General features: G+C 34.9%; 55 protein-coding genes and 1 tRNA gene (2 of these 56 cut by a window edge). 46 read left to right on the top strand and 10 right to left on the bottom strand.

The features are described from left to right. The 15 genes from dnaA to ACVQ8P_RS06940 form a co-directional block, all read left to right on the top strand. Nucleotides 1-1113: the 3' portion of a chromosomal replication initiator protein DnaA gene (gene dnaA / locus ACVQ8P_RS07010; RefSeq protein ID WP_462298501.1), read on the top strand. It extends 240 nt beyond the left edge of the window; 1113 of the gene's 1353 nt are visible here — the last part of the coding sequence; its start codon lies off the left edge, out of view; its stop codon occupies nt 1111-1113. A gap of 169 nt (nt 1114-1282) precedes the next feature. Next, nucleotides 1283-2422, top strand: coding sequence for a DNA polymerase III subunit beta (dnaN, locus tag ACVQ8P_RS07005; RefSeq protein WP_462298500.1), 1140 nt, complete (start codon nt 1283-1285; stop codon nt 2420-2422). 325 nt (nt 2423-2747) lie between these two features. After that, a complete protein-coding gene (gene yaaA, locus ACVQ8P_RS07000; RefSeq protein WP_462298499.1) occupies nt 2748-2975 on the top strand; it encodes a S4 domain-containing protein YaaA in 228 nt (75 codons plus the stop codon). Nucleotides 2976-2983: 8 nt separating this feature from the next. After that, the gene (recF, locus tag ACVQ8P_RS06995) at nt 2984-4117 is read left to right on the top strand and encodes a DNA replication/repair protein RecF (protein ID WP_462298498.1); all 1134 of its coding nucleotides are present in this window, start codon (nt 2984-2986) and stop codon (nt 4115-4117) included. Nucleotides 4118-4136: 19 nt separating this feature from the next. Further along, nucleotides 4137-6074: a DNA topoisomerase (ATP-hydrolyzing) subunit B gene (gene gyrB / locus ACVQ8P_RS06990; protein WP_462298553.1), complete on the top strand. Its 1938-nt coding sequence runs from the start codon at nt 4137-4139 to the stop codon at nt 6072-6074. 29 nt (nt 6075-6103) lie between these two features. After that, complete coding sequence (gyrA, locus tag ACVQ8P_RS06985) at nt 6104-8611, top strand: DNA gyrase subunit A (RefSeq protein ID WP_462298497.1); 2508 nt, start codon at nt 6104-6106, stop codon at nt 8609-8611. A gap of 197 nt (nt 8612-8808) precedes the next feature. Next, a complete protein-coding gene (gene rpsF / locus ACVQ8P_RS06980; protein WP_409021850.1) occupies nt 8809-9102 on the top strand; it encodes a 30S ribosomal protein S6 in 294 nt (97 codons plus the stop codon). Nucleotides 9103-9139: 37 nt separating this feature from the next. Next, nucleotides 9140-9670, top strand: coding sequence for a single-stranded DNA-binding protein (ssb, locus tag ACVQ8P_RS06975; protein ID WP_462298496.1), 531 nt, complete (start codon nt 9140-9142; stop codon nt 9668-9670). Nucleotides 9671-9688: 18 nt separating this feature from the next. Beyond that, a complete protein-coding gene (gene rpsR, locus ACVQ8P_RS06970) occupies nt 9689-9943 on the top strand; it encodes a 30S ribosomal protein S18 (protein ID WP_462298495.1) in 255 nt (84 codons plus the stop codon). A 121-nt stretch (nt 9944-10064) separates the two neighbouring features. After that, nucleotides 10065-12077 (top strand): DHH family phosphoesterase, encoded by a 2013-nt coding sequence (locus ACVQ8P_RS06965; protein ID WP_462298494.1) that lies wholly within the window; start codon nt 10065-10067, stop codon nt 12075-12077. A 6-nt stretch (nt 12078-12083) separates the two neighbouring features. Beyond that, nucleotides 12084-12539: a 50S ribosomal protein L9 gene (gene rplI, locus ACVQ8P_RS06960; RefSeq protein ID WP_462298493.1), complete on the top strand. Its 456-nt coding sequence runs from the start codon at nt 12084-12086 to the stop codon at nt 12537-12539. Between the two features lie 85 nt (nt 12540-12624). Beyond that, nucleotides 12625-14016: a replicative DNA helicase gene (gene dnaB, locus ACVQ8P_RS06955; protein ID WP_462298492.1), complete on the top strand. Its 1392-nt coding sequence runs from the start codon at nt 12625-12627 to the stop codon at nt 14014-14016. 184 nt (nt 14017-14200) lie between these two features. Beyond that, a complete protein-coding gene (locus tag ACVQ8P_RS06950) occupies nt 14201-15487 on the top strand; it encodes an adenylosuccinate synthase (protein WP_462298491.1) in 1287 nt (428 codons plus the stop codon). 36 nt (nt 15488-15523) lie between these two features. Then, nucleotides 15524-15871, top strand: coding sequence for a hypothetical protein (locus tag ACVQ8P_RS06945; protein WP_462298490.1), 348 nt, complete (start codon nt 15524-15526; stop codon nt 15869-15871). Between the two features lie 211 nt (nt 15872-16082). Continuing rightward, complete coding sequence (locus ACVQ8P_RS06940; protein ID WP_462298489.1) at nt 16083-16688, top strand: sugar O-acetyltransferase; 606 nt, start codon at nt 16083-16085, stop codon at nt 16686-16688. A gap of 174 nt (nt 16689-16862) precedes the next feature. On the opposite strand, the gene ACVQ8P_RS06935 is transcribed toward ACVQ8P_RS06940, so the two are convergent. After that, a tRNA-Lys gene (locus ACVQ8P_RS06935) sits at nt 16863-16935 on the bottom strand. Nucleotides 16936-17127: 192 nt separating this feature from the next. Here ACVQ8P_RS06935 and yycF point away from each other — a divergent pair. The 14 genes from yycF (at nt 17128) to ACVQ8P_RS06865 (ending at nt 32221) form a co-directional block, all read left to right on the top strand. Then, entirely contained in the window at nt 17128-17838 is a 711-nt protein-coding gene (gene yycF / locus ACVQ8P_RS06930; RefSeq protein ID WP_462298488.1) for a response regulator YycF, read from the top strand. Nucleotides 17839-17859: 21 nt separating this feature from the next. Next, on the top strand, nt 17860-19713 hold the full coding sequence (gene walK / locus ACVQ8P_RS06925) for a cell wall metabolism sensor histidine kinase WalK (protein WP_462298552.1): 1854 nt from the start codon (nt 17860-17862) through the stop codon (nt 19711-19713). Next, nucleotides 19700-21022: a YycH family regulatory protein gene (locus tag ACVQ8P_RS06920; protein ID WP_462298487.1), complete on the top strand. Its 1323-nt coding sequence runs from the start codon at nt 19700-19702 to the stop codon at nt 21020-21022. The genes walK and ACVQ8P_RS06920 overlap by 14 nt, the downstream gene beginning before the upstream one ends. A 13-nt stretch (nt 21023-21035) precedes the next feature. Then, a complete protein-coding gene (locus ACVQ8P_RS06915) occupies nt 21036-21857 on the top strand; it encodes a two-component system regulatory protein YycI (protein ID WP_462298486.1) in 822 nt (273 codons plus the stop codon). 32 nt (nt 21858-21889) lie between these two features. Beyond that, nucleotides 21890-22699, top strand: coding sequence for an MBL fold metallo-hydrolase (locus ACVQ8P_RS06910; RefSeq protein ID WP_462298485.1), 810 nt, complete (start codon nt 21890-21892; stop codon nt 22697-22699). Nucleotides 22700-22813: 114 nt separating this feature from the next. Continuing rightward, nucleotides 22814-24115, top strand: a complete 1302-nt coding sequence (locus ACVQ8P_RS06905; RefSeq protein WP_462298484.1) for a S1C family serine protease — start codon at nt 22814-22816, stop codon at nt 24113-24115. Nucleotides 24116-24525: 410 nt separating this feature from the next. Continuing rightward, on the top strand, nt 24526-25005 hold the full coding sequence (gene rlmH, locus ACVQ8P_RS06900; RefSeq protein ID WP_462298483.1) for a 23S rRNA (pseudouridine(1915)-N(3))-methyltransferase RlmH: 480 nt from the start codon (nt 24526-24528) through the stop codon (nt 25003-25005). An 83-nt stretch (nt 25006-25088) separates the two neighbouring features. Next, nucleotides 25089-26333, top strand: a complete 1245-nt coding sequence (locus tag ACVQ8P_RS06895) for a hypothetical protein (RefSeq protein WP_462298482.1) — start codon at nt 25089-25091, stop codon at nt 26331-26333. Nucleotides 26334-26457: 124 nt separating this feature from the next. After that, complete coding sequence (locus tag ACVQ8P_RS06890; RefSeq protein WP_462298481.1) at nt 26458-27696, top strand: M20/M25/M40 family metallo-hydrolase; 1239 nt, start codon at nt 26458-26460, stop codon at nt 27694-27696. A 257-nt stretch (nt 27697-27953) separates the two neighbouring features. Next, entirely contained in the window at nt 27954-29423 is a 1470-nt protein-coding gene (locus ACVQ8P_RS06885) for an MFS transporter (protein WP_462298480.1), read from the top strand. A gap of 134 nt (nt 29424-29557) precedes the next feature. Continuing rightward, nucleotides 29558-30448 carry an ABC transporter ATP-binding protein gene (locus tag ACVQ8P_RS06880; RefSeq protein WP_462298479.1) on the top strand — a complete coding sequence of 297 codons (891 nt, stop codon included), beginning with the start codon at nt 29558-29560 and terminating at the stop codon, nt 30446-30448. Nucleotide 30449: 1 nt separating this feature from the next. Beyond that, on the top strand, nt 30450-31319 hold the full coding sequence (locus tag ACVQ8P_RS06875; protein WP_462298478.1) for an ABC transporter permease: 870 nt from the start codon (nt 30450-30452) through the stop codon (nt 31317-31319). A gap of 34 nt (nt 31320-31353) precedes the next feature. Further along, the gene (locus ACVQ8P_RS06870) at nt 31354-31806 is read left to right on the top strand and encodes a LytTR family DNA-binding domain-containing protein (protein ID WP_462298477.1); all 453 of its coding nucleotides are present in this window, start codon (nt 31354-31356) and stop codon (nt 31804-31806) included. A gap of 10 nt (nt 31807-31816) precedes the next feature. Continuing rightward, entirely contained in the window at nt 31817-32221 is a 405-nt protein-coding gene (locus ACVQ8P_RS06865) for a DUF3021 family protein (RefSeq protein WP_462298476.1), read from the top strand. A 33-nt stretch (nt 32222-32254) separates the two neighbouring features. On the opposite strand, the gene ACVQ8P_RS06860 is transcribed toward ACVQ8P_RS06865, so the two are convergent. Continuing rightward, a complete protein-coding gene (locus tag ACVQ8P_RS06860; RefSeq protein WP_462298475.1) occupies nt 32255-33580 on the bottom strand; it encodes a dihydrolipoyl dehydrogenase family protein in 1326 nt (441 codons plus the stop codon). Between the two features lie 197 nt (nt 33581-33777). On the opposite strand from ACVQ8P_RS06860, the gene ACVQ8P_RS06855 reads away from it, so the two are divergent. Beyond that, the gene (locus tag ACVQ8P_RS06855) at nt 33778-34059 is read left to right on the top strand and encodes a hypothetical protein (protein WP_462298474.1); all 282 of its coding nucleotides are present in this window, start codon (nt 33778-33780) and stop codon (nt 34057-34059) included. Nucleotides 34060-34138: 79 nt separating this feature from the next. On the opposite strand, the gene ACVQ8P_RS06850 is transcribed toward ACVQ8P_RS06855, so the two are convergent. The 3 genes from ACVQ8P_RS06850 to ACVQ8P_RS06840 are packed head-to-tail and all read right to left on the bottom strand — an operon-like array spanning nt 34139 to nt 36593. Beyond that, entirely contained in the window at nt 34139-34768 is a 630-nt protein-coding gene (locus tag ACVQ8P_RS06850; protein WP_462298473.1) for a TetR/AcrR family transcriptional regulator, read from the bottom strand. A gap of 8 nt (nt 34769-34776) precedes the next feature. Next, the gene (locus ACVQ8P_RS06845; RefSeq protein ID WP_462298472.1) at nt 34777-35871 is read right to left on the bottom strand and encodes an ABC transporter permease; all 1095 of its coding nucleotides are present in this window, start codon (nt 35869-35871) and stop codon (nt 34777-34779) included. Beyond that, the gene (locus tag ACVQ8P_RS06840; protein WP_462298471.1) at nt 35868-36593 is read right to left on the bottom strand and encodes an ABC transporter ATP-binding protein; all 726 of its coding nucleotides are present in this window, start codon (nt 36591-36593) and stop codon (nt 35868-35870) included. Before ACVQ8P_RS06840 ends, ACVQ8P_RS06845 begins: the two co-directional genes overlap by 4 nt. A 614-nt stretch (nt 36594-37207) precedes the next feature. Here ACVQ8P_RS06840 and apf point away from each other — a divergent pair. The 3 genes from apf (at nt 37208) to ACVQ8P_RS06825 (ending at nt 39462) form a co-directional block, all read left to right on the top strand. Then, nucleotides 37208-37831 (top strand): aggregation-promoting factor, encoded by a 624-nt coding sequence (apf, locus tag ACVQ8P_RS06835; RefSeq protein ID WP_462298470.1) that lies wholly within the window; start codon nt 37208-37210, stop codon nt 37829-37831. A 166-nt stretch (nt 37832-37997) separates the two neighbouring features. Then, nucleotides 37998-38846 carry a TMEM175 family protein gene (locus ACVQ8P_RS06830; RefSeq protein ID WP_462298469.1) on the top strand — a complete coding sequence of 283 codons (849 nt, stop codon included), beginning with the start codon at nt 37998-38000 and terminating at the stop codon, nt 38844-38846. Between the two features lie 55 nt (nt 38847-38901). After that, nucleotides 38902-39462, top strand: coding sequence for a sugar O-acetyltransferase (locus ACVQ8P_RS06825; protein WP_462298468.1), 561 nt, complete (start codon nt 38902-38904; stop codon nt 39460-39462). A 59-nt stretch (nt 39463-39521) separates the two neighbouring features. Here ACVQ8P_RS06825 and ACVQ8P_RS06820 read toward each other — a convergent pair whose 3' ends face one another. Then, nucleotides 39522-40775 carry a dicarboxylate/amino acid:cation symporter gene (locus tag ACVQ8P_RS06820; RefSeq protein WP_462298467.1) on the bottom strand — a complete coding sequence of 418 codons (1254 nt, stop codon included), beginning with the start codon at nt 40773-40775 and terminating at the stop codon, nt 39522-39524. Between the two features lie 211 nt (nt 40776-40986). On the opposite strand from ACVQ8P_RS06820, the gene ACVQ8P_RS06815 reads away from it, so the two are divergent. From ACVQ8P_RS06815 to ACVQ8P_RS06780, 8 genes are all read left to right on the top strand, one after another. Continuing rightward, nucleotides 40987-41412, top strand: coding sequence for a CopY/TcrY family copper transport repressor (locus ACVQ8P_RS06815; RefSeq protein ID WP_462298466.1), 426 nt, complete (start codon nt 40987-40989; stop codon nt 41410-41412). A 302-nt stretch (nt 41413-41714) separates the two neighbouring features. Beyond that, entirely contained in the window at nt 41715-43259 is a 1545-nt protein-coding gene (locus ACVQ8P_RS06810) for a YfcC family protein (RefSeq protein ID WP_462298551.1), read from the top strand. A gap of 203 nt (nt 43260-43462) precedes the next feature. After that, nucleotides 43463-44698, top strand: a complete 1236-nt coding sequence (gene arcA, locus ACVQ8P_RS06805) for an arginine deiminase (RefSeq protein ID WP_462298465.1) — start codon at nt 43463-43465, stop codon at nt 44696-44698. A 24-nt stretch (nt 44699-44722) separates the two neighbouring features. Next, on the top strand, nt 44723-45739 hold the full coding sequence (gene argF, locus ACVQ8P_RS06800) for an ornithine carbamoyltransferase (RefSeq protein ID WP_462298464.1): 1017 nt from the start codon (nt 44723-44725) through the stop codon (nt 45737-45739). Nucleotides 45740-45893: 154 nt separating this feature from the next. Then, a complete protein-coding gene (gene arcD / locus ACVQ8P_RS06795; protein WP_462298463.1) occupies nt 45894-47318 on the top strand; it encodes an arginine-ornithine antiporter in 1425 nt (474 codons plus the stop codon). 24 nt (nt 47319-47342) lie between these two features. After that, entirely contained in the window at nt 47343-48455 is a 1113-nt protein-coding gene (locus ACVQ8P_RS06790; protein WP_462298462.1) for an aminotransferase, read from the top strand. A gap of 24 nt (nt 48456-48479) precedes the next feature. Next, nucleotides 48480-49424 (top strand): carbamate kinase, encoded by a 945-nt coding sequence (gene arcC / locus ACVQ8P_RS06785; RefSeq protein WP_462298461.1) that lies wholly within the window; start codon nt 48480-48482, stop codon nt 49422-49424. Nucleotides 49425-49547: 123 nt separating this feature from the next. Beyond that, on the top strand, nt 49548-50279 hold the full coding sequence (locus tag ACVQ8P_RS06780) for a Crp/Fnr family transcriptional regulator (protein ID WP_462298460.1): 732 nt from the start codon (nt 49548-49550) through the stop codon (nt 50277-50279). Nucleotides 50280-50335: 56 nt separating this feature from the next. Here the strand turns inward: ACVQ8P_RS06780 and ACVQ8P_RS06775 are convergent, their stop codons facing one another. Beyond that, entirely contained in the window at nt 50336-51346 is a 1011-nt protein-coding gene (locus ACVQ8P_RS06775; RefSeq protein WP_462298459.1) for a YeiH family protein, read from the bottom strand. Nucleotides 51347-51430: 84 nt separating this feature from the next. Here ACVQ8P_RS06775 and ACVQ8P_RS06770 point away from each other — a divergent pair, with 84 nt between their 5' ends. The 4 genes from ACVQ8P_RS06770 (at nt 51431) to ACVQ8P_RS06755 (ending at nt 54606) form a co-directional block, all read left to right on the top strand. Then, nucleotides 51431-52267 (top strand): LysR substrate-binding domain-containing protein, encoded by an 837-nt coding sequence (locus ACVQ8P_RS06770; RefSeq protein WP_462298458.1) that lies wholly within the window; start codon nt 51431-51433, stop codon nt 52265-52267. 116 nt (nt 52268-52383) lie between these two features. Next, nucleotides 52384-53346 (top strand): ring-cleaving dioxygenase, encoded by a 963-nt coding sequence (locus ACVQ8P_RS06765; RefSeq protein WP_462298457.1) that lies wholly within the window; start codon nt 52384-52386, stop codon nt 53344-53346. Nucleotides 53347-53348: 2 nt separating this feature from the next. Continuing rightward, complete coding sequence (locus ACVQ8P_RS06760; RefSeq protein WP_462298456.1) at nt 53349-53981, top strand: alpha/beta hydrolase; 633 nt, start codon at nt 53349-53351, stop codon at nt 53979-53981. 7 nt (nt 53982-53988) lie between these two features. Next, a complete protein-coding gene (locus tag ACVQ8P_RS06755) occupies nt 53989-54606 on the top strand; it encodes a flavin reductase family protein (protein WP_462298455.1) in 618 nt (205 codons plus the stop codon). A 186-nt stretch (nt 54607-54792) separates the two neighbouring features. Here ACVQ8P_RS06755 and ACVQ8P_RS06750 read toward each other — a convergent pair whose 3' ends face one another. Together ACVQ8P_RS06750 and ACVQ8P_RS06745 are read right to left on the bottom strand one after the other, a co-directional pair. Next, on the bottom strand, nt 54793-54969 hold the full coding sequence (locus tag ACVQ8P_RS06750) for a hypothetical protein (protein WP_462298454.1): 177 nt from the start codon (nt 54967-54969) through the stop codon (nt 54793-54795). 12 nt (nt 54970-54981) lie between these two features. Next, nucleotides 54982-55341: a hypothetical protein gene (locus tag ACVQ8P_RS06745; RefSeq protein WP_462298453.1), complete on the bottom strand. Its 360-nt coding sequence runs from the start codon at nt 55339-55341 to the stop codon at nt 54982-54984. Nucleotides 55342-55595: 254 nt separating this feature from the next. On the opposite strand from ACVQ8P_RS06745, the gene ACVQ8P_RS06740 reads away from it, so the two are divergent. Then, on the top strand, nt 55596-55727 hold the full coding sequence (locus ACVQ8P_RS06740; protein WP_462298452.1) for a helix-turn-helix domain-containing protein: 132 nt from the start codon (nt 55596-55598) through the stop codon (nt 55725-55727). Between the two features lie 676 nt (nt 55728-56403). Here the strand turns inward: ACVQ8P_RS06740 and ACVQ8P_RS06735 are convergent. Then, on the bottom strand, nt 56404-57671 hold the 3' portion of the coding sequence (locus ACVQ8P_RS06735; protein WP_462298451.1) for an ABC transporter permease/substrate-binding protein. It continues 256 nt past the right edge of the window; only the last 1268 of its 1524 coding nucleotides appear in the window; the start codon falls outside the window, past its right edge; it ends in the stop codon at nt 56404-56406.

The following is a 57671-nucleotide window of genomic DNA, read 5'->3' as shown; positions in this document are numbered from 1 at the left end:
AAGGGTGAATCAACCACTCGAGCTCAAAATAATATGTCTTTAGCAGATGCCACAAAATCTAATAATGATAATGTCCCTACCTTTATGCGTGATGCCAAATTAAATGACAGATACACCTTCAGTACTTTCGTTACCGGAAAAGGTAATCAAATGGCGCACGCTGCTGCTTTAGTTGTTTCTGAAGAACCCGGTCGCTTATACAATCCGCTATTCTTCTATGGTGGCGTTGGATTAGGTAAGACGCATTTGATGCACGCTATTGGTCACCAGATGCTCTTAAATAATCCTGATGCAAAAGTGAAATATGTGACAAGTGAAGCCTTCACAAACGGTTTTATTAATTCACTACGAAATAATACCCCTGAAGCTTTCCGAAAAGAATATCGCAGTGTTGACCTCCTATTAGTAGATGATATTCAATTTTTTGCTGATAAAGAATCAACTCAGGAAGAATTTTTTCATACGTTTAATTCATTATATGATGATAAAAAGCAAATCGTCTTGTCATCAGATCGCTTACCAAATGAAATTCCTAAATTACAAAAACGGTTGATATCTCGCTTTAAATGGGGTCTTTCAGTTGATATTACGCCCCCTGATTTAGAAACTAGAATTGCTATTCTAAGAAATAAATCTGACGCTGAAAATCTTGAGATTCCCGATGATACCTTAAGTTATATTGCCGGACAAATTGATTCAAATATTCGTGAACTTGAAGGGGCTTTAGTTAGAGTTCAAGCTTATGCAACATTATCCAACTCAGAAATAACCACGAGTTTAGCGGCTGATGCCTTAAAAAACTTGAATTTAAACAACAAAGCAAATGAAGTTTCAATTGCTATCGTCCAAGATCGCGTTGCTAAATTTTTCCATGTAACTGTGGGCGATTTAAAGGGCAAGAAACGTGTTAAAGCCATCGTTATGCCACGTCAAATTGCGATGTACTTGAGTCGTGAATTAACTGATAATTCTTTACCTAAAATTGGTTCTGAATTTGGTGGTAAAGATCATACGACCGTTATTCATGCGCATGAAAAAATTGCCGGATTATTGGAAACTGATGACAAACTTCAGCGCCAAATTGCAGACCTTAAGAGCGAACTCAACCAATAATTTATGTGGATATTTGTGGATAAAAGAGCTACTTTACTCACAAGTTATACACATGTGGATGCTTTTATTCATAAGGCTCAACGTATTTCTTAACATGATTAACAGGCCCTACTACTGCTTCTACTCTTTTATTACTTAATTAATAACTAAACTCACCGGAGGTTTTACTATGGAATTTACAATTAATCGTTCAGCATTTATCAAACAATTAACAGATGTTCAGAGAGCCATTTCGTCAAAAACAACGATTCCTATATTAACGGGTATCAAAGTAGTTTTAACTGCTTCAGGTTTACTTTTAACAGGTAGTGATGCAGATGTTTCTATTGAAACATTTTTATCTGTTGAAGATGACGCAAATAATTTAACAATCGAATCAACTGGTGAAATCGTGCTTCCTGCTCGCTTTTTCAGTGAAATTGTTAAGAAGTTACCTCAAGATACATTTTCATTAACCGTAACTGATGGTTATCAAACAGAAATAACTTCAGGATCAGCATCATTTAATATCAATGGCTTGGATGCAAACAATTATCCTCATTTACCAGAAATTGATACTGCTGATAACCTAGTATTTTCAGGTTCAATCTTGAAACAAATTATTAGTCAAACCGTTATTGCGGTTTCTAATCAAGAAAGTCGCCCTATTTTGACTGGTGTCCATTTTGTCATTGAGAATGGTGAATTTTTAGCAGTTGCAACAGATAGTCATCGTCTAAGCCAACGTAAAATTACATTGGCAGGTGCTAATGCTGCTAAGTACGATATCATTATTCCTGGTAAAGCCTTAGTTGAATTATCACGAATGATTGATGATTCAAATCCAGATATTGAAATGCGTATCTCAGAAAACCAAGTTTTATTTATTATTGGTAATACCTCATTCTATTCACGTCTGTTGGAAGGTAATTATCCTGACACAAGCCGCTTAATTCCCAATGAATCAGCAACAGATATTGACTTTAACGCACCAAAATTATTGTCAGCAATTGAACGTGCTTCATTGTTATCACATGAAAGCCGTAATAACGTTGTTAAGCTCGCCATTAATGCTGCTGAACAAAAAGTTGTTATTTATAGTAATTCACCTGATGTTGGTAACGTTGAAGAAGCTTTAGAATTCAGTAACTTATCAGGTAATGATCTTGAAATTTCATTTAATCCCGATTATATGAAAGATGCTTTACGGTCATTTGGTCAGACTGAAATCAAAGTTGCTTTTACGCAACCATTAAGACCCTTTACTTTAGTACCAACTGAAGATACAACTCAATTTATTCAATTAATTACACCCGTTCGAACATTCTAATTATGCGTTAGATTGTTATCATTCATGAAAATGGAGTGAAAATCAGTTTTAATTAACTGTTTTCACTCTCTTTTTTTAGGCAAATTTAGCTTAAAATTTAAATAATGTGGTAAATGTAATTTTTGAGTTTGGTTTAACCCTCAAAAAAGGGATGATAGTTGATTTTAGGCAATTAATTAAAAATATAGCCTTTTTAGTATGTTGAGAGTAAAAGGACTAAATAAAAATTAAATCGCTTAAATCGCCTTATAATGAGATGTGAAATTGTAATTTAGTCACAAAAAAGGTATAATGAAAAAGGAAGAAAATGGAGGTTGACGACGATTTGAAATCAGATATTTATTTAGAAACACCTTATATGATGTTGCAACAAGTCTTGAAATCAGAAACAATTATTAATTCTGGTGGCGAAGCAAAATGGTTTTTACGTGAGAACGAAGTACTCGTGAATGGTGAATTGGAAGACCGACGCGGTCGTAAATTATATCCTGGCGATGTTATTGAAGTCTCAGGTATTGCAATTATTACAATGCATTCAATGGACGAAAAGTAGGCTTATCAATGTATTTAGAAAATCTAACCTTGAGGGATTATCGCAACTATGAAGATTTAAACGTCTCATTTTCACCAGCAATCAATATTTTACTTGGTGAGAATGCTCAAGGTAAAACTAATTTACTGGAAGCCATCTATGTGCTATCAATGACTCGAAGTCATCGAACGAATAATGATAAAGAGTTAATTAAATGGGATAAGACGGCGGCGATAATTCAAGGTCGAGTCAGTAAACAAGTCGGTTCAATACCACTTGAGATACAAATCAATTCCAAAGGCAAGAAAGCTAAAGTTAATCATTTGGAGCAAGCGAAATTATCACAATACATTGGTCAGTTCAATGTGATTTTGTTTGCACCAGAGGATTTAGCCCTCGTAAAGGGAGCTCCAGCTGTAAGAAGACGATTTATTGACATGGAATTTGGTCAGATTAATGCCCGATACTTATATAATTTGGGTCAATATCGAACTATTTTGAAACAACGTAATCAATATTTAAAACAACTACAACACAAAAAAGACCAAGATTTGGTCTTTTTAGATGTCTTATCTGATCAATTAGCTGCTTTTGGTGCTGAGATTGTGCATCAACGATTAATATTTCTTAAACAACTCGAGTTTTGGGCTAATCAATTACAAGAAGAAATTACGCAGTCAGCCGAAACAGTGACATTTGAGTATGCGACTCATTTGGAAAATGCTGCAGAACAAACAGTTGAACAACTATATGAACAATTACAAAACAATCTAAAAAAAGCAACTAAAAAAGAAATATTCCAAGGGACAACCCTAGCTGGACCACATCGTGATGATGTGCGTTTTTTAATTAACGGCAAAAATGTCCAGACATATGGTTCTCAAGGACAACAAAGAACCACTGCATTATCAGTTAAATTAGCTGAAATTGAGTTAATGAAAGAAGAGACTGGTGAATATCCGGTCCTTCTTTTAGATGATGTTCTTTCTGAATTAGATGATATGCGTCAAACGCACCTTTTGAAGACGATTCAAAACAAGGTTCAAACATTTTTAACAACACCAAACCTAAGTGGGATTGCTAGAACGTTAATTAACGAACCGAAGATTTTTCATATTAATCAAGGTAACTTACTCGAAGAGGAGGAACACACAGTTGACTGACCAAGAAAAACAAGCTGAAATAGCAGAAGAATTACATGAAGAAAAAGCAAAAGAATACGATGCAAGTCAAATTCAAGTTTTAGAAGGACTTGAAGCTGTTAGGAAACGTCCGGGTATGTATATCGGAACAACAGCTTCACAAGGTCTTCATCATTTAGTTTGGGAAATTATTGATAATGGTATTGATGAAGCTTTGGCCGGATTTGCTGATGAAATTAATGTTGTTGTTGAAAAGGATAACAGTATTACGGTTCGTGATAATGGTCGTGGTATCCCTGTTGATACGCAAGCCAAAACAGGTCGTCCAGCACTTGAAACGGTCTTCACCATTTTGCATGCTGGTGGTAAGTTTGGTGGCGGTGGATACAAAGTTTCTGGTGGACTTCATGGTGTTGGTGCCTCAGTTGTTAATGCGTTATCAACCGAGTTAGATGTCCGAGTTATCCGTGAAGGTAAAATCTATGGTATGGACTTTGCTCGTGGTAAAGTAACAACAGAAATGGCTGTTGTTGGTGAAGCACCTGAAAATGAACATGCAACAATTGTTCATTTTGTGCCAGATCCTGATATTTTTACAGAAACAACGGTCTATGATATTAAAATATTAACAACACGTATTCGCGAATTAGCATTCTTGAACAAGGGACTTAAAATTACGATTGATGATAAACGTGATGGTGGGCCCGGATTACAAGAATTCCATTATGCTGGTGGTATTAAGCATTATGTTGAATATTTAAATAAAAATAAAGATGTTATTTTTCCAGAACCTATCTATGTTGAGGGCGAACAAAAAGGAATTATTGTTGAAGTTGCCCTTCAATATACGGACGATTATCACAGTAATTTATTGACTTTCACAAATAATATTCATACCTACGAAGGTGGGACGCATGAGTCTGGGTTTAAGACAGCCTTAACCCGGGTTATAAATGATTATGCCCGCAAAAATAACCTGATGAAAGAAAATGATACCAACCTTTCTGGTGAAGATGTTCGTGAAGGATTAACTGCGGTTGTCAGCATTAAACATCCAGATCCTCAATTTGAAGGCCAAACAAAAACAAAATTAGGAAACTCTGATGCACGAACAGTAACTGATCGAACATTCTCTGAACATTTCACTAAGTTCTTGATGGAAAATCCTAAAGAAGCTAAAATTATTGTAGAAAAAGGGATGTTAGCTGCTAGAGCACGAGTTGCTGCTAAACATGCTCGAGAAGTAACGCGTAAAAAGAGTGGCCTTGAAATCAGTAATTTACCTGGTAAATTGGCTGATAATACAAGTAAAGATCCTGCAATTAGTGAACTATTTATTGTCGAAGGTGATTCAGCTGGTGGTTCAGCTAAACAAGGTCGCTCACGTTTAACGCAAGCTATTTTGCCTATTCGTGGTAAAATTTTGAATGTTGAAAAAGCCAGTTTAGATAAGATTTTAGCTAATGAAGAAATTCGCTCATTATTTACAGCTATGGGTACTGGATTTGGTGGCGAATTTGATGTTGAAAAAGCTAATTATCATAAATTAATCATTATGACTGATGCCGATGTTGATGGTGCGCATATTAGAACATTATTGTTAACGCTATTTTACCGTTATATGCGTCCACTCGTTGAAGCTGGATTCGTCTATATTGCGCAACCACCTTTATACCAAATTCGACAAGGTAAAATGATTCGTTATGTTGATACTGAAGAAGAATTAGAAGAAATTCAAGGTCAGTTGACGCCGACACCAAAACCTGTTATTCAACGATACAAAGGGCTTGGGGAAATGGATGCTTCTCAATTATGGGAAACAACTATGGATCCAGATGCGCGTCGTCTATTACGAGTTAATGTTGATGATGCTATTGAAGCTAATGATGTCTTTAACATGTTGATGGGTGATCGTGTAGAGCCTAGACGTGAATTTATTGAAGAAAATGCCACTTACGTAGAAAACTTAGATATTTAAAAATTTGGTCGTAAAGGAGGTTGGTTATTTTGGCAGAAGAACTACCAGCATCAAGCCGGATAAAAGATGTTAATCTTTCCGGAGAAATGAAAAAATCATTCTTGGATTACGCAATGAGTGTTATCGTTGCTCGTGCGCTTCCAGATGTTCGAGATGGGTTAAAACCTGTTCATCGTCGTATTTTGTATGGGATGAGTGAATTGGGAATTACACCTGATAAACCATATAAGAAGTCAGCTAGAATTGTTGGGGATGTTATGGGTAAGTATCATCCTCATGGTGATTCATCGATTTATGAAGCCATGGTACGTATGGCTCAAGATTTTAGTTACCGTTACATGTTAGTTGATGGACATGGTAACTTTGGTTCTGTCGATGGTGATGGCGCTGCTGCTATGCGTTATACCGAAGCTAGAATGAGTAAGATTGCTGTTGAAATGATGCGTGATATCAATAAAGATACGATTGATTTCATGGATAATTATGATGGTAGTGAACATGAACCAGTTGTTTTACCTGCGCGTTTCCCTAACTTATTAGTTAATGGTGCAACAGGTATTGCTGTTGGTATGACAACGAATATCCCACCTCATAATTTGGCAGAGGTTATTTCAGGATTACATATTTTAATGGATAATCCTGATGCAACTGTGGCTGATTTGATGGAAGCTATTCCTGGACCTGATTTTCCAACGGGAGCTACCGTTTTAGGTAAATCAGGCATTCGTAAAGCTTATGAAACAGGTAAAGGGACAATTACAATTCGTTCAAGAGTTGTAATTGAAGAACAAAAAAACGGTAAAGAACGTATTATCGTTGATGAATTGCCTTACATGGTCAATAAAGCGCGTTTAATTGAACGTATTGCCGACTTGGCTCGTGATAAAAAAATTGAAGGTATTACTGATATTAATGATGAGTCTGATCGCGAAGGAATGCGAATCGTAATTGATATTCGTCGTGATATGAGTGCTTCAGTTGTGTTAAATAATCTTTATAAATTAACGTTATTACAAACCTCATTTAGCTTTAACATGCTAGCCATTGTGAACGGTATTCCTAAAGTCTTAAGTTTAAAGGAAATGCTTGTTTATTATCTTGAACATCAAGAAAAAGTAATTCGTCGTCGTACGCAATTTGAATTGAAAAAGGCGCGTGCTCGTGCACATATTCTTGAAGGATTAAGAATTGCACTTGATCATATTGATGAAATTATCCGAATTATCCGTAGTTCAAATACGGGTGAACTCGCTAAAAATCAATTGATGAGTAATTATGGTTTATCAGATAAACAAGCCCAAGCTATCTTAGATATGCGTTTGGTTCGTTTAACTGGTTTGGAACGTGAAAAAATTGAGGATGAATATCAAAATTTGATGGCATCAATTGCTGATTTTGAAGATATTTTAGCGCATGATTCACGGATTCATGAGATTATTTATCAAGAATTGTTAGACTTACAATCAAAATTTGGTGACGAACGTCGTACTGAATTGTTAATTGGTGAAGTCTTGAATCTTGAAGATGAAGATTTGATTGAAGAGGAAGAAGTGATGATTACCTTAACGCATAATGGGTATGTCAAACGACTTCCAACCGATGAATTCAAAGCGCAAAACCGTGGTGGACGTGGTGTCCAAGGGATGGGTGTTCATGATGATGACTTTATTGAGCATCTTGTGTCAACATCAACGCATGACACCTTACTCTTCTTCACGAATGCTGGAAAAGTCTACCGTATGAAGGGATATGAAATTCCTGAATACGGTCGTACAGCCAAAGGAATTCCAGTTATTAATCTTTTAGGCGTTAATTCTGGCGAAAAAATTCAAGCTGTTATCAATGTAAGTAAGCAAGAAAATGATGAACGTTATCTTTTCTTCACGACGCTTAACGGAACAGTTAAGAGAACGCCAGTTTCAGAATTTTCTAACATCCGAAATAATGGATTAAAAGCCATTAAATTGCATGATGAAGATGAATTAATTAACGTTGCGATTACAGATGGAACTCAGAATATGATTATTGGCACACATCTCGGTTATGCTGTTTCATTTGCTGAGAATGATGTTCGTTCAATGGGACGTTCTGCTTCTGGTGTTCGCGGTATTCGTTTAAGAGAAGATGATTATGTTGTTGGGGCTGATTTATTAGCTGCTGATAGTCACGTATTCATCATTTCTGAAAAAGGATATGGGAAACAAACACCTGCTTCTGCTTATGCGATTAAAGGTCGTGGTGGAAAAGGGATTAAGACAGCCAATATTTCTGAAAAGAATGGACCAATTGCTGGTTTAGCAACTGTTCAAGGTGACGAAGATATCATGTTAATTACGGATCAAGGTGTGATGATTCGATTTAACGTGAAGAACGTATCGAAAACAGGTCGTGCGACTTTAGGTGTTCATTTAATTCGAATTGATGAAAATGCTAAAGTTGCAACAATGGCTAAGGTTGAAGCTGCTCCTGAAGAAACAACAGTTGATTTAGATGAAGTTGTATCTGACATTGAAACTGAAATAACGGATCCAGAATAAAATAAATTTAAAAAATTAAATAAAATCCTAATTAACGACGTACTTAATAAGTGTGTAGTTAATTAGGATTTTCTTGCTTTAAGCGAATGTCAGTGATATACTTTTAGTTCGTAAGTGTCTATAGCATTAAATAGATAACTTCCCTTGTTCTTGCCATGAGGTAAGGACCTAAAGTCCATAAGGAGGTGTAAACAGTCATGAGTAAATATGAAATTACTTATATCATCCGTACCGATCTTGATGAAGCAGCTAAAGCAGCTTTGATCGAACGTTTCGATGGTATTTTAACAAGTAATGGTGCAGAAATCGTTACTTCAAAAGACTGGTCAAAACGTCGTCTTGCATACGAAATCAGCGGTTATAATGAAGGTATCTACCATATCATTAATGCTACAGCCGATGACGATATCGCAATTAACGAATTTGATCGTCTTTCAAAGATCAACGAAGGAATTTTGCGTCATATGATCATTAACAGAGATGAAAAATAATTCATTTTAATAAAATAACGGAGAGGAGCAACACATTATGATTAATAGAACAGTACTTGTCGGACGTTTAACAAGAGACCCTGATTTACGCTACACAGCTAGTGGTGCTGCAGTTGCAACTTTTACAGTTGCAGTTAATCGACAATTTACGAACGCTTCTGGCGAACGTGAAGCCGATTTTATTAACTGTGTTATCTGGCGAAAAGCAGCTGAAAACTTTGCTAATTTCACGCATAAAGGTTCTTTAATTGGTGTCGATGGCCGAATTCAAACGCGTTCATACGATAACCAACAAGGAACCCGCGTTTATGTTACTGAAGTTGTCGTTGAAAACTTTTCGTTGCTTGAATCAAAATCTCAGTCAAGCCACCAACAAGATAACGCTAATAATCAAAGCAGCGCTCCTCAATCAACTTCATCATCAGTAAATAACAATGCTAATCCGTTTGGTGGCGCAAGTTCGAATAATAATTCAAACAAAACGCAAACTAACGATTCAGCAACTGTTGATCCATTTGCAAATAATGGCCAACAAATTGATATTTCTGATGACGATCTACCATTCTAATTAGAGGAGGAAACTCACATGGCACAACAACAACAACGTAGAGGTGGTGGCGGTGGCGCACGTCGTCGTCGTAAAGTCGACTTCATCGCAGCTAACCACATCGAATATATCGATTACAAAGATACAGACTTGTTAAAACGTTTCATTTCAGAACGTGGTAAGATTTTACCTCGTCGTGTTACGGGAACAAGCGCTAAAAACCAACGCAGTTTAACAATTGCAATTAAACGCTCACGTATTATGGGCTTATTACCATTCGTTTCAGAAGAATAGTAATGATTAAAGAAGACTATGTAAATAGTCTTCTTTTTTTTGTCCATGGGAAGATTTGTGCAGGTAAATGTTGAATGTGATAAAATAGATAACATCTAGAATTCAAAGATGAGGAGATACTATGAAAAAGTTCCTTTCGAACGAGAAACTTCCCGGTTTTTTGAAGAATGAACGCTTAAGATGGATTGCGATTTTTATCATAATCATGTCTTTATTTAGTGTTGTTCTATCTTTTACGGTTAATTTATTTTTAGGACTTATATTATTAATTATTGCATTGGGTGCTATTAGTGCAAGCATTTATATCATGTCTCAAATTACCGCAAATACGAATGAATATATATCAGAATTATCATATCGAATTAAACGTGGTGAGCAAGAAGCGCTTATTAAGATGCCAATTGGTATCTTAATTTTCAATGAAAAGAATGAAATTGAGTGGGTTAACCCTTATTTACAACCTTATTTTGAAAAAAATGATGTATTAGGTAAAAAAATTGAGGCTGTTGATGGCGATTTAGCTTCAATTATCACGGATAATATTGAAAATAAAGCTGCGGTTACAGTTACGTGGCACGAAAAAGATTTTGAAATGATTATTCAAAATGATATCCATGTCGCTTATTTGATGGATGTTACACGTTACTCAGCAATCGAAAAAGAATTTGAAGCTGAACGCGTTGTTATTGGACAGGTCTTTTTAGATAATTATGATGAAGTGACTCAATCTATGTCGGATAAAAATGTGTCTAACTTGAGTAATTTCGTCACAAATGAGTTATCAAATTGGGCACGTCGTTATGGAATGTACTTAAAAAGAACAGATACGGATCGTTTCTTTATTTTGGTTCATGCGCATTCTTTACAACAAATTGAAGAAGAAAATTTTAAAATTTTAGATCGAATTCGTGAACGGACATCAAAACAAAATTTCCCGCTTACTTTGAGTATGGGAATTGCGTATGGTGATGGTGATTTGAATTCACTTGCAACATTAGCCCAAAGTAATTTAGATTTAGCTTTAGGCCGAGGTGGCGATCAAGTGGTTGTTAAATCGCCTGAGGAACAAGCAAGATTCTATGGTGGTAAAACTAACCCAATGGAAAAGCGGACTCGAGTTCGTGCTAGAATGATTTCTCAGGCTTTACAAGAAATCATGAAACCATTGGACCAAGTTTTCGTTATGGGACACCAGAGCCCTGATATGGACTCTGTAGGTGCTTGTTTGGGTATCAGACGAATTGCCCTGATGAATAATATGAAATGTTGGATTGTCCTTGACCAAACAGCTGTCCATTCCGATGTACAACGGTTAATGGAAGAATTGGAACAATATCCTGATATTAAATATAATGTTATTACACCTGAAGAGGCATTAGAAAAAGCAACAGAGCAAAGTTTATTAGTGATGGTGGATCATTCGAAACCATCTATTTCTGGAAGCCCTGAATTATATGAAAAACTTAAAAATCGATTAATGGTTATTGATCATCATCGTCGTGGTGAGGAATTTCCTGAAAACCCAATGTTGGTTTACATTGAACCTTATGCCTCATCAACTTGTGAATTGATTACTGAAATGTTTGAATATCAATCAAAAGATAGTGAACCCATTAATAAAATTGAAGCAACTGCAATGCTAACTGGAATTATCATTGATACGAAGTCATTCTCGTTGAGAACAGGGACGCGAACATTCGATGCAGCCAGTTATTTAAGATCGGTTGGGGCTGATTCAACAATGGTTCAAGATTTTATGAAAGAAAATGTCGATAGCTACTTGAAACGGAATCATTTAATTGATAAAGTGGAGTTCATTAATAGTGATTTGGCATTATGTGTGGGTGAAGATAATACTGTATATGATCCAGTTACGGCAGCACAAGCGGCAGATTCGCTATTATCTGTTTCTGGTGTTTCAGCATCGTTTGTTGTAACGAAACGACCAGATAATCGTGTTAGCATTTCAGCTAGGAGCACTGGCGACACAAATGTCCAAGTCATTATGGAACAATTGGGTGGCGGTGGTCATTTATCCAATGCCGCAACCCAATTGACTGGTGTGAGTGTGAGTGAAGCTGCAGAACAATTAGTTAGTATTTTAATGTCAAAAAAAGATGAAACTAAGGAGTGATTAGCCATGAAAGTTATATTTTTAGAAGATGTTCGTGGAAAAGGTAAACGTGGAGAAATTAAGGAAGTTCCAAGCGGTTATGCACAAAACTTTTTAATTAAAAATGGTAAAGCAAAAATTGCTACAAATTCAGCAATGAGTTCTTTAAAAGGACAACAAAAAGCTGAAGAAAAGAAAGCTGAAGAAGTTTTAAAAGAAGCTAAAGATGAAAAAGCCGTTTTAGAAGATGACAAAACAGTTGTTGAATTAACAGCTAAGGCTGGCGAAGATGGGCGTTTATTTGGGTCAATACCTAGTAAGCAAATTGTTCAAGCTATGGAAAAACAATATGGTATTAAGATTGATAAACGTAAAGTTGAATTACCAGAACCCATTCGTGCTTTGGGATTCACCAATGTTCCTGTTAAATTACATGTCGATGTGACAGCAATGATTCGCGTGCATGTCTCGGCCAATAACTAAAGTAGTATTTATTTGAAAAACTGGGCAAAAGTTGATTTTGCGCCAGTTTTTTTCTTGATTGGGGAAGTAAGGAGAACACAATATAATGAATAATGAACTATTAACAGACCAAACACCGCCACAGAATATTGAAGCAGAACAAGCTGTTTTGGGTGCCATTTTTTTAAAGGGTGATGCACTTGTTGAGGCTATGGAATATTTAGAACCAGAAGACTTTTATCAACGTCGGCATCAATTAATATTTGCTGCTATGGTGGATTTAAATGATAGAGATGAAGCAATTGATATTGTGACAATCCAAGATAATTTAACGTCTAAAAATCAGATGGATGACGTTGGTGGTGTTAGCTATATTGTTGAATTAGCAGGCTCAGTACCAACTGCTGCTAATGTTCAATATTATGCTAAGATTGTTGAAGAAAAATCAATGATTCGCCGTTTAATTGCAACGGCAACAACGATTGCGACAAATGGGTTATCGCAAGACGATGATGTCGCAACACTTTTAGATAATGCTGAACGTGAAATTATGAGCGTTTCTGAAAAAAGAAATCGTAGTGGGTTTCAAGCTATTGCTGACGTGTTAAAAAGTACCTTTACAAATATTGAAAAGCTAGCTAAAGAAGGCGACACAATTACTGGATTATCGACGGGTTATCCAGAGTTGGATAAAATGACTGCCGGATTGCATGCAGATGAATTGATTATTTTGGCTGCTCGTCCAGCCGTTGGTAAAACAGCTTTTGCTTTGAATATAGCACAAAATGTGGCGACAAAAACGGGTGAAACGGTGGCTATATTTAGTTTGGAAATGTCAGCGGAATCGTTAGTTAGTCGGATGTTATGTGCTGAAGGTAGTATTAATGCTAATCATTTAAGAACGGGGCAATTAGATGAATCGGAATGGTCCAATTTGATTGTGGCAATGAATTCGTTATCGAAGGCAAATATTTTTATTGATGATACAGCTGGTTCAAAGATGGCTGAAATTCGGGCAAAATGTCGTCGATTAGCCAAAGAAAAAGACGGATTAGGGCTAATTGTTGTTGATTATTTACAATTAATTGAAGGTTCAGGTCGTGAAAGTCGCCAACAAGAAGTCTCAGAAATTTCGCGTCAAATGAAAAAATTGGCGAAAGAACTAAGCGTTCCCGTCATTGCCTTATCTCAATTATCTCGTGGTGTTGAACAACGTCAAGATAAACGACCAGTGTTGTCAGATATTCGTGAATCTGGTTCTATTGAACAAGATGCTGATATCGTTGCGTTTTTGTATCGTGATGATTATTATGAACGCGAAACGGACGAAGATGAAGACGGAAATATGCCAGACCCAAGGGATGAAGATGATCAAAATGTTGGAGAAGTTGAGGTTATTATTGAAAAAAACCGTGGTGGTGAACGTGGTACGGTTAAATTATTGTTTGTTAAATCATATAATAAATTTTCATCGCTCTCTTATATAGCGGAAGCTTAAAAAATAGTCCTTTAAGGGCTATTTTTTTTGCATAATAAGATGAAACGTTCGTTATATAGCTGATAAATGTTTTATTGAAAATACAATGTTCGTATTTTAGTTGTGTTTTGTTCTCTTTATTGCTACAATATTCTAGGATTGTATTTATGAAATATCAAATATAAATTATGAGGTGGATGAAAATATGTCATCAGTAGTCGTAGTAGGTAGCCAATGGGGCGATGAAGGTAAAGGTAAAATTACAGATTTCTTAAGTCAAAATGCCGATGTTATTGCACGGTATCAAGGTGGCGATAACGCTGGACACACAATTGTATTTGAAGGTAATACTTATAAATTACATTTGATTCCATCAGGTATTTTTTTTGAAGATAAATTGAGTGTCATTGGTAATGGGGTTGTTGTAAATCCTAAGGCCTTGTGTGAAGAACTCGATTATCTGCAAGCACTCGGTATTAAAGGAGATAATTTACGGATTTCTGATCGCGCACATGTCATTCTTCCTTACCATATTCTCCTTGATGGCTTACAAGAAGCTGCTAAGAAGGATGATAAAATTGGGACAACGAATAAAGGTATCGGACCAGCTTATATGGATAAAGCGGCCAGAATCGGTATCAGAATTGCTGATTTAATGGAAAAAGAAATTTTCTCAGCAAAATTAAAAACTAACTTAGAACAAAAAAATCGCGAATTCACAAAATTATATGATCACGAACCACTTGAATTTGATGCTATTTTTGAAGAATATTATGCTTATGGGCAACGTCTTAAAAAATATGTAAGAGATACGTCAGTAATTATTAATGATGCCCTTGATGATGGTAAAAAAGTCTTATTTGAAGGTGCTCAAGGCGTGATGTTAGATATTGATCACGGGACATATCCATTCGTAACATCTTCTAATCCAATAGCTGGTGGTGTAACAACTGGTGCGGGTGTTGGACCTGCTCAAATTAATACAGTTGTGGGTGTCTGCAAAGCCTATACATCACGTGTCGGTGATGGTCCTTTTCCAACTGAATTACTTGATGAAACAGGTGATTTTATCCGTGAAGTTGGCCATGAATATGGTGTGACAACGAAACGTCCACGTCGTATTGGTTGGTTTGATAGTGTTGTCATGAACCATTCTAAACGTGTCTCAGGATTGACTAATCTTTGTTTAAACAGTATTGATGTCTTAACTGGATTAAAAGAACTTAAAATTTGTACAGCCTATGAATTAAATGGTGAAATTATTCATCGTTATCCAGCTAGTTTTAAAGAATTATCTCAATGCAAGCCAGTTTATGAAACGTTACCTGGTTGGACTGAAGATATTACACAAATGAAAACTCTTGCTGAATTACCTGAAAATGCGAGAAATTATGTGAAACGTATTGAAGAAATCGTTGATGTTAAAATTTCGACATTCTCAGTTGGTCCAGATCGTGATCAAACGAATGTTTTAGACGACGTTTGGGCATAAAAATGTTGTAAGCAAGTCTTAACAAATAGTCAAAAAATGAATAATAATACAACAAAGAAGGCGCAAATTTATTTTGCGCCTTCTTTGTTGTATTATTGGTTTGTTGATGTAAAAATAAATTTAAAGGGAGTATTAGACGTGGAGTCTTTTAGTATAATAATACTTATTATCGCATACATGATAGTTATTGGTAATCGACAGCGGTTAAAAAATCATCAATTAACATATCTGCCTATAATAATCGATGTGTTAATTATATTAGCAATGATTGTCATGATATTAGTTGGTTATAAATCATTCAATACAGAGGCGCTACATGTCATTGAAGTCGCGTTATTATCGCTAATATACGAATTATCGCGTCTCTTTTTGCTGCGAAAATAGGAATAAGAACAACAGCAAAAATTATGATTTAATAGCAAATTATTTTAATCTAACTGGCGTAAGTACTATTTAACTTTATTAATGATTAGCGCGTTAGTCGGAATTATTTTATATCAATTACTTAGTAACTTATTCAAAAAATAATCGGACATCAGAGGCAGGAGTGATATAATTGGGAAAGCGCTTTATAAAATGCTGGAGGGGTAAGTTAATGAGAGACTTAAATGCAGAAGAGATTGAAAGATTAAGTAAGAAAAGTATTGTTGATAAGATTGCGGATGGCGATTGGTATCAGTATGCTAAAGAAGAGATGGCTCAAAAAGTTGTTAAATCAAGTGCACAAATGATTTATAAAATAAATGAGGTTGCTTCACGCGATACGGATGAAGCAGAAAAAATGCTTAAAGAATTTGTACCTGGAATGGCTGAATCTGCTGAAATTTATTTTCCAATATCAACTATTGAATGGCCAGGAAAATTAAAAATAGGGACAGGGAGTTTTATTAATGCAAATCTGCAAATTTTAAGTGCGGGTCAAATTACAATTGGAGACCATTGTTTCATTGGGCCTAATTGTCAGTTGTATACACCTAACCACCATCCAATGAATAAAGAATTGCGTCGTGAAGGCTGGCAGTATGATGGTCCAATTACAATTGGGGATGATTGTTGGTTTGGTGGATCGGTTATTATTTTACCTGGTGTTACAGTTGGAAGTAATGTTGTCGTGGGTGCTGGAAGTGTTGTGACAAAAGATGTACCAGATAATGTTTTAATTGCGGGAAATCCAGCACGAATGATTAAAAAAATTGGCTAGATAGATAAAATTTAAATTGCTAAACAATTATTATAGTATGGTGACCATTCAGATATCGATTGAATGGTTTTTTTGTTTCACGTGAAACATTTTTATAAAAAAGGGTATAAAAAAAGCACCTAGCCGCAGCTAGATGCTTCAACACATCTTGCGATATGTTGGGTTTGGCACCCATGGGTGGTTAGGGGCTCGAACCCTAGACCCACGGATTAAGAGTCCGTTGCTCTACCAACTGAGCTAACCACCCAAACCATTAATAATAATTCATCAACGTTAAATATGGTATCATATGTTCAAGTAAAAGACAATAACTTTTCAAAAAAGGTTTCTGATGAATTGTTCCTATGTTTGGCAATGTTGGTTGAATAGGCTATAATAATGAGGGTTAAGAAGTTGCACAGAGACTTAATTCTGTAACTTCCTACAAGGAGGATCTTATATGAAGAAAATATTAGTTGTCGACGATGAAAAACCAATTTCTGATATCGTTAAATTTAATTTAACTAAAGAAGGATACGACGTTTATACTGCCTATGACGGTGAAGAAGCGTTAGAACAAGTTAAAGAAGTCGAACCAGATTTGATTTTATTAGATTTAATGTTACCCAAAGTAGATGGTTTGGAAGTTGCTCGTCAAGTGAGAAAAACGTATGATATGCCGATTATTATGGTTACAGCAAAAGATGGGGAAATTGATAAAGTGTTGGGCTTAGAATTAGGTGCCGATGATTATGTCACTAAACCATTCTCTAATCGTGAATTGGTAGCCAGAGTTAAAGCTAATTTAAGAAGACAAAAAACAATTGAGAGTGTTCAAGTTGAAGAACAACCTCAAAATAGTGAAATACAAGTCGGTCAATTAACAATCCACCCAGAAGCTTATATGGTGTCAAAACATGATGAAAAGATTGAATTAACACATCGTGAGTTTGAATTGCTTCATTACTTAGCGCAACATTTGGGTCAAGTGATGACAAGGGAACATTTATTACAAACAGTTTGGGGTTACGATTATTTTGGTGACGTCAGAACGGTTGATGTTACGATGCGTCGTTTAAGAGAAAAAGTTGAAGATAATCCAAGTCATCCCGAATGGTTAGTAACACGTCGTGGTGTTGGTTATTATATGAAAAATCCAGATTCAGAATAGAGTGGGAGAATAACGATGAAAATGAATCAAAAAATTCGTTTTTTTAAATCTATTCAATTTAAAATAGCCCTCATTTTTGCGTTATTACTTTTAATAACGTTAGAAATTGTCGGGGCTTATTTTGTTAGGCAATTAGAGCAACAGAATTTAAATGCATTTAAGCAACAAGTTCAATTGCCCACATATATTACAAATTCGATTACGAAAGATTTAACGAAAACAAATACTGCAACCGGTAGTAAAGATATCAAAAAGATATTGGAAGATGTCAGTAATTCAAGTATCACAGAAATCCGAGTAATTGATAGTAAAGGTACAATTCGTGGGAGTAGTGATTTTAATAATCAGGCTGTTGTTGGTCAAAAAACGACGGATGCAACCATTAAGCAAGTGTTATATACGCCTAAGACGTTTGAAAAGAATATTTATGATGGCTCTAACGATAAACGTTATTATGTGTCGATTGTACCGTTAGTTAGTACCGTTGGTAATACAACGACTACGGTGGGTGTCACATATGTTAAAGCTAATCTTGAGAGTTTATATTCAAATATCAATGATATCACCGTTATCTTTGTATCGGCGTCTGTTTTTGCGGCAATATTGGTTCTTTTAATAACAATAGTTATTTCCCGGGCAATAACACGACCTATCGAAGAGATGAAGAAGCAAACAATTCGGATTTCTCGTGGTGATTATTCGGGTAAAGTCCATGTGTATTCTAATGATGAATTGGGCCAATTAGCTGACGCAGTTAATAACTTGTCAGTTCGTGTTGAAGAGGCACAAGAATCATCTGAGGCTGAACGACGTCGATTAGATAGTGTTTTATCACACATGACAGATGGGGTGATTGCGACTGATCGTCGTGGAAATGTCATCATTATGAATGAAGCTGCTACTAATTTATTAAGTAGAGATGAAGATAAATCAATTGGCCAATCTATTCTGGACGTCCTCGATTTACGTAAGCAGTATACGTTACGTGATTTATTGGAAAACCAAGATGAAATTATGATTGATTTATCTGACGTTGAACATGAGCAAATATTAAATGCTTACTTCTCATTAATTCAGAGAGAGTCTGGCTTTATTAGTGGACTCGTCTGTGTCTTACATGATGTTACAGAACAACAAAAAATTGAGCGTGAACGTGAAAGCTTTGTTTCTAATGTCTCTCATGAGTTAAGGACGCCTCTAACGAGTATGAAGAGTTATATTGAAGCGTTAAATGATGGCGCATGGAAAGATCCAGAAGTTGCACCTGGCTTCTTAAAAGTCACACAGGATGAAACAGAACGTATGATGCGTATGATTAACGATTTACTTAATTTATCACGAATGGATTCGGGAACATCTAAGTTGGAACTTGAATTGGTTAATTTGAATGAATTATTCAGTTATGTTTTGGATAGATTCGATATGATGATTAGTACTGATGATGGGTCCAAAAAAAGATATTCAATTAAGCGTGACTTTACTAAACGTGATTTATGGGTTGAGTTAGACACGGATAAGATTGTTCAAGTGATTGATAATATTATGAATAATGCGATTAAATATTCACCAGATGGTGGCGAAATTACTTGTCGTTTATTGGAGACGCATAAGCACGTTATCTTGAGTATCTCTGATGAAGGTCTTGGTGTACCTAAGAAGGATTTAGCCCATATTTTTGATCGCTTTTTCCGTGTTGATAAAGCACGATCAAGAGCTCAAGGTGGGACTGGACTTGGTTTAGCCATTTCGAAAGAAGTTGTCGAAATGCATAAGGGTAAGATTTGGTTAGATAGCTCAGAGGGCAAAGGTTCAACTTTCTATATTTCATTGCCTTATGAATCATATGAGGAGGACCTGTGGGATGAAATTGAATAAATTTATTTTACCAACAATCTTATTTTTATTAGTTATGACAAGTATTGGTCTATCATGGGTCATTTGGACAAATTCGACGTGGAATGGGAAAAATGAATCAACAAATTCCACCAATTCAACCCCTCAGACAGAGTTAACGAAAAGTACGAAGTTAAGTGAAGTATATGAACCAACATCTGTTATCTATAATGATCAACAAGGACAAAATGTGTTATATAGTGAAAAGGTTAATATTATTGCAAATATTCAAAAGAAAATGCGCAAGTGGCAAGAAAAGTCTATTTCTGAAGTGCCTGTTAAAAATAAAAATGCGTATTTGGCTTTTTTGAATACTAAAAATCAATTGGTACTTAGCTATTCGGATGAAATTACGATTGGTTTGTTTAATCAAGTATTCAATCAACAGAATAAGAATTATAAAAATCGCTCTATTAATAGAATCGTTATTCCCCATAATAGTAAAAAAAGTATCTATTTATTGAGTGATAAAGATAAAAAAGTGTATGAAATTTCTTTAAGTAAGTCATACAGTCGAGACAAAATGATCGATAATGCCGTGCAAGGCAAGACATTATCGCAATTGCCAGTTACCTTTAAGCTACATAATGATAATATCTTTATGTACTATAACCAAGATTTTAAAATTGCGCGTTTCCGTTACTTAGTGGATAAACAAACGGCAAGCAAGTACGTCGCTAACTTATTGGGACAAACAGATGGTTCATCCGTTAACATTAAGGAAAGTAAGAAGACAAGTACTTATTATGATGGTTCTAATCGACAATTGACGGTTCAAAATGCGACCAATTTAGTGTCATTTGAAGATGATAAAGGCTCAGACACTAAACCAAAAACAAATCGTGAAACAGCTTTAAAGAAAGGGTATACGAGTATTAAAGCGACGGGTATCGGATTAGATAATATTCATTTTTATCACTTTGATAGTCATACTATGACGACAACATTTAGGAGTTATATTGAAGGTTTCCCAATCTTCAATCAGACTAAACATGGCGCAATTGAAGTTGAGGAAATGGCTAATGGTGGGCATAAAATAGATTTCTCATTATTAACGTTACAAATTGCTGTTCCATCTGGAAAAGCGGATGTTACGCTGCCAAGTACAGAAAAAGTGCTGAATAATTTGATTAATGCAGGATATAAAGACGCGAATATTTCAGATATTCAAATGGGTTATCGTTGGGTCTCAAGTTCTGATTCTGATTTGGTGGTTAGTTTATCACCAACTTGGTATATCTGTTATAAAAATGAATGGAAAAGCTATGCTGAACTATTACAAACAAATTAAGGAGGTGGATTAATTGGATTTTAAACGAATTGAGATTATTTTTATTATTGTTTTTCTTGGTTTGAATATCTTTTTATTCACCTCGTTACGGCAAAATCAGCAAATTGAAATTTCCAGCAATTCTTCAGTTGGGACGACAAAAACAGATACAACACTTAAAGAAATGCAAGAAGATAATATTAAATATGGGCATGTCTCAGGTAAAAAAGGGTTGGGCGTGTATATGTCTAACAAAACGTCTGATTCGTTAGACAAGGATAGGAGTCAGTTGCAAGATCAAGCGACAATGTATAAAGATAATACATTGTCAGGTAATTTTGTGACGCCAATCAGTGTCTTAGATGGTATGAATCCAAGTAAAACAATTGATAAGGCGATTTTAAGTAATCATAAACTAATTTTACATGGCTCTGACTATCGTTATAATGCTAGCCTTTCAACTGATAAAGATCTGGTATATTCACAAGTTGTCTATAATAAAATGGTTTTTTCAGATGTTGGATTAATTAAATTTACAATTAAAAATAATAAAATTACGGGATATTCGCAGACGTATATGGCAAAAACTGAAAAATTACGTGAAAATGAGTCAATTATTAGCCAACGACAAGCAATCCTGATATTGTATCAATATAATCAACTTGCAAGTAAGAGCCAGGTTAAATGGTCTAAGCTAGGTTACGCAGAGTTGCTTAGTTTAGATAAAAAATATAGTGTCTACATTCCCGTTTGGATAGTCGCCATTAAAAATTCAAGCAATGGTTCGATACAGTATAAACAAGTTAATGCATTTTCAGGGTCAATTATGAAAGATAGTAGTGATGTTTTAAATTAAACAATAGTAAAGGATAGAGGCGTAGACGATTAATGAATGAAGAGACAGACGATCTGAAGATTAGTGTTCTCGCAAGTGGTAGTGCGGGAAATGTCACTTATATTGAAACGCCTAAGCATAAAGTACTTGTAGACGCTGGGTTAAGTGGTAAAAAAATTGCGAATTTAATGACTGATATTGGTCGAGATATTAACGATGTCGATACATTATTCGTGACACATGAACATACTGATCATGCGAAGGCTGCTGGTATTTTGGCTCGTAAATATGATATGAACGTGTACGCGAATGAATTGACATGGGATGCTATGGCACATACTGTCGGGAAAATTCCTGTTGAGAAAAAGCATATTTTTGACATGGGTAAAGTGATGACCTTTGATGATTTAGATGTTGAAAGTTTTGGCGTTTCCCATGATGCTGCTGCGCCACAATTTTATCAATTTCACCATAATGATAAATCATTTGTGATTTTAACGGATACAGGCTATGTCTCAGAGAATGTGCAAGGGATTATTTCTGATGCGGATGCTTATCTGTTTGAATGTAATCATGATATTGAAATGTTGCGGATGGGTGGCTATCCATGGTCATTAAAGCAGCGTATTTTGGGTGACAAAGGTCATTTATCAAATGAAGATGGAGCCGATGCGTTGATGAATGTTATGGGTAATCGGACAAAAAAAATCTTCTTGGGTCATCTTAGTAAGGATAACAATATGAAAGCGTTGGCTCATTTAACTGTTGAATCAACGATGAAAGAACACGATTTGGCAGTGGGTGGCGACTTTAACGTGTTCGATACAGATCCAGAAAAAGCCACAAAATTAGTTGTTTTATAAGAATAATCTTTTTTTCGAAATTTGTTCATAAATAGTTCACAATTAACCGTTACTCTTAATAGAGTAAAGACTACGTTAAAAGGGGGTAGCGACAAATGTGTCGCGCATATAAAAATGTCAAATGAAAAGAAAACAGGATTTGGTTTAGGTAAAACGGTTGTTACAGCTCTGATTGCAGGATTAGTTGGTGGTGGAATTGCATTTGGTGGTTACGCATTTTATCAAAATAATAATAGTAGCGATAATGGTGCAATTACAACAGCTTCAAATAAATCAGGCACAACAAAAGTAACAAACGTTAGTGTTAAATCAAGTAATCAATCGTCAAAGGCTTTTGCTAAAGTTAAAAGTTCCGTTGTCTCAGTGATTTCATATACGAAATCAAATAGTTCAAGTAGTCGTTTAACTGATTTATATGGCGCAACAGGTGATTCTTCTGCGTCAACAAAAGAGTCAGAATCGAGTGAAGGTTCTGGTGTCATTTACAAAAAATCAGATGGCAATGCTTATATCGTAACGAATAACCACGTTATCTCGGGTGCAAGTAAAGTTGAAGTTTTATTGAGTAATGGTAAAAAGTTAAGTGCTAAGATTGTCGGTAAAGATGCGGTTACGGATTTAGCTGTTTTGAAAATTTCAGCAAAAGATGTGACCCAAATTGCAACATTTGGTGATTCTGATAGTATTACGGTTGGTGAAACGGCATTAGCTATTGGATCGCCACTTGGATCTGACTACGCAACGTCATTGACTCAAGGGATTATCTCAGCTAAAAAGCGGACAATTGATGTGACAAACGATTCTGGTGTTAAAACGGGTCAAGCAACGGTTATTCAAACGGATGCGGCCATTAACCCAGGTAATTCAGGTGGTCCATTAATTAATACGTCTGGTCAAGTGATTGGAATTAATTCAATGAAATTGGCAAGTACAGCAACAGAATCATCAAGTTCTAGTGAATCATCAACTGCTGTTGAAGGAATGGGATTTGCTATTCCAAGTAACGAAGTTGTGTCTATTATTAATCAATTAGTTGCTAATGGGAAAGTTAAACGTCCCGCATTAGGTATTTCATTAATTGATTTAACGTATGTTTCAGCAAGTGATCAAAAGAGTGTCTTGAAATTACCAACAAGCGTTACTTCAGGGATTGTCGCTGTTAAAATTAATAGTGGCTCACCTGCTAAGAATGCTGGCATTAGTAAATATGATGTTATCGTAAAATTGGGCGGTAAAAAAGTAACTGATATTTCAAGTTTACGAGAAGTTTTATACGAGCATAAAATTGGTGATACGGTAGCTGTTGAATTTTACCATAACGGTAAATTAGAAAAAGCTAACATAAAATTAACTTTAGAAGCAACAGATTCAAATACAAGTACGAGCACAACAAGTCAGTCATCATCAGCACAATAATTAAAGATGAAATATCCGTAAATGAGTCAATATTTACGGATATTTTTTTATTTTAAATGAACAGTGTGCATAACTAAGTGGATAGATATTTTGGTGGGTGTGCTTAACAAGGTGAAAGGTTACTGGTAAGGGACTTGTTTGATTAATCAGTTATGCACATTTAATTGCGTAAGCTGTGCTTAACTTTTATTTTTTTGATATTATTATTAAATAAAGGCTGATATAGCAGTGTATAAAGCGTATAATTAAGAAATATTAAAGACGTTGAATCTGTGCATAACTAAAATAGTGTTGACAAATGGGTCACAAATAAATGTAGTGACGAACATATATTCTCCGCAATATGTAGTGTTTCAAATTGTGGATATGTGCATAACTTTGTGTATAACTTGTGAAAAAGGTGGAAAATGATGAATATTAAGATTATTGGTGTCGGTAAGTTAAAAGAAAAATATCTCAAACAAGGGATTGAAGAGTATGCAAAACGGCTAAGTAAGTTTTGTAAATTTGAAATTGTTGAAGTTAGTGATGAAAAAGCACCTGAGAAATTAAGTCCAGCAGAAATGATTGAGGTTAAGGGTAAAGAAGGTGACCGTATTCTTGGTAAGATTAAGGATAAAGAGTACGTTTATGCGTTGGCTATTTTGGGCAAGGAGCGTACCTCTGAAGATTTTGCTAAGGAGATTGCTGATCTTGGAACTTATGGACATTCAGATATTACGTTTGTCATTGGTGGCTCGTTAGGATTAAGCGATGACGTGTTAAAACGTGCCAATACACAGATATCATTTGGTAAGTTTACATTGCCGCATCAATTGATGCGTATGATTTTGACTGAACAAGTCTATCGGGGGTTCATGATTAACGCTGGTAGTCCGTATCATAAATAGTAGAACGAGTTACCGTAATTAAAAAAAATCAATAAAATATATTTGACGGGGTGAATGTTTTGCGCAAGAAATTATTTTTACCAATGTTAAATCTTTTTTCCAATATAGATACGATGTTACCGTATCTTATTTTTTATAGTATTTATGCTTTTCAAAGTAGAACGAGTGCATTTTTGATTCCATTGGCTATTCTGTATACGTTTAGAGGTGTGGGAATGTTTTTAACGCCTTTCTTTTCAATGAGTCATTACCAAATGATCCTCTTTTCTACAATTTTTAATTGTTTTGGATTTTTTCTGGGAGGGCTAAATCCAAGTAACGTGACGATGCTTGGTATAAGTGGACTCTTTTTAGGAATTGGTTCAAGTTGGTCTTGGCCCTTTTTCTTATCCATCAAGGAACGTGATTCGATTAAATTGAAAAAAATGGACTGGCTCAGCAGTCTTATTTTTTTCATATTTGTTGGAGGACTGTTATATTACGCCAACACTAATGGATACTATCAAATTCTTTTCTTTGTTTTAGCTATCTTAAATTTATTTTTAGCTTTGAATTTAAAGTTACTTTTATCAGAAAATATAAGTGCTGCGCCTGATGTTAAAAAACCAAATAAAAAAATTCTAATAGGGTATCTTTTCTTTGTTTTTATCGCAAGTTTATTTTTCTTTACCGCAAAATTCATTAGAGCGGAATTTATAAATAGAAGCGGTGAAATGCTGATTTTTGCTAGTATTTTGATTTTTTTAATCGCTATAATTTATATTTTATTGAAAAATAAATTATTTAGAGAGAATTATTTAGCGATTAACAGAGGAGTCATGCTGAATTATGTCCTGTTATATGCACCATTTTTCTCGATGACTTATTTCCATTTAAATGCTATTATTCCTATTTATATCATTTATATTATTGGTTTTGAGTTAGGGATGATGACTACTGGGAAATGGGCTGATTACCGAAAGTATGTCTTGATTATTGCGCTCTGTTTAACGTTTACGCAAGTAAGTTTTTATTTAGGAATTTTACTAATTGCTTACTATATCGGGTTAGAGAATCAATTAGTGAATGAAAGTTTTAGAAAAATTCAATTTCAAAATAATCAGGCGTTCGTATTAAAATACCAATTGTCTGGAATAGGAAATCTACTGCAACAATTATTCTACATGCTGCTTGTTATAGGCTTTTCAATAGTAGCTAAAACATCCTTAGTAACATTCTTTTCAAGTTCGGCAATAACGAACCAGCACTTATTAGCCGGAATTTATCTCATTCACACGATAGTAACGGTTAATATTATTTTTTGGGCAATTATCTGTGATAAAAAGTAGAAAGTTCTAACCCCTTTTTTGGCCGTCAGTGATAGAGTTCTAGCACCACTAACAGACATTGTAGAGCTAAAGAAATGTTATAATAGGCTTGTAAAAAAATAACGATGATTGTGGGGGGATTTATTTGAAAAAAGAAGAAGAAATAAGCTTGTTAAAAGATTTAGTTGCGTTGAATACTGAAAATGACCATGAAGAATTAGTCGCAGATTACTTAAAAGAATTATTTGAAAAACATGGTATTAAGAGTGAAAAAATAGTAAGCGCGCCTAACAGAGCCAATTTAATTGTAGAAATTGGTGCAAAAAGAGCAGATGGTAAATTGCTTGGTTTTACAGGACATGCAGATGTTGTCTCAGCTGGCGATAGTGCGGCATGGGATACTAATCCATTTGAATTAACAATTAAAGAAGGTAAAATGTTCGGCCGTGGCACAACTGATATGAAAGCTGGATTAGCTGGTCAAGTAATCGCTATGATTGAACTTCATGAAGATCCTCATTTTGATGGACATATTCGTTTGATCGTTACTGTCGGTGAAGAAGTAGGGATGGCAGGATCTAAACAACTTGCTGAATTGGGTTATGCTGATGATTTATCAGCGCTTATTGTCGGAGAACCCTCTAATACTAGTTCTAAACCTGTATTAGACTACTTCATTAAAAATCAATTACTTGTTTTACCTGACGGAAGCCCAGCTGAATTCAGTCGGCATGCTATTTATTCTGCACATAAAGGCTCAATTGATATTGATATTACTTTTGAAGGCGTTTCAGCACATAGTTCAACACCACAACTTGGACTCAATGCGATTGATTTCTTAATTGAATATTGGAAACAACAAAATGAGTATGCAAAAACTTTAATTAAAGACGAATATGAAAATAATCTATTAGGTCATACAATTGTTGTTAATACAATGATTAATGGGGGCGACCAACCTAATACTGTCCCAGGATTTGCCACAATGCATGTTAAGTTTAGAACGGTTCCTGAATATTCAAATAACAAAATTATTTCAGATATTCAAGGGATAATTGATCAACTTAATGCAAATTTTGAGCAGCCTCGTTATGGGTTTAAAATTACAGAAAATAACTTACCTGTTTACGTTGAGCCAACGGAACCTTTAGTAAAAATGGCTCAAGATGTTTATAAGGATATTTGGAACGAAAATAGTTTAGTTATTGGTGCTACTGGTGGAACAGATGCAACTTCATTTATAGGTCGCAATCTTAAAATGCCAGTGGTTATTTTAGGACCAGGTAACGAAAGTGCACATCAAATTAATGAATATGTATTAGAACAGGATTATTTAGATTACATTCAAATTTATAAAAAACTTGCTCAAAAATTTTTTGAGTAAGTTTATATTTTAAACTTTGGTGTCTTTACAAAAACAGTTATATTGTAATAAAAAATTGAAGACTTATTAATTGACCAAGACCTATTTTCAAACTTTTATCGGAGATAGGTTTTTTTGTTTGAAATTAGGCATTTTCTAGTAATGAACCCTTTGAAAGTTATCGATTAAAAAATTTTTCTTGCTTTAGAGTTCACTCAAAGGCGTATAGTTATAAATAAGATAATCATTTTGAGTGAGTCGCATAAAAAGGAGAAGTTATGAACAAAAGGAATCTAATTATCGTCACCATAGCCTTGCTGCTATCTAATACAATGGCTGGTCTCGACGGAACAATTATTAATACCGCGTTGCCTTCAATTGTCAGCGATTTGCACGGCATCCAATATATGGGGTGGATTGTTGCCGTCTTTCTATTGGGGATGGCAGTTGCCACACCACTTTGGAGTAAATTGGGGGAACGAATCGGGAATCGTGGTGCGTATCAATTAGCGACTTTATTATTTGCAGTTGGTGCTATTTTTCAAGCAATATCAGGTAATATTGTCTTTTTCCTAGTTGCGCGAGCAGTTATGGGTATTGGTGCTGGAGGGATGAATACAATTCCCTTTATCATCTATGCTGATATCTATGAGAATATCAAGAAACGGTCGCAAGTGATTGGTTATGCAACTGCCAGTTATAGTATTGCTTCAATTATTGGCCCCTTAATTGGTGGTTGGATTGTTGATACTTTTAGTTGGCATTGGGTTTTCTATATTAACGTCCCAATTGCGTTTATTTCGATTATATCAATTCAATTTTTCTTCAAAGAAAAAATTAAAAAACGTCAAAAAGGTAATATTGACTACTTGGGTGCTGGTATGATGATTGTCAGTTTAGTGACATTATTAACGGGGATTCAAATGATTGGTGTTGGTTCAACGGGGCTAATTGCTGGCTTAATCATCGCCGGAATTGTATTACTTGGCGTCTTATTTAAAGTTGAAGATAAAGCGATTGATCCCATTATTCCAAATCGATTATTTAAAAATAAGAAATTGATTGTTGATTTTATTTTGTTTGCTCTTTTATGGGGTGCATTTATCTCATTTAACATTTATATTCCGATGTGGGCGCAAGGCCTGCTTGGTATGAGTGCATTAATTGGAGGCGCCACGCAAATTCCAGGGGCAATGACCAATTTGGTTGGTTCATTGACAGGACCAACGATGACACCACGTTTAGGCAAATATCGTGTTATTACAATTGGAACGATTAGTTTTATTGTTTCTTTTGTAGGGATGTTATTTGTTGGTGTCACAATACCTCTTTGGTATCTCTTGTTAATGGGTGCTTTTGAAGGATTTGGGTTAGGGATGTGTTTCAATGTGCTGCAACTTAGTGTTCAGCAAGATGCTGAAAGTCGAGACGTGCCAATAGCGACTTCATTTGCCTACTTGTTACGTATTTTAAGTCAAACATTTATGTCATCAATTTATGGTGTTGTCCTCAATAATGCTTTATCAAAAGGGATTCAGCAATCTCATGGCAAAATTTCGATGGCAATGTTAAATAAATTAAGCGATTCAAAAAGTGTTTCAGCACTTCCTGAGAAATTATTGCCCGCCATGCGCCAAATCATGTACGAAGGCTTACATAATATTATGTTAATTGCGACATTGTTATTAGTTGCTGTTTTAATATTTAACTTGTGGGTCCAAGCACGAGTAAAAAAACAAACGATTTAAAAAAGTTAAGGCTCGGATGTTGATTCGTTTTCAAAACCACTTAGTGCTCTTTTGGAACCACTTAACCTAATATGAATCACAAATCCTCCTTTTGAGAATAGACTTAGGTCATTCAGTAAAGGGAGGATTTTTTTATGACATTATTAACTGTAAAATCCATAAGTAAAACGTATCGTGAAAAAGTAGCTGTTAATCATATTGATTTAACTGTAAAAGAAGGGCAATTAATTGCTTTGCTTGGGCCAAATGGGGCAGGTAAATCAACCACCATTAATATGTTAACGGGGTTGATTCAAGCAACAGCTGGTGAAATTAGATTGGCTGGACTAAAACCAGAACAAAAAGAATATCATCATAAAATTGGCGTTGTCTTTCAAAATAGTGTCTTAGATGGACAACAAACAGTTCGACAAAATATACAAAGTCGTGCAAGAATGTATCAGAATATTGATTTGGCTAATGAAAAGAAATTGATTGTTGATTTCGGATTAACAACCATTTTGGATCAACGTTATGATACATTATCTGGCGGGCAAAGACGACGTGTTGATATTGCTAGAGCGCTTGTCCACCAACCGGATTTATTATTTCTTGATGAACCGTCTACCGGTTTAGACATTCAAACGAGAAAGGTGATTTGGGCAACGTTAAACCAATTACGTGACACACAAGGATTGACCATCATTTTAACAACGCATTACTTGGAAGAGGCTGAGGAAGCTGATTTCGTTTATGTTATTGATCACGGGGAAGTCATTGCGCATGATACCGTTAGCCACTTAAAAGAGACCTATGCGCAAAATTTACTAACGATAGAATCAAATCAAAAAGAGGCTGTGTTAGCTGAATTGGATCCTTCTTGGGATGTTGTTCAAGAAAAGGGATGTTTATTGGTTAAAGTTCCTAAAGAACATGAGGTCATTACGTTGTTACAGAAAATTGAACCCTTTATGACTCATTTTGAATTTCGTCATGGCAACATGGACGATATATTTTTGGCATTAACTGGAAAGGAGATTCGTTAACATGCAAAGCTTAATTAAACGTCATTTGAGTTTATATTTTGGTAATCGTAGTGGGGTCATTTTTTCATTATTGGGAGCCTTAATTTCATTTGTATTATATCTTATTTTTTTGAAACAAAATATGATAGCGAGTTGGTCCAGTGTACCTGATGCCAAATTATTAATGGATCCTTGGTTAATCAGTGGAACCTTAGTTGTAACAGCAATAGCTGCGACATCCCATGGTTTGGGTCAAATGATTAAAGATCGCGAAAATGGGGCATTATCTGATTTATTTCTAACAGATATTTCTTACGTTGGCATTCAGATTAGTTATTTTGTGAGTGCAATTTTAATTGGTATTATTATGCAAATCGTGATGTTGTTAGGGATGGGAATTTATTTCAATGTTACAGATGGTCTATCTTTTCAACTCAACACAATTGTACCTATTTTAGGAACAATCATATTGAGTAGTTTAGTTTGGACGACATTTAATTTACTATTATTTTCATTTGTAAAAAAAGTTGATTCATTGGGTAAAATTAATACAATTATTGGGACTGCATCTGGTTTCTTTGCGGGTGTATATATGCCGGTTGGACTGGTACCGCATACAGCTCAACTTATCATGAAATTAACACCAGCACCTTATAATGCCGCAATATTTAGGCAAATTTTAGTCACTCACCAATTAAATGTGTCTTTTAAAAATGCTTCTGTAGGCACGGTATTACATTTTAAAAAGCTAATGGGAATTGGCATTAATTTGAATCAATTAACGAGTATTCAGCAGAATTGTTTCATCCTAGGAGCCTTCACGATAATCTTTATAGTTGTGTCACTTAGTTTAGCTCGTGGTAGTCGTCGCGTGGTTGTAAGTAGCGTATAATTAACAAATAACGTTAAGAAAGAGAGGATGTAACTTGAAGATTAATTTTGAACAAAATGATGAATTGAATGATGATGAAATTGTGATTAATCTTCAAGCAAACGCTCTTTCTCATGATGTGTTAAAAATTTTACAACAATTAGAAAATTTGAACACACAGGTTGGTATGATTCCAATCACGGTTGAGGATCGCGTTGTTATGGTGCAAACAAGTGAGATTTTAGCGATTGAAGTATACGGCAGTGAACTGACGATTCATACAATAGTGAAGAATTATTCAGTAAAAGGTCAGTTAAAAACGATGATTGAACGGTTGAATAATCATGATTTTATTCAAGTATCAAAGAGTACCGTTATTAATATTAATCAGTTGGAGTCATTAGAAGCAGCATTTTCAGGGAATATGACAGCATTTATGACGAATCAACTTAAACTTATTGTTAGTCGCAAATATCTGCCGGAACTTCGTCGACAATTAAGAATGTGAGGATAAATAAATGATAATAAAAAGTATTATGCGTCATATGTCAGCTGGATTATTACTTGGATCATTTGTCTATTTATTATTCTTATTGATTCGAATGAAGCCGGTTGTTATGACGCCAAAAGATATTATAACAACTCTGATAATTAGTGCGTTAATTGGTATTTTATCAATGATTTTTGATAGTGAACGGTTAAATTATTGGGTTGCATTAGTGATTCATTATTTAGGTGTAATCCTGATTGTTGGATTGAGTACGAATATAACAGTGATACTAGGTAGCCCGGTTGTTTTTGTGATTGAAATAACAGTTATGTATATTATCGTATGGCTAATGTTACATATTGCGACTGTTTTAAACATACGTTCAATTAATAACGAATTAAAACGAAAAAAACAAAACAAAAAACGAGATTAAAAGAAAATTTTTCTTTTAATCTCGTTTTATTTTTTATAGATAGTAATCTAAATCACTTGCTGGTGTTGGGTAAGCAAAAATGAGCTTATCCACGTCTGATTTAGTTGTTTTATTCGCAATGAGTGGCGTTAAATAATTGATTAATTCTTCAGCGATAGTGGCATAAACAACGGCGCCAACTAGTAAAGTTGTTGAGCTATCAAAAATAGTTGTGACAGATGCTGTTGGTTCTTTAATGCGATTGAATGTGTACCATTTGGTTGTATCTTGCGTTCTAATGTCATATCGTTCGGGTTCTTTTTGAGCCTGTTCGATAGTGATCCCAACTTGAGAAAGTTGTGGACTCGCATAAACAGTGACGGGGATTGGTGGGTAAGTAATCGCATGATTGTCGGCGCTAAGTAATTCTTTCGCAACATAGTGCCCCTCAAACGTAGAAACAGGTGTCAGCTTAGGTTGTTTACGTGAAATAACGTCTCCAATAGCGTAAATTTGCTTATTAGTCGTTGCTAAATGATTATCCACGATGATACCATGTGAATCTGATTTCACCCCAGAAACAGGTAAATTCAGGGAGTTGATGTTGGGGTGACGACCCAATGCTGAAATGGCTAGGTCAACGGTTAAGTCTAGGCCGTTGTCACCCAATAATCGATGATTGGTCACTTCAGTTACGTTAGTATTAAAGTGAAATTGGATGCCATTATTCTTTAAACGATTGATAAGACGTTCCGTATATTCGGTTGGAAATTCGCGTAAAATTTGGTCATTATGTTGAATGATATGAACTTCTGCCCCTGCGGCCCTTGCGATATTGGCGAGTTCAATTGAAACGTAACCAGCACCGATGAAAGCAATTTTTGCTGGAATTTCTTTGAGAGATAAGAAATCTGTGCTTGTTTTTAAGAAATCATGTCCGGAAATGTCTGGTATTACGGGTGATTGACCAGTCGCAATGACAAAGTGATCAGCGGTATAAGTTGATTCATTTACTTTAATTGCTGATTCTGAAATGAATTTGGCTGATCCGTGCACGGTTTCGATATTTGAGGCAGATAGACCGGCTAAAGTATTTGTAGGGACGTTGTCTGTATAAGCTGATTTAAAGGCCATTAATTCCGGCCAGTTAATGGTAGAACCACCAGTCAAACCAAATCCTTGCATTGCTTCTTGTCGTTGCTTAGTTTCAACGGCAGAATAAAGCATTTTTTTAGGATCACAACCTCGATTAGGACAAGTACCTCCCCAAAGATCATTTTCAACGATTAGAATAGATTGTTTTTGACTTAAATCAAAAGCAACAGAGAGACCACCAGGTCCAGCACCAATGATAATTGTATCGTAATGTAATTGTTTCATTTTGAATGACTCCTAATGTTAAGATTTATTAATTACTTTGATGGTAGCATAAAGCTGCAGGTTATTTAAAAATAAAGATTTGTTAATGGTTCATGTGAGATGAATATGGCTCTAAAATTATAGAGAACAGCAAATTCGATTATTTTAGAATAATATATTCTAAAGAAGATGGAGTACTGTTAATTGGACGTGTAAAAGTGAAATATAAAGAGACACCAAAAATTGCTGAACTTGATTTAGGTAAAGCAGCTATAAATACAATTCCAACGAGTACTGGGATGACTATTGCTAGTAATCGATTGAGTGTTAAGCGGTCAACGTACAAATTAGCGGATTTAGCAGATTTATATCGTGAACAGGTACCAGGATTCATGGATGGGTTATCTGATGAAGATATAGAAGATGAAATTATATATGAAATTGTGATTCAAAGTGCTCGTTTAGATACTTGGACACAACATGATCAAGTGAAATTTTAGGTCAACAACACTTAATGAAGAGCCTAAAAAAATAGTGTATGAAAACTCAACAGTTTTCATACACTATTTTTTTAGAGATTTAAGTTAAAGCTCGGATAATCTGCATTTCAATGGTAATTAAAGTCTGTTCTTCTGTTTTAATTGCTTCTACACTAAAAAGATTAACTTGCATAAAGTAGGTGAGTAGAAAGCCTATAATTGTTCGAGCAAAATCGGCTGCTGTTAATTTGGGATTCAGCTTATTATTTTGTTTCAATAGGTGTAATAAAATATTTTTAAGAAATGGTGTATAGTTACTCATTGTTTCAATGAAAAGTTGTTTAATTGTTGAATCTGTTAAAATTTCTGTAATTAAAATTTGGATAGCTTCATGGTTTTGTTTCAAAAAATCCCAACGATTTTGGACAAAAAAGTGAATGAATGAGTCCAATGTTAACTCTATTTCTTTGATTTCCAATTGAAGAGAGGATAACGATTTTGGAATAAAATTAGCTATCATTGGATCGATAATCGCTAATAATAAGTCACGTTTTGTTTTAAAATATTTGTAAATAGTTGCCTCGCTGACTTGTGCTTCAGCTGCAAGTTCTGAAGTTGAGGTATTATCAAATCCTTGAGCTGAAAATAGGGCTAAACCAGCTAATAGAACAGCTCTTTTTCCATTTGGAATACTTTTATCAGAAATCCAATCATTTTTAATGTTTTCCATTTGAATACCTAAACCTTTCTATAACGTTTCAACCCAATAATATTCAAAATGAGTAAAACAATCAAGAAAATTAATAATGCGACCAACATAGGCCAGACAGTTAGTAAGTGATAACCATGCATGATAACGCCAGTTAAAGCTTCGCCAGCATATCTCATTGGTAAGATATATGAAAAATATTGAAGCCAATGAGGCATCGAATCTAGTGAAATAATGCCAGATAGAAATACTTGAGGTAAAACAATAATAGGAATAAACTGCATTAATTGGAATTCTGATTTTGCAAAAGTCGACATTAAAATACCGAATGCTAAAGCAACTAGTGATAATAATAAATTAATGATAATAACTGACCAGATACTACCTAAAATGACGACGGATAGGATTTTGACTGTAAATAAGACAATTAATACAGTTTGTAAAAAGGCTAAAATGCTATAACTAAGCATATAACCAAAGACAATATCTGACCGTTTAACGGGTGTTGCCAATAAACGATCAAGGGTGCCAGATGTTCGTTCTTTCAATAGAGACATACCAGAGATTAGGAAAATAAAGAAGAAAACGAAGAATCCCATCAATATTGGTAACATTTTATCAAAGTAAGAGGTATCTTTATCGCCGTAAACATAGTAATTTTTGAGTGATAAAGGTTCAGCTGTTTTTACTTTAGGTGAATCAGGTAAGTTTTTTGTTAAAGTCGTTAAGGCTTTTTTGATTTTTTCTTGTTGAACAGAACCGGCAGCTGTTTTGATAGCTATTTTTGTTGCAGCTGTCTTACTAGCATCAACATTTGCATAAGTAACAGATAATTTTTGACCAGATTGGCTAATATATGAGTCGATATGGTCCTTTTTAAGTGCTTTATTGGCTTGTTTGATGGTTGAATATTTTTTAATAATGATGTTTTTTTGGTCTAATTTTTGATTTAATGTCTTTGAGACAGAGACAGTCCCAATCTTAGTTGATTGTGTTGAATTATCATTAAACGCAAAATTCATTAATGTTAGAACAAGTAATGGTGCAATAAAGATGAGTGCTAAGGAACGTTTATCTCTTAACAATTCAGTTAAAACACGTTTGGCAATGATTAAAGTTCTCATTTATTTTCCTCCTCGACCTTTAAAAAGACGGCTTCAATTGAAGTGACGTGATACTTATTTTTTAATTTTTCGGGAGTGTCATCTGCGAGCAAATGGCCATTTAATAACATGGCAACACGATCAACTAATTCAGCTTCATCCATAACATGAGTTGTAACAAGAATAGTACGACCTTCATTTTTTAATCGATGGAGTTCCTGCCAAATATGGCGACGAAGAGCGGGATCGATACCAACCGTTGGTTCATCCAAGATAATTAAATCTGGATTACCAATGAGGGCAATAGCAAGTGAAAGACGACGTTTCATACCGCCAGAGTACCCAGACACATGTTGATCTAGTGCTTCTCCTAAATCAACTACTTTTGTGACATGTTCAACATTAGATTGTATGTCTTGTTTAGCGATACCTTTCATTCGACCGAAAAAGATTAAATTTTCTCGGCCAGATTGTTGTTCATATAAGGCATCACTTTGAGCCATATAACCAATATTTCCTAGTAGTTTACGATTAGGCATAACTTGATTAAAGACGGTTGCCGTACCACTATCAGCTTTTTCTGCCCCAAGTAATAATTGAATAATAGTTGATTTTCCAGCACCTGAAGGACCGATTAGCCCCAGTATTGTGCCTTCTTCTACAGTTGTTGAAATATGATCTAAAACAACATGTTTGTTAAATGATTTTGATAGATCTGTTAATTGAATAATTGGTTTGTTCATAAATAATAACCTCCATTTTAAAAGTGAGTAAGTATTCACTAACCTACAAAAACATCGTAATCTTTTTAAACGATGTTGTCAAATGAAGCCTTTAGTTACGTTATCTCTGTTTACACATAATGAAGAAAAATCGATATAGGATATGGTTAGGTATTTTGAAACTAAGGGGATAGCGTATGACATTTGCTAAATGGAATTGTGATTCAAAGTACTTGTTTAGATACTTGGACATAACATAATCAAGTGAAAATTTAAAAGTATTATTGGCAAGAATCATTGCTGATAATACTTTTTTTGATAAAACAAGCGAAAAAAACAAGATTATTAAATTATTTTTAGGGAAAATATCCTTGCTTTTTGTCACATAAAAAATACTTGAATTATTTTTATAAAGACTGCTTTTATAAGGATAGTAAGGTGAAAATAATTTTTAACTGAGCGATGTTTATTACAGAATGCTAGTTATATTACAATATTTCAAGATAATGATATTTGACTGAAATGCTTATGTAAAAGGCAACTGATAGTATGAACCTCGTAAGATAAATAACACATAAAGATAAATTAAATAAGAAATCAAATAAATCGCTTAACTTAAAGGAGAACTAAATATAATGAAATTAAATACAAAGATGACAAAATTTTCAGTAGCAATGGTAGCAACAGTAGCAGCAGGTTTTGGTCTTGTTAAAGCAGCAGACGCTGATGTGTACACTGTAAAATCAGGTGATACACTTAACGAAATCTCAGCATCATACGCAAGCAAAACATCTAATGATGTTAGTGTTAGCACAATTGCTAAAGAAAACAACATTAACCATGTTAACGTTATCTATGTTGGCGAACAATTAACAATTAATACTGATACAGCTGCTAAAGCAGCAACAACAAATACTGCATCAAACACAGCTAAAGCAGCTTCAACATCAACAAACACAGCTTCAGCAAATACAAGTGCACCTAAGGCAGCTACAACAAGCCAAGCTGCACCAAGTACTGCCAATGCTGCAACATCAAGTGATTCAAGTGCTAAAGCATGGATTGCTAACAAGGAATCTGGCGGTTCATACTCAGCTAGAAATGGTCAATATGTTGGTAAATACCAATTAGGCGCATCATACTTAAACGGTGATTACTCAGCTGCAAACCAAGAAAAAGTTGCTAACAACTACGTAACAAGTCGTTACGGTTCATGGAGTGCTGCTAAATCATTCTGGTTATCAAATGGTTGGTACTAAAATTTAAATTAAAAAATAAGAAGCTTTGAATTGGGATTAATTTCTGATTCAAAGCTTTTTTTATTGTTTTACAACATTTATTAAAAATGGTAATGTTTAGTGAATAACTGATATTAAGAGTTGTGATTATCAGATCTTTAAAATAAGTATTTTTAGGAGTAATAGAATGAAGATTAAAGAAAGACTAGATACATTGAGTGATGCTATTATTGCAATCATTATTACGATTATGGTATTAGAAATGCCTATTGAAGTGAAAAATGGACAAATTAATTTTACTGATTTATTTCAGACAATTGGTATTTTTATTGTTAGTTTTTGTTTTGTCGCTAATATATGGTATCAACATGCCGTTGCTTTTTCAGAAGTAGATGAAGTATCAAATAAAATTATTGTTATGGATTTGATTTTAATGATGTTTTTATCGTTAATTCCAACATTTACACGACTAATGACAACTGATACAGTCAGAGAAACGGTTATAATGTACGGTATTTTGTACGTTGTCATTATCTATTTGTTCAGAGGAATCGCAAAAGCCATTGTTCATCAGAAATATACGGAAAAATCCGATATGCAAAAAGTTTACGTGGCTATTTATGGTAAGCATAATACGGAAACGGGATTTTTATTGTTAGCCTTAATTTTATTAGGTTGGTTTTTCCCAAAAATAACGTTGATTTTCTTTATTGTGATTCCAATTCGGTCATTTATTGCTAATAGCGCGGATAATAGTGAATTCACAGGTGTTAGTCAAATGGATTCGAAGGGCGCCGAGGCCTTTTTGAAGATGTCACACAAAGACAGAGAAAAGTTAAAACCACTAATTGTGACGCTTAGAAAAGAAATTGCACGCCGAAATCCAGATGCTTGGGAAAATTTCACAGAGGATGCCGAAGAGGCACTTGATGTGAGTGAAGAAACGGTACTTAGATGGTTTAATCGCTATTATAATGAGTTTAAAAAGAGTAGAACAGCGGATAAGAAACGATTAGGAAGAGAGAACAGAAAATAATAGTATTGAAATTGATTGAACGGGAGAGTTTTCACTTTAGTTAGGAGGGTATCAAATGGACACGGAAGAAATTAAAAAACGGATGGATAGCGGCGAAATTTATTATGAAAATGCCGATATTAATCAAGAACAAGTGCAATATACGGATTGGATATTTGAGTATAATCAACTATTACCTAGTAAAAGTATCGAAAAACAGCGGTTATTAAAAAAATTTATGGGTGATATTGGTGAAGAAACGACATTATTGCAGCCACTTCATGCGAATTGGGGCAAAAATACGTTTATCGGTGCACGAGTCTATGTTAATTTTAATCTAACTTTAGTCGACGATACCAAAATAACGATTGGTGATGATACGATGATTGGACCTAATGTGACTTTAATTGCCGGAACTCATCCGTTGAACCCAGCATTAAGATTGAAAAATGCGCAATATAATTTACCAGTGACAATCGGTAAAAATGTTTGGCTAGGTGCGGGTGTGACTGTTTTACCGGGAGTTATAATTGGTGACAATTCAGTGATTGGAGCAGGTAGTTTGGTTACAAAAGATGTACCAGCCAATCATTTGGCATATGGTTCACCTTGTAAGGTAATTAAGGTTATATCTTAGACAAAAATCCCCCTATGTATGACTTTAAAAGTCTTACATAGGGGGATTTTTTATCCTATTTAATTATTTTGTGCCATAAAGTCTTTTAACCAATGCTTACCTTCAACGAAACGTGTAACAAGCATTGCAGTGACTGTGTTTCCTGTTGAATTTAATAAAGTTGCTGGAATATCAATGATGGTTGTAATGATTAAAATCAATGGAAGAGCAGCCATTGGAAAGCCGAAAATGGAACAAATCAAGGTTTCGGCAACCATACCACCACCAGGGATTGCGCCCATAACAACTCCGACTAAGAATGAGACGCAGATAATCATAATCATGTTGTGTAAACTCGTAATATCTTTACCAAAAACAGCAAATAAGAAGGTTGTTTTTAAAATGCCACCAATGACAGAGCCATCTTTATGCGTATTGGCGCCTAATGGAATGATCGTATTGGCAATATCTTCAGTAACACCCATTTTTTTAGCGTACTCTAAGTTAACAGGGATACTTGCGGCAGAAGAACTTGTGGCAATCGCTGTAACAGCAGGTGCTGAAACATTTTTCCAAAAAATGGTAAAACCGTCTTTACCACCGGCGATGAAGGCATATAAACTCATCATCACGAAGAAGTAAAATGCCGTAATGCCTAAATAAAGAACGAAACTACGCAAGTATCCAGCAGCAATCTGAGGCCCTAAGTTACCAATGATATTGGCGAAGAAACATCCTAGACCAATTGGAGCGTAATACATGACATATTTAACCATTCGCATAACAACAACGTTCCCGGCTGATAAAAAATTTGTAAATGCGCTAGATGCTTTACCAGTAGCGGAAGCAGCTGTTCCCATCAAAATTGAAAAGACGATTAATTGGAGCATATTGTCTTTAGATAATAAGTGATAGAAATCATTAACGGTAAATGTGTTTACTAATGTTTCTAAACCGGATGATTTTGTTGAGGTGTCTTTAACAGTTCCCATCAAACCCTTGATGGTATCGACGTTAACACCATGAATAGGGCTAAAGAGACGAACACCGATATAGCCAATAATGCCCGCAATGAAAGCTGTTGTTAGAAAGACAGCCAAGGTTGTAAACATGATTTTACCGAGACGTTTCATTTCAGACATTTCCGCAATTGCCGATGAGATACTGAAGAAAACGAGAGGAACTAAAATCATATACATTAGATTTAGAAAGAGATCACCTAATGGTTTGAGGATAGAAGATTGTTCTTTAAAAATTAAACCAACAATACCACCTATAATTAATCCCGAAAGTAGAAATAAAGATGTTTTGTAGCGGTTAAAAAAAGTAGTCATAAAAGTTCCCCTTAATTAAATAGTATGAAGCTATAAACAATAGTATATCAATTGTTTTGGCTAAAAGCTAAGTTTTAAAAAATGGTGTTATGTGGTCGGATATTTCATTAGAGTAATGTGCTCGTTAGGCGCAACTTATTGACGTGTCGTACACAACAGTTTACAATTGTAATCATAAAGATATTGAGTGATTAATGAAGGGTGGTTTACCATGATGACAAAACAAGTAATTGATATTAGTGATGCTGAATGGGAAGTAATGCGCGTTATTTGGACGTTAGGGCAGAGTACTAGTAATGAAATTTTTGAAAATTTAAATGGAAAAATGGATTGGCAAATGCCAACAATTAAAACGTTATTAGGTCGATTAGTTAAAAAGGGTGCCTTGTCTGCTGATAAAGATGGACGCGCTTTTATCTATAAGCCTTTAATAGAAGAACAAACAACAATGGATCATGTTAGTCAATTGTTGTTTGATCATATGTGCCAAATGAAGATTGGATCAACTATTGCAGATTTGTTGAGCGAAGTTGCGTTAAGCCAATCAGACATTATGAAACTACAAGCTGTGATTGATCAAAAGGCTAAAACTGCACCAGAAATGGTCGAATGTAATTGTTTAGCCAAGGAAGTTTAAGTAATATTATGTTTCACGTGAAACATTGTGAATTTTAAAAAATTAAAGAAGAGTTCAAGAGTGAGATTGGAAAATCTTATTTTTGAACTCTTTTTCTTTTTTAAAAGAGCGATTTGTTAAAAACGTGAGCTGGTTCACACATTTTATGCCATCTATTTCACTACACAAAGAAGACACCACTGATATACTCCAAACGAAACAATTGGAGGAGGAGTGACGATGGTAGAAATTTAATGAGCAGGGGTAATTATGATTATGAAACAGTTTAAAGGAGGAAAAAGACAATGGATTCAACGACAACGATGGTGAAGACACCTAAGAAAAAATTTAAGCTAAAAATGCCTGGCGCTTTTGTTATTTTATTTATATTAACAATTGTTGCAGTTATGGCAACATGGATTATTCCAGCAGGTTCTTATTCAAAATTATCTTATGATCAAGCCAGTACAGAATTAAAAATTACAGATGCACACGGCATTGTAAAAAAAGTACCTGCGACACAACATCAATTAGATAAACTACATGTCAAAATTGCGATTAAACAATTTACATCTGGTGGCATTACAGCCGCAGTCTCAATTCCTAATACATATCAGCGATTGAAGCAAAATCCAGCAGGACCAGCAGATATCACGAATAGTATGGTTAATGGGACAATTGAAGCTGTTGATATTATGGTCTTTATTTTAGTTCTAGGAGGTCTAATAGGGGTTGTTAAAGTTAGTGGTGCATTTGAATCAGGACTAATTGCGCTCACTAAGAAAACGAAGGGACATGAGTTTTTAGCTATTTTCTTTGTTTCAATTTTAATGGTTTTAGGGGGGACTTTATGCGGAATTGAAGAAGAGGCTGTGGCTTTTTATCCAATTTTGGTACCTGTATTTATTGCAATGGGATATGATTCGATAGTCTGCGTGGGAGCCATCTTCCTGTCCAGTTCAATCGGAACAACGTTCTCTACAATTAATCCGTTTTCAGTTGTTATTGCGTCAAATGCAGCTGGAATTGATTTCACGCAAGGTATGATTTGGCGGATTGTTGGTTTGATTGTTGGGGCTATTTTCTTAGTTATTTACTTAGGTCGTTATAGTAAAAAAGTTAAGGCAGATCCAACTACTTCATATACTTATGAAGATAGTAAAGAGTTTAATAAATTGTGGTCAGTCTCTTCAGGTGAAGGTAGTGCTAAATCTGTTTTCACGATTCGCAAGAAATTAATTTTGCTATTATTTGTGGTTACTTTCCCAATTATGGTCTGGGGCGTGATGGCAAAAGGGTGGTGGTTCCCAACTATGGCGTCATCATTCTTAGTATTTGCTATCGCAATTATGTTTTTAACAGGGACTGGCCGAGATGGCCTTGGTGAAAAAGGGGTTATTGATGCGTTCGTTAATGGTGCATCTAGCTTAGTTGGGGTGTCATTTATTATTGGATTAGCTCGAGGAATTAATATCGTTTTAAATCAAGGCTTAATTTCAGATACGATTCTCCAATATGCTTCATCTTTGGTAGTTGGTGTAAGTGGACCAATTTTCATTATTGTCATGATGATTATTTTCTTCTTCCTTGGTTTTATTGTTCCTTCTTCGTCAGGATTGGCTGTTTTGGCAATGCCAATATTTGCACCATTAGCTGATTCTGCCAATATTCCAAGATTTATTGTCGTTTCTGCTTATCAATTTGGTCAGTATGCGATGCTCTTCTTAGCCCCAACAGGACTAGTTATGGCAACACTTCAGATGTTAAATATTAGATACTCTCACTGGGTAAAATTTGTTTGGCCAGTAGTTGCGTTCGTTTTATTATTTGGTGGCGGATTATTGGTACTACAAGTTCTAATCTATTAAAAGTGTCGTTAAAATAAGAATATTATAATGTTTCTCATTTTAAATGATATAAAAGCTAGTTATGAAAGCGTTTTATAGTTTTGTAAGACGAAAAAATTCTCATAATGATAAATGCATCACATTGTGAGTGTAACCGTTTACTAAATCAGACCAATCGTTCCTGTTATGCTTTGCATGTAATAAATATATAGGAGGTAATCATTATGACAAGTCCAGTACATGTTACATCAGAAATCGGAACGCTTAAAACCGTTTTGTTAAAAAGACCCGGTAAAGAAGTTGAAAACTTAACACCAGATATCATGGGTCGTCTTTTGTTTGACGATATTCCATACCTACCTGAAATCCAAAGAGAACATGATTTCTTCGCAAAAACATTGCAAGACAATGGCGTTGAAACAATTTACCTTGAAACTTTGGCAGCTGAAGCTTTAGATGCAGGAAATGTAAAAGAAGAATTCTTAGAAAAAATGTTAGATGAATCAGGATTAGTTTCTAGTACACTTCATGCCGCATTGAAAGAATACTTGCTTTCAATGGAAACACAAGACATGATTGATAAAATTATGGCTGGGGTTCGAACAAATGAAATCGATTACAAGTCAAATGCTTTAGTTGATCTCAGTTCGTCTGAAGACTATCCATTCTTTATGGATCCAATGCCTAACCTTTACTTCACACGTGATCCAGCAGCTTCAATGGGCGACGGTTTGACAATTAACCGTATGACATTCGCTGCACGTCGTCGTGAATCATTGTTTATGGAATATATCATGGAATACCATCCACGTTTCGCTAATAAAGGTGTGAACGTATGGCGTAGCCGCAACCATCTCGACCGTATGGAAGGTGGAGATGAATTAATTTTAAACGACCACGTTCTTGCAATTGGTATCTCACAACGGACTTCGGCTCGTTCAATCGAAGAATTGGCACAAGTTCTATTCGCAAAACACAGTGGTTTTGATAAGATTTTAGCAATTAAAATCCCTAACAACCGTGCTATGATGCATTTAGATACAGTGTTCACAATGATTGATTACGATAAATTCACAATTCATCCAGGAATCCAAGATAATGGCGGAAACGTTGATACATTCATCTTAGAACCAGGCAAAGATAATCATATTAATATTTCACATCGTACGGACCTTCAAAACGTCTTACGTGAAGTCTTAAAAGTACCTGAACTTATCTTAATTCCAGTTGGTAACGGCGATGCTGTTGTTGCACCTCGTGAACAATGGAATGATGGATCAAATACATTAGCAATTGCACCAAATACAGTTGTGACTTATAACCGTAACTATGTTTCAAATGAAGTTTTAAGAAGTTATGGCATTAAAGTGATTGAAGTTATTTCAGCCGAATTATCACGAGGTCGTGGTGGTCCACGTTGTATGAGTATGCCTATTGTTCGTGAAGATTTAAAAAAATAAAAATTAAAAAAGGTGGAAAATAACATGTCAAATACAGTCTTTCAAGGTCGCAGTCTTTTAGCAGAAAAAGATTTCACTCCAGAAGAATTAGAATACTTAATCGATTTCTCAATCCATTTAAAAGATTTGAAAAAACGTGGTATTCCACATAAATATCTTCAAGGTAAGAATATTGCCTTACTTTTTGAAAAAAATTCAACAAGAACACGTGCTGCTTTCACAACAGCATCAGTTGATTTAGGTGCACATCCTGAATTTCTTGGTAAAAATGATATTCAATTAGGTAAAAAAGAATCAGTTGAAGATACAGCTAAAGTTTTAGGTAGCATGTTTGATGGGATTGAATTCCGCGGATTCAGCCAAGATGTTGTTGAAGGATTAGCTAAATTCTCAGGTGTTCCTGTATGGAATGGTTTAACTGATGAATGGCATCCAACACAAATGATTGCCGATTTCATGACAGTTAAAGAAAACTTTGGTAAATTAAAAGGCATCACATTAACATACGTTGGTGATGGACGTAACAATATGGCTAACAGTCTTTTAGTTACTGGATCAATGCTAGGTGTCAATATTCATATCGTTGCACCTGACTCATTACAACCAACTGAAGAAATTCAAAAATTTGCTGCTGAATTTGCTAAAAAATCAGGCAGTCAAAATATGATTACTTCAGACGTTGATAAGGGTGTTAAAGGTTCAGATATTCTTTACACTGATGTTTGGGTATCAATGGGTGAAGAAGATAAATTTGAAGAACGTATTAAAACATTAAAACCATACCAATTAAATATGGACATGGTTAAAAAGACTGGCAATGAGAACATGATCATTATGCATTGTTTACCAGCATTCCATGGTATTGAAACTGAATATGGTAAAGAAATGTTTGAAAAATACGGTGTTAGAGAAATGGAAATTACTGACGAAGCATTCCGTAGTAAATATGCACGTCAATTTGAAGAAGCAGAAAACAGAATGCATTCTATCAAAGCAATTATGGCTGCAACTGCAGGAAACTTATTCATTCCACGTGTTTAATAACGTAACGATAGTTTGTTTTTAACGGTGAAAGTAACTTAACAGGGAAGTGTCTCTGCAAAAAAATAGGCTGTCATTAGGGGGACTAATCTGGAGCAAGACTTTAGATTAGTTCCTCTTTTATTTTTAATTAAAGAAAGAAGGCAGTTAAATTATGGACGAAAAACATACAGTTAAAAAAATTAGTTTACTAGCGTTAGTAGCGTTAGTTATCAGTTCTTCTATTGGTGGTGGGGTCTTCGGATTAACTTCCGATTTGGCCAATGCATCGTCTCCAGGTCCTGCATTAATTGGTTGGGTCATTGTAGGAATTGGTATTTTGATGTTATCACTTTCTTTGAACAATTTATTAAATAAAGAACCAGAATTAGAAGGTATCTTCACTTATGCAGAAAAAGGCTTTGGTCCTTTCGCTGGATTCATTAGTGGTTGGGGTTACTGGCTATCTGCTTGGTTGGGAAACGTTGCGTTTGCAACTATCTTGATGAGTGCGGTTGGGTATTTCTTTCCTATCTTCAAATCAGGGCAAAATATACCTTCAATTTTGATTGCTAGTATTCTTTGTTGGTCGTTAACATATTTCGTTAATCGTGGTATTGAAGGTGCTGCAGCAATTAATGCAATTGTCACAGTCTGCAAATTGATTCCAATTTTTGTTTTTATTGTTGTTGCTATATTCTTATTCAAAATCGATATTTTTACAGCTAACTTCTGGGGTACGATGAGCCATAATTTTGTCGTTGGTGATGTCGCATCTCAAATTAAAAAATGCATGATGGTTATGATGTGGGTCTTCGTTGGTATCGAAGGTGCGTCAATGTTGTCTTCACGTGCAGAAAAGAAATCTGACGCAGGTAAAGCAACCATTATTGGTTTGATTAGTTTACTAGTCGTTTATGTCCTAGCTTCAATGTTACCTTATGGAATTTTGACACAAGCACAATTAGCTTCAATTCATCAACCAGCAATGCTCTACATCGCTGTTGAAATGGTTGGACCAGTTGGTGGTTACGTCATTGGAATTGGTTTAATTATATCAATTTTAGGTGCATGGTTATCATGGACAATGCTTCCAGCAGAAACGATGTTATTAATGGCTAAAAGTAAATTATTACCTAGTTACTTCGGTAAAGTTAATGACAAAAAAGCACCAACGTTTGCCTTAATTTTGACAGGTGGATTAGTGCAATTATTCCTTTTCACACTTTTATTTACAGATAAAGCATATAACTTTGCTTATTCATTATGTACAGCTTCAATTATTGTTTGTTATATCTTAGTGGCTATGTATCAAGTTAAATATTCAATTCAACATATTAATGAAAAAGGGAACAAGGCACAATTAACATATGGTTTAATTGCGTTAATATTCCAAGTTTCCGGCATTATTATGGCTGGTATTAGTTACTTATTACTTTGCTTAATTGCTTACATTCCAGGAATTTATTTTTATGGAAAAGCAAGACAAGCACAAGGTGAGAAATTCTTATCAAAAAGTGAAATTGGTATAACCCTGGTTATAGTCATCGGTGCTTGTATTGGTATCTGGCTGATTGCATCAGGCAGAATGGTTGTTTAATCACAGATAAGGAAGTGTAGGCTCATGGAAATAGCAGGATTTGGGGTAGAAGAATGGTTGAATGTCTACGAAAATGATGCAACTTATGACATTGCACAGAGCACCATTTCATCTATGAAAATGGCTGAATTATTGACAATTAATCGAGAAGACAGTCAGTTATTTTATCAAAAATTAGATCAACAGAAGATGAACTACGGTTGGATCGAAGGGTCACCTGAATTTAAAGAAGAAGTTAGTAAGTTATATCAAACGGTTAAACCAGATCAAGTTTTACAAACAAATGGGGCAACGGGGGCTAACCAATTAGCCTTATATGCTCTGATTGAACCGGGAGATCATGTTATTTCAATGTATCCTAGTTACCAACAATTGTATGACATTCCTAAATCGTTAGGAGCAGAAGTAGATTTTTGGCATATTTCTGAAGAAAATCAATGGATGCCAGATATTGCCGAGTTAAAGAAATTAATTCGTCCAGATACAAAAATGATTTGTTTGAATAATGCTAATAATCCAACTGGAACAGTAATTGAAACGAAATTAATGACCGAAATAGTAAAAATTGCTAAAAAGGTTGGTGCGTATGTTTTGGTTGATGAGGTTTATCTACCATTAGATGACACAACAGACGTTAGTTCCATTGTTGATTTATATGATAAAGGTATTTCAACTAATAGTTTGTCAAAAACGTATTCAACACCGGGTATCAGGATTGGTTGGACGGTTGCTAATCAAACAGTGACAGACATTTTCAGAAAATATCGTGATTACACTATGATTTGTGCAGGTGTTTTTAATGATCAAATGGCTGTACATATTCTTAAAAATAAAGACTTAGTATTGGCTAGAAACCGAAAAATTGTTAAACATAATTTACAAATTTTAACAGATTGGGTGGACAATGAACCGGCAGTTAGTTTAGTCGTGCCAAAGGCTGTTTCGACATCGTTCATTAAATTTGAAACGATTGAAGACGATGAGACATTTTGTAAGAAACTATTAAAAGATTACGGTGTGTTACTGGTACCAGGTAGTCGATTTGGATTATCAGGACACGCTAGATTAGGTTATTGTGCAGAAGAATCAGTTTTAAAAGAAGGTTTGAAACGATTATCACAAGCTTTACATGAATGAATAAAAAATGAGGAGTGGATTAATATGTCAAGAAAAATTGTGATTGCTTTAGGTGGAAATGCTATTTTGTCAAAGGATGCTAGTGCTGAAGCACAACAAAGAGCATTGCGTGAAACAGCTGAATATTTAGTTAAATTTGTCGAAAAGGGTGATAATTTAATTATTTCTCATGGTAATGGGCCACAAGTTGGGAACTTGTTGTTGCAACAAGCAGCTGCAATATCTGAAAAGAATCCAGCGCTACCATTAGACACCTGTGTTGCAATGACACAAGGAAGTATTGGTTATTGGATGCAAAATGCACTAGATAATGCATTGGCTGAAAAAGGAATTGAGAAAGAAGTCGCAACTATTGTGACACAAGTTATTGTTGATCAAAATGATGACGCATTTAGTAATCCAACAAAACCAATTGGTCCCTTTTATACAGAAACAGCTGCTAAAGCTGAAATGGCTGCACATGCTGATATGACGTTTGTTGAAGATGCAGGACGTGGCTGGCGCCGTGTCGTTCCTTCACCACGTCCAACAGGAATTAAAGAATATAAAACAATTGACCGTTTAACAGAGAATGGTGTTATTTCAATTTCTGTTGGTGGCGGTGGTGTGCCCGTTGTTGAGGAAAATGGCAAATTACATGGGGTAGAAGCTGTTATTGATAAAGATTTTGCTTCAGAAAAATTAGCTGAATTAGTGGATGCTGATTTACTTATTATCTTGACGAGTGTTGACAATGTTTACGTTAACTTTAATAAACCAAATCAAGAAAAATTAGAAAATGTGACTGTTTCTCAATTGAAAGAATATATTAAAGAAGATCAATTTGCTAAAGGAAGCATGTTACCTAAGATAGAAGCAGCAATTGAATTTGTGGATGCAAGTCAGAAAGGTCGCGCAATTGTGACTTCATTAGAGAATATTAGTCAATTGTTAGATAACGATGCTGGAACTGTCATCGTTAAAGGTTAAATAGAAAAAATGCGCGTTTAAGATGAATAAACGAACAATGTTGTAAGGTTGATTGAGGCTATTGGATATCCATGTTAAATTTGTAGGTGGAGAGAGTTTGGAAACTTAGTGGAGGGGATCAATATGGGACAAAAAAGTAAAGATGTACCCCAATATATGCAATATTTAAGACAATTATCGGATTTTGAAACGTTAACTGATGCAGAAGCAAATTTACTAATGAATAATATGAGTATTAAGTCGTTTCAAAAAGGGCAAGTTCTTTTTGATGAAACAGATCAACGGGCACGTTTCTATTTTTTAATAGAAGGCGTGATACGCGTTGAACGATTTGATATTGATGGTGATTTTGGCTTCTTTTCATACATTAAAAATGACTTGGGTTTTCCCTATCGAGGACTATTAAGTGACAAGAATTATCCGTATTTGGCAAGAGCGATGACAGATATTCAAATTGTCTACTTTCCAATGGCCTTGGTTGAAAAAATATTAAAGCAAAATATTTTAATGGCAACTCGAGCAATTAAAGAAATGTCGACTATCTTAAGCGCTACAGAAAATCAAGTTCAAAGAATGGTAACATCAAGTGCACATAATCGGATTGTTCAAGCTATCAATATTTTGGCAGAGCAATTAGGTGCTGACTTTACGCAAAAGCATGTCACGATTCCTTATCATGTCACGATTAAGGAGCTGGCTCTAGTGAGTGGAACCACTCGTGAAACAGCCGGACAAGTGATTAAATGTTTGGCTCAAAATAAGGAAATTATTTTTGAACGACAACAGTTAACACTATTAGAAGGCTGGTTTGCTGATCAGAGTTTTGACCGGCAAGAGCGTATCTTTAAGTTATAATTTGAATAAAAATGACCCTATGATTTTGGCTTAGCCAGGTCATAGGGTCATTTTATTTAAAATAAGAGTGTGATTAAACCAACTGCTAATAAGACTTGAACAAGCATGATACCACCAGCGTATAGTAGTAAACGCTTGCCTTGATTGAATAAAGATCTTAAATTTAAACGAAGACCAATGGCGGCTAAGGCAATAATTTCACACCAAGTACTTAGAAAATGGGCAATTCCACCGATTGGTGAGGGCAAAAAGTGTAAACTATTAAGGATACAGAGTGTTAAAAAGCCAATAACATACCAAGGAACTAAAGTTGATTTTTTGGTTGTTACCTGCGCTGTTTGGTGACTAGGTTGATTTTTTCGATGTAAGTAACCGAAAATGCTAATGACGAAAACTAAACAAATGATTCGTAGTATTTTAAATAGAGTAGCCGTTACGATGACATGTTGATTTAGCATCGTTGCGCTGGCAACAACTTGACCAACAGATTGCACAGTTCCACCAATTAAAACCCCTCTGAGTACGTTATTGCCACCCCAGAGAAGTGTGCCAAGTACTGGTAAAGTTAACATCAAAATGGTTCCCATTAGATTTACCAATGTAATTGAAATACCAATTTCTTCATTATCAGCATCGATTACAGGTCCAATAGCACCAATGGCCGAAGAACCGCAGACTGCATTTCCCCCAGCCATTAATAAGTAGGTTCCTTCACTAAAAGCTAATCTTTTTCCTAACCAAATTGCAAAAATGATTGTGATGCTCATTTGAATAAAAGTGAACAATAGACCATTTAAACCAATCTCTTTAATACTCTGAAATGTAATTGTGGCGCCTAGTAAAAGAACGGAATATTCTAGTAACCGTTTCTCAGAAAATTTAGTTCCAGCGGTTAGTGTGGGTTGCTGTAAAATAGTATTGCCTAAAATAATACCAATGAATAGGGCAATAGTCGCACCGCCCAACATAGGTAGCCAGAGTTTAGCGATAAAAAAGCTGGCAAGACCAATTAATAGAGCAACGATAAAGCCTGGTAGTAAATTAATTATTTTTTTCAAATTGTTCATCCTCTCTAAACGTTACTTTAACTATAGTAGATTTGTTTCAATTAATAAAATAAATCTTTATAATAAGTACTATTAATAAAATGAATGGAAGTGGCTGCTATTTTTAAAAATTTAGAAATTTTCAAATCAGTTTACGAAACAAGAAATTTTACAATTAGTGCGCAATTATTATTTTTATCCCAACCAACAATTTCAGTTCAAATTAAACAGTTAGAAGCAAGGTTAGGTGTTACCTTGTTTGAAAGAAATGGACGTCAGCAAATTATACCTACCGAAAGTGGCAAGTTACTCTATCAACAAACACAACAATTGCTAGACTTGTGGCAACAAGATTTATTTGCCTTACAACATCAAAAAAGTGATCAGAAAATTGCCTGTAAGGTTGCTGCATCACATACGACTGCTGCCTATTTACTACCAAAATTATTACGTCAAAACAAAGAAGCTATGAAACAATTAGAATTAGAAATTAGTGTGCTTAACTCATCACAAATTATGGAAAATTTGAAACAACATAAGTTAGATTTCGGATTTATTGAAAAACCATTAACGGAGAAAAATATCAATCGCCAATCCTTGACGACTGATCAGTTAGTTTGGGCGGGTGATACGACAGAACCTTGGCTCCTTAGGGAACAGGGATCGGGTGTTTATCACTATTCAATTAATTATTTAAAAGCGAATAATTTAACTTTGGAACATTTCATGACGGTTAAAAGTAACTCGTTAATTATTCAATTACTGAGACAAGGAATTGGACAGTCAATTATTTCAAGCGCAGCGCTAGCCGATTATCCTGAAATACCAGTTAAAACATTAGCCAAACAGTATCAACGTGAGTTTTATCTGGTTTCAAGGAACGAATTACCCAAACCAATTGAAGCCTTTGTGGCACAACTAGCGAATGCGTTTACCGAATAACCAATTCGTTAAATTTTGTGAACGTTATCATTTATACTAAAAGTAGGATAAATAACTTGCTTACTTTTAGTAAGTGTGATAATTTAAGCTTATAAAATAAATTGGGGGCATCAATTATGAATACTAAATTATTAGGACTACATCACATTACAGCTATTACTTCAAGTTCACCAAAAATGTTCCGTTTTATGACAGAAATATTAGGCTTACATTTAATTAAAAAGACCGTTAACCAAGATGATATTAGAACATACCATTTATATTTTACAGATGATATGGGATCAGCAGGAACTGATATTACATTTTTTGATTTTCCTGGTTTATTTCAAGGGACAAAAGGTAAAAATGGCATTTCAAGAATTGGTTTTAGAGTTCCCAGCGATGACGCATTAGATTTCTGGGCAGAACGATTTGATGATAACGATATTGAACATGACGATATTGAAATGAATTTTGGTAGTAAAACAATGAATTTTTATGATTTTGATCATGAACAATATCAATTGATTTCTGACGAACGGAACCATGGCGTAGAAGCTGGGACACCTTATTTATACAGCCCAGTTCCTAAAATGTTCGCAATTAGTGGCTTAGGCACAACGATCATTACAGTGGATTATCCAGAACGTATGGATATCGTATTAACAAAATTAATGGGATTTGATAAAATTGCGACAGAAGATCAACGTACCTTATATGAATTAAACGATGGGGGCCATGGCGCGCAAGTTATTATTGAAGAAAGTCGTGTTTTACCAAATGAAATTCAAGCATATGGGACAGTACATCATATCGCTTTTAGAACTGAAGATGACGAATCACTAAAATACTGGATTGATCGAATCCAAAGTGCTGGACTTAGTGATTCAGGTTTCGTGGATCGTTTCTATTTCAAATCAGAATACTTCCGTCCTGGTGAAGGTGTCTTGTTTGAAATTGCAACGGATGGTCCTGGATTCTTACAAGATGAAACGTATGAAGAAGCTGGTATTCATTTAGAATTACCACCATTCTTGGAAGATCAACGTGCAGATATTGAAGCACACTTGGTTAATTTTAATTCAGATAAGAAGATATAATTATGACAGAAGCAATCACGTCTTACAAACCTGGTAAAGCAGGCAATGCCACCGTTTTGATGTTACATGGAACGGGTGGAACAGAGTCTGATTTGTTGTCAATTGCGGACTTTTTAGCACCAGATAGTCCTAAAATTGGGATTCGTGGACGGTTAGTTGAGAATGATTTAACGCGTTATTTTGCTCATTTACCAGACGGTGGTTTTGATTTAAATAGTTTGGCTGTAGAGACAAAATGGCTAATGACTGTGATTGATGAATTAGCAGTTGAGTATGCGTTTGACCCAACAAAATTGATTGTTCTGGGTTATTCTAATGGGGCTAACGTTGCATACTATTCATTATTGACTGGTCAGGCTCAATTTAAAACAGCTGTGTTATTACACCCAATGATATTATCATCGGATGTTAAAACGGATATCGATTTAAGTGACATCAAAATTTGGGGATCGCATGGCTTTTTGGATCCAATTGTCTCAAAATCAAATTTTGGTGAGTTGAAGAATTTCTGTCAGCAGGCTGATATTGATTTCACAAGTTTTGAAGCGGAACAGTCACATCAAATTTCAGAATCAGAATTGATGGATGCCAAGCAGTGGTTGGATGAGACAAATAGATTAAAAATTGAGGAATAAAGACTAAATGATTTCATTTAATAGTAACGATTTATCGACTAAAAATCAGTACAAATTAATGTCTGGAACCTTGATTCCAAGACCAATAGCATGGGTTACTAGTGCGAACGAGGCGGGGCTAATTAATTTAGCTCCGTTTAGTTTTTTCAGTGTTGTTTCGGATCAATTGCCATTAATGTCAGTCTCAATTAATCGACGTAAAGATGGCACGATGAAGCATACCGCTGCAAATCTAGTTAAAACGAAACAGGCTGTTGTCCAATTGCCAACTCGTGAATTGATGGAATTAGTCAATCAGAGTGCGGCAAGTTTTGGTTCGGATGAAAGTGAAGTTGCTGAGCTGGGCTTAGAGACGATACCAAGTAATAGTGTTTCTGTGCCAGGAATTAAGGACGTTAAAGCTAGATTTGAAGTGAAATTAAACCAACATGTTCCTATCATGAATGATGGCAAAATTATCACAGATTTATTTATTCTCGAGGTGGTTTATTTCCATATTGAGGATGATATTTTAGACCAAGATAAAATGTATATTGATGCTAAAAAGCTGAATCCAGTGGCGAGGCTGGCCGGGCCAGAGTACGCTAATCTAGGTGAGCGCTACAAACTGATCCGACCAAAATAAAAGACATGACTTAGTTGAAACTAGCGGTTCTATATTTTTGAGTGTTGATGAGAAATCATCAGCACTTTTTTTTCGCAAAAAAAAGAACATAAAGTTTTCACCTGCTAAAATTTTAGCAGGTGAGAACCTCATGTCTGAGTTGCTTAACTGATATTTAAGTAATTAATTTGGTTGGAGTGTCATGTCTCAGGTCAATTTATTATATATATAAACGGCACCACCACTCACTAGTCCAAGTATAATTAACAATAAAATAATACCTAATGTTTTATTGCTAATTATTGGGAGCAGATATTTCTGTCCAATAGCGAGTCCCAAAAGAGCAATTACCACGGGAATTAAACGTTCAATAATAGATTTCATTATAGCCTCCTTTTATTGATAGCCCCAGCCTGCTAAATGTTTACCACCAATTTTAATCCAAATCCCTTTTGATCTTGCTTTAGAAGATGCCTTGCCTAAAGCTCCAATAATTATTGTAGTTGATGCTCCTGCAGCTGCTCCGGTAATACCAATAGATGCTAATAAAGGCCCTGCATATACTCCGGCTGCACCAATTCCACCCCAAATTAGTACTTTACAAATAGCAGAATTTAAATAAAGAGTAAATCCTTTTTTATTTCCTTTTATATAAGTACCGCCGTGTCTTAATAAATCATCATGCAAGGCATCTTTGATAACAGAACTTGGAATTTTTGCATAAGAGGTAGGATCAGTTTGTTTTAGATAATTCAAAAATTGCCTATTAGTTATGGTGTAATCTGATGAAGTATTAGATTCAGTATAAGTATGAAATGTAAACTCATTATTGATATTCAGTAGTAAGTATATTTTAACATAGGTTGTAAAAATACTTATAGATAATAATTTTACAACCTAATTAAAGGTAATCCAAAAAAATATTATCATCAATATAAAAATGTAAGTGAAAAGCTATATCGTATTAAAAGGGATAAGAAATGTAAAAATTGGGACTGGTGGGAGGTTTTATGGAAAATATTGCGCAACAATTGAAAGATACTAGGGTGAAAAATGGGTATACACAAAATGAAGTTGCAACTATTTTGTGTATAACGCGACAATCTATATCTAAATGGACGAACATATCCAGATTTAGATAATTTAGTATTGCTCAGTGATTTGTATAAAACACTATTAGATGACTTGGTGAGAAAAAATAAGGAATTACAAACTAATACGGAATCTATTAAGAAAAAAAGAAAAATATTCAATTATATCAGAATAATAATCAAGGTATTTTTCTTTTAATTCTTTCTTTAGCGTCTGCTATAATTCCGCCCGTTGGCATACTTTTACCAATGTATATTATTTGGAAAAATACAAAATATAATAGTTGGTATAAAATAATTTATATCGTTTCAATTTTTGTTATTATAATTAGTTTGATAGGTACAATGATATTTTTACAAGATAATTGGTTAGAGCCAACTAATATAACTATTTATCGAGTTAAGTAGTTAAGGAAATCTTATTATTACTAAATTTTAGTGTAATAATTTGATTTGAAGTAAATGCGGCAATGTGTCTTATAAATATTTATTCGTTTATTAGAGATGAAGCCTTAATGAGCTTTTTAGATTAACGTTACTCAAACTTAGTATGATGAATATGGAAAGTTAGTTAAATTTCAACAATATTTTTGTCCGGATATTTGACAAAGAATCAGAATCCGATTTGATTTTTTTGGTCAGTCACTACATTTTAAATATAAAAAAGGGCGGTCAATTATCAAAATTGACCGCCCTTGGCAGTTGGAAATAATTATTTTGTTACCTATTATTCCTTCAACAAGTGATGAGTTAACAGGTAGTTTCGTGCGACAGTAGCCGCTTTTTCGTGCTTAACGGTAACGGCATAATTCATAGTTTGCATGTCGGAAACTGTAATTTTTCCGGATAATTTGCTTAATATCCCTTTTATTTCTGGATGTTCACGAATTGTTTTATCTGATAACAATGGGGCACCCTGATAAGGTGGGAAGAACGACTTGTCATCCTTTAACATAACTAAATGATATTGTTTAATTTGCGAATCGGTTGTGTAGCCATCCACTAAATTAACTTTGCCATTAGCGATTGCTGTATAGCGAATAGTGGGTTCCATCGTTTTTACACTAGTGAAATTAAGGTCATAGGCCTTTTTGAGTCCAGGATAGCCATCTGATAATTGATAGAAATCAGGGTCAAAGCCAGCATGGATTTGGGCACTAACGCTTTTTAAATCACTGATTGTTTTCAAATGATACTTTTTAGCTAACGATTGAGTAACAGCTAATGTATAACCATTTTGATACTTCATGGGTGATAAATATGTCATTTGGTACTGATTTTTTAGCAAATTCGCTGCTACTTGATAGGTTTTATTTGGATTGTGTGTCACTTTTTGATTCGTTTTTACCAATGATTCAAGGACCGTCCCGGTAAATTCGGGATAAATATCTACTGAGCCTGAACGTAGTGCCTTAAATAAAAATGATGTGCCACCAAAATTAGGTTTAACTTGAACGTTCACCTGAGAATCATTAGATTCAATTAAATCCTTATACATATTAATTAGAATTTCAGGTTCACTACCCATTTTACCAGCAATGGTGATGGTTGATTTTGGTTGTGCTAAATACCGATAACCCGCAACACCGCCACCTAATAAAGCCATAATTAATAGGGTAATGCCGATTTTTTTACCAGAAAAAGAAATCATCTTTTTAATGATTAAACTAAATAAAATGGCAAGTAAAGCGGATAGGCCAGCGCCGATAATTAATAAAGAATTATCATTAGTTTCGATTCCCAAGATAATATAGGTTCCTAACCCACCAGCACCAATTAAAGCTGCTAAAGTTGCAGTACCAATAATCATGACGACTGCAATCCGAACGCCTGATACGATCATGGGTAACGCAATTGGCAACTCAAACTTGCGTAATTTCATCCAGCGAGTGAGGCCTAATGCCGTGGCGACTTCTTCTAGTTGTGGGTCAATCGAGGTTAGGCCGGAATAGGTATTTTGAAAAATTGGCATAACGGCGTAGGCCACTAACGCAA

The organism is Dellaglioa sp. BT-FLS60, from assembly GCF_054941065.1.
The sequence above is the reverse complement of the archived record's forward strand: the minus strand, read 5'-3'. Positions and strand labels throughout refer to the sequence as shown.

Coding starts and splice junctions, on each gene's coding strand:
- dnaN (WP_462298500.1), top strand. CDS start 1,283: ATGGAATTTACAATTAATCGTTCAGCATTTATCAAACAATTAACAGAT.
- recF (WP_462298498.1), top strand. CDS start 2,984: ATGTATTTAGAAAATCTAACCTTGAGGGATTATCGCAACTATGAAGAT.
- rpsF (WP_409021850.1), top strand. CDS start 8,809: ATGAGTAAATATGAAATTACTTATATCATCCGTACCGATCTTGATGAA.
- ssb (WP_462298496.1), top strand. CDS start 9,140: ATGATTAATAGAACAGTACTTGTCGGACGTTTAACAAGAGACCCTGAT.
- rpsR (WP_462298495.1), top strand. CDS start 9,689: ATGGCACAACAACAACAACGTAGAGGTGGTGGCGGTGGCGCACGTCGT.
- ACVQ8P_RS06965 (WP_462298494.1), top strand. CDS start 10,065: ATGAAAAAGTTCCTTTCGAACGAGAAACTTCCCGGTTTTTTGAAGAAT.
- rplI (WP_462298493.1), top strand. CDS start 12,084: ATGAAAGTTATATTTTTAGAAGATGTTCGTGGAAAAGGTAAACGTGGA.
- dnaB (WP_462298492.1), top strand. CDS start 12,625: ATGAATAATGAACTATTAACAGACCAAACACCGCCACAGAATATTGAA.
- ACVQ8P_RS06950 (WP_462298491.1), top strand. CDS start 14,201: ATGTCATCAGTAGTCGTAGTAGGTAGCCAATGGGGCGATGAAGGTAAA.
- ACVQ8P_RS06945 (WP_462298490.1), top strand. CDS start 15,524: ATGAATAATAATACAACAAAGAAGGCGCAAATTTATTTTGCGCCTTCT.
- ACVQ8P_RS06940 (WP_462298489.1), top strand. CDS start 16,083: ATGAGAGACTTAAATGCAGAAGAGATTGAAAGATTAAGTAAGAAAAGT.
- yycF (WP_462298488.1), top strand. CDS start 17,128: ATGAAGAAAATATTAGTTGTCGACGATGAAAAACCAATTTCTGATATC.
- walK (WP_462298552.1), top strand. CDS start 17,860: ATGAATCAAAAAATTCGTTTTTTTAAATCTATTCAATTTAAAATAGCC.
- ACVQ8P_RS06920 (WP_462298487.1), top strand. CDS start 19,700: ATGAAATTGAATAAATTTATTTTACCAACAATCTTATTTTTATTAGTT.
- ACVQ8P_RS06910 (WP_462298485.1), top strand. CDS start 21,890: ATGAATGAAGAGACAGACGATCTGAAGATTAGTGTTCTCGCAAGTGGT.
- ACVQ8P_RS06905 (WP_462298484.1), top strand. CDS start 22,814: ATGTCAAATGAAAAGAAAACAGGATTTGGTTTAGGTAAAACGGTTGTT.
- rlmH (WP_462298483.1), top strand. CDS start 24,526: ATGAATATTAAGATTATTGGTGTCGGTAAGTTAAAAGAAAAATATCTC.
- ACVQ8P_RS06895 (WP_462298482.1), top strand. CDS start 25,089: ATGTTAAATCTTTTTTCCAATATAGATACGATGTTACCGTATCTTATT.
- ACVQ8P_RS06885 (WP_462298480.1), top strand. CDS start 27,954: ATGAACAAAAGGAATCTAATTATCGTCACCATAGCCTTGCTGCTATCT.
- ACVQ8P_RS06880 (WP_462298479.1), top strand. CDS start 29,558: ATGACATTATTAACTGTAAAATCCATAAGTAAAACGTATCGTGAAAAA.
- ACVQ8P_RS06875 (WP_462298478.1), top strand. CDS start 30,450: ATGCAAAGCTTAATTAAACGTCATTTGAGTTTATATTTTGGTAATCGT.
- ACVQ8P_RS06865 (WP_462298476.1), top strand. CDS start 31,817: ATGATAATAAAAAGTATTATGCGTCATATGTCAGCTGGATTATTACTT.
- ACVQ8P_RS06860 (WP_462298475.1), bottom strand. CDS start 33,580: ATGAAACAATTACATTACGATACAATTATCATTGGTGCTGGACCTGGT.
- ACVQ8P_RS06850 (WP_462298473.1), bottom strand. CDS start 34,768: ATGGAAAACATTAAAAATGATTGGATTTCTGATAAAAGTATTCCAAAT.
- ACVQ8P_RS06845 (WP_462298472.1), bottom strand. CDS start 35,871: ATGAGAACTTTAATCATTGCCAAACGTGTTTTAACTGAATTGTTAAGA.
- ACVQ8P_RS06840 (WP_462298471.1), bottom strand. CDS start 36,593: ATGAACAAACCAATTATTCAATTAACAGATCTATCAAAATCATTTAAC.
- apf (WP_462298470.1), top strand. CDS start 37,208: ATGAAATTAAATACAAAGATGACAAAATTTTCAGTAGCAATGGTAGCA.
- ACVQ8P_RS06830 (WP_462298469.1), top strand. CDS start 37,998: ATGAAGATTAAAGAAAGACTAGATACATTGAGTGATGCTATTATTGCA.
- ACVQ8P_RS06825 (WP_462298468.1), top strand. CDS start 38,902: ATGGACACGGAAGAAATTAAAAAACGGATGGATAGCGGCGAAATTTAT.
- ACVQ8P_RS06820 (WP_462298467.1), bottom strand. CDS start 40,775: ATGACTACTTTTTTTAACCGCTACAAAACATCTTTATTTCTACTTTCG.
- ACVQ8P_RS06815 (WP_462298466.1), top strand. CDS start 40,987: ATGATGACAAAACAAGTAATTGATATTAGTGATGCTGAATGGGAAGTA.
- ACVQ8P_RS06810 (WP_462298551.1), top strand. CDS start 41,715: ATGGTGAAGACACCTAAGAAAAAATTTAAGCTAAAAATGCCTGGCGCT.
- arcA (WP_462298465.1), top strand. CDS start 43,463: ATGACAAGTCCAGTACATGTTACATCAGAAATCGGAACGCTTAAAACC.
- argF (WP_462298464.1), top strand. CDS start 44,723: ATGTCAAATACAGTCTTTCAAGGTCGCAGTCTTTTAGCAGAAAAAGAT.
- arcD (WP_462298463.1), top strand. CDS start 45,894: ATGGACGAAAAACATACAGTTAAAAAAATTAGTTTACTAGCGTTAGTA.
- ACVQ8P_RS06790 (WP_462298462.1), top strand. CDS start 47,343: ATGGAAATAGCAGGATTTGGGGTAGAAGAATGGTTGAATGTCTACGAA.
- arcC (WP_462298461.1), top strand. CDS start 48,480: ATGTCAAGAAAAATTGTGATTGCTTTAGGTGGAAATGCTATTTTGTCA.
- ACVQ8P_RS06780 (WP_462298460.1), top strand. CDS start 49,548: ATGGGACAAAAAAGTAAAGATGTACCCCAATATATGCAATATTTAAGA.
- ACVQ8P_RS06775 (WP_462298459.1), bottom strand. CDS start 51,346: ATGAACAATTTGAAAAAAATAATTAATTTACTACCAGGCTTTATCGTT.
- ACVQ8P_RS06770 (WP_462298458.1), top strand. CDS start 51,431: ATGGAAGTGGCTGCTATTTTTAAAAATTTAGAAATTTTCAAATCAGTT.
- ACVQ8P_RS06765 (WP_462298457.1), top strand. CDS start 52,384: ATGAATACTAAATTATTAGGACTACATCACATTACAGCTATTACTTCA.
- ACVQ8P_RS06760 (WP_462298456.1), top strand. CDS start 53,349: ATGACAGAAGCAATCACGTCTTACAAACCTGGTAAAGCAGGCAATGCC.
- ACVQ8P_RS06755 (WP_462298455.1), top strand. CDS start 53,989: ATGATTTCATTTAATAGTAACGATTTATCGACTAAAAATCAGTACAAA.
- ACVQ8P_RS06750 (WP_462298454.1), bottom strand. CDS start 54,969: ATGAAATCTATTATTGAACGTTTAATTCCCGTGGTAATTGCTCTTTTG.
- ACVQ8P_RS06740 (WP_462298452.1), top strand. CDS start 55,596: ATGGAAAATATTGCGCAACAATTGAAAGATACTAGGGTGAAAAATGGG.